We start from the raw sequence: 57,671 nt of genomic DNA, 5'->3' as shown, positions 1-57,671 counted from the left end.
CAGATCAGATTTTATATTTTTAAGCATTTCCTGATAGGCATACTCACGACAAATTTCAATTCTTGCTGTTTCATCTTTTTCCATCAACTCAGCACCATAATCATCATATAAATCCTGAGCAATTTCTTTAACATAATCACCGGCATATACATCTTCCGGCATTTCAATTTCTTCTCCCAGCAGCTCCCGGTATCTTAAAAGAGTTGACTGACCCAGAATATCCATCTGGTTTCCAGCATCATTAATATAATATTCTCTTTCTACATCGAAACCCGCAGCTTCCATAATTGAAGCAGTTACATCTCCAACAACTGCTCCCCGGCTGTGTCCAACGTGGAGTGGTCCGGTTGGATTGGCAGAAACAAACTCCACCTGCACTCTCTTCCCTTTGCCGGCATCAATTTTACCATAATCATCTGCTCTTCTGGTAATAATCTTTAAGTTATTCCAGAGCCAGGCATTGTTTAGTTTAAAGTTAATAAAACCCGGACCGGCTATACTTATGTCTTCTACTATTTCACTTTCAAAATTATCAACAATAATCTCAGCAATCCTGCGGGGGTTCATCCCTGCCCTGCCGGCTAAAACCATTGCCAGATTGGTAGCATAATCCCCGTGGCCTTTTTCGCGCGGTACTTCTATTGAGACCTCAGGTACCTTCTCTAAATCTAAATCTCCATCAAAAATTGCTTTTTTTACACTTTCGACCAGAAAGCTGATAAGTTCAGCTTCCACAGCGGCCTGTAAATTTTTCTGCAAAACAATAAACCTCCTATGAATTTTCCTTTATAATTTTATAATTTATTTTTAAATGGTGTTCAGCATTTAATTCTCCACCCAGAAAAACCTGATAGTTAATTCTAATCAGGCCCGCATTATCGCTGATTTCCATTTCCAATCTTTTTGTTTTAACTGCCATCTTGATCTCACCATAGGCAGTCTTAAAATAACCCTCCTGCTTTTTACCAGTTACAAAATCCTGCTTCATAGCAGCAGGTTCCTGGCGCAGGAGTAAAACTCGTTCCCGTTCAGGATCAATTTTAATAATAGTCTGCGAACCATCAAGACCTTCAGCATCATCCTGATAGCTTAAATAAAGTTTTTGATTTTTGCTATAAAATTCACCCTGATACCGATTGTTGATCTGCTGTTTTTCCTGATCATCAATAATCTGCTGTACATTTTCTAACTTAATAGAACAATTTTTACTCATACTCTGTTAATTCACTCCAGAATTTTATAATTTGAAAAAACCACAGCCCAAATTTTAACTGCGGTTTTTAAATTCTATATTTTAATATTTTTACCAAATTCTACTGCTGACTGGTGGTTCTTAATTGCCTTAAAATTCTTAACTATACAGCCCTGTGATTCAAGAGCAGCCATTACCTTCTTTAAAGCCTTATTGGTTGCAAAAAAACGAGGTTTAACATAGGCGACAGCATCTTTTCCGACAGTACGTTTGGCTTTAGAAAGAAATGAACTTAATGATTCATCTATCTTCCCTCTAAAAATCCCCCTGGTTGGACTGCCTGCCAGAATTAAATCGTAGGGATAAAAGGAGACTCCATTTCCCACATCTTTTGTATTTTTTATGTCAACTCTAAACCCCTGTGATTCTGCCCCTTCTTTTATACCCTCTGCTATATCCTTAAGATCAGCATCAGGTGTATGTATTATTAATAAACGCTGCACTGATAACCCTCCTTTTTTAATCAATCTTAATTTTATCATAAAACTTAAAACTTTTACAGGGTTATTAGCAAGAAAAATATAAAAAAGCTCCCTTTCTATAATAATATAAAAAGGGAGGCTTATAAATCAAGCAAAAATTTTATTATTTTAAGCCAAGTTTTTTAGCCAGTTTATCTTTAGGCATATAACCTACCAGCTTATCTTTAACCTTACCGTCTTCCATTACCAGCATAGTTGGAATACTCATAATTCCATATCTGGAAGCAGTAGACTGATTTTCGTCAACATTTAATTTAGCAACCTTAATCTGATCACTGTATTCTCTGGCGATATCCTCTACAACGGGTGCTACCATTCTACATGGTCCACACCATTCTGCCCAAAAATCAACTAAAACTTTTTTGTCAGCTCTTAAAACTTCACGACTGAAGTTCCCATCTGTTACTTTTACCGGTTTACTCATTTTTGAATTTCCTCCTGTTGTGTTAATAAAATTTTTTTACAGCCGGTACAAAACCCCTTTTGCACCAGCTGCAAGTAAACAAAAATACAAAGTCTTTATCTTAGCTGGCTGCTACAGCTAAATCCTGAACTTTTTTCAGAATTGTTTTCGCTGGCACAGCACCAACCTGCTCATCTGCACCGGAGTTAATCACTGTTTTTGGTACTCCTGATACATTAAAGCTGGAAGATAGCTCTTCAAATTCCATTGCTTCTACCATTTCTCCTCTAACTCTGGGGTTAAGCATTGCCATTTGATGAGCAACTCTAACCGCACGTGGACAATAAGGACAGGTAGGAGTAATAAATACCTGCAGCAGTACGTCAGAATCAAGTTCCTGAATTTCTTTTTTGATATCTTCAGATAGATCAATTCTTTCTTTATCAGACATATCCAAAATATCTTCAATTAAAGAAGTAAACTCATAACCTGAAGGAATTCCATAAAAATGAACTCCGCTGTCCTGACCCTCATTATTTAAGAAAATAATTGCAGGTGCTCTATCAATGCCTAGTTCTTCAGCCTTTTCGCTGCCAAGTAAATGTTTTTCAAAATTTACTCTTTCATCTAAAGCTGTAACTTCTGCCAGAATTTCTTCTGTATCTTCACAGTACTGACAGCCTTCCTCCTGAGAAAAGAAAAGTAAATTTACTTCGTCTTTTAAATTTTTAGAGAACAGTTCTTTAATTTTGTTTTTTTCTTCCTGATCAATCTTTGCCATTATATATCACTCCCTGGTATTATTAATTTTTAACTTTAATTATGGCCTAGAAATTTTAATTTCATTTTGACTTACAACATCTATTATATACGATATAATTTTAATTAAAGTTAAGCAATTAACATTTTCCTAAATTAAATTTCAAAACACAGAAGAAGCATCAGCGGCCTCTCCTGTGTTAAAATCAAAATTTAAACAATTTATTTTTCTAAAAACACATTATAAGCTAAATAGGAATGATAAACATCAGCCTTACTAACTACCTCATAGGGAGAATGCATGGAAAGCACAGCCGGTCCACAGTCAACTACATCCATATTATAATTGGCCAAAAATTGGGCAATGGTTCCACCACCACCTTCATCAATTTTGCCGAGCTCTGCTGTCTGCCAGATAACACCAGCATTATTAAAGAGACCTCTAACTTCTCCCATGAATTCTGCACTGGCCTCAGAAGCTCCAGCTTTTCCACGGGCTCCAGTATACTTTGAAATAACAATCCCTTTACCCAGATAAGCCGAATTATGTTTGGCATAGACTTCAGCAAAGTCAGGATCATAGGCTGCATTTACATCTGCAGATAAAACCTTCGAATTCTGCATAACCTTACGCACCATTAATTCGCTGTAATCATTATAGTAAAGATCTACCAGATTGGCCACCTGATCTTCAAAAAAGTGAGACTGCATACCGGTTGAACCCATACTGCCGACTTCCTCCCGGTCCATCAGTAAAACTACCGAAGTATATTCAGGATCTTTTACATCCAGAATAGCTTCTAAAGCTGTATAACTGCAGACTCGATCATCATGTCCATAACCAGCCAGCAGACCTCTATCAAAACCTGCATCTCTGGTCTTAAACGCTGGAACCACCTGCAGATCAGCACTGATAAAGTCCTCTTCCTTAAAATCATATTCGGATTTTAAATGATTTAAAACAGCTTCTTTAATTTTTTCTTTTGCATCTTCATCAGCAACCGGGATGCTTCCAATAACAACATTTAACTGCTCACCACTGATACCCTCACTCATTGATTTTTTCATCTGACTTTTACCCAGATGTGGCAGAACATCACTGATAAAGAAAACAGGGTCATCTTCTTTTTCACCAATACTTATTTCTATCTGAGTTCCGTCATCTTTAACAACTACCCCGTGCAGAGCTAGCGGCATAGTTACCCACTGATATTTTTTAACTCCACCATAATAGTGAGTCTTAAACATTGCCATTTCTCCATCTTCGTAAAGTGGGTTTGGCTTTAAATCAAGCCTTGGAGAATCAATATGGCTGCCGACAATTTTCAGACCTTCTTTCAAATCTTTTTCCCCAATTACAGCTGCCATTAAAGCCCGGGAGCGATTCTCTACATAAACTTTATCTCCCTTTTTTAGACTTTTAAACTGATTAATATTTTTAAAACCGGCCGCTTCCAGTTCAGCAATTGCTGCAGAAGCAAATTCCCTTTCGGTTTTGTTTTCACTTAAAAATTTTGCATAAGCTTCATTAAAGGCAAAAACTTCTTCTCTCTCTTCTTCACCCATTTCTGACCAGGCATTTTTGGCCTGATATGCATTTTCATTCTTTTTTTCTTCACTCATCTATAATGCCTCCTTAAGAAATTTTATTCTTTTTAATTATATCAGCAAAACTATCAAATTGTAAGTAATTCTTTTACATTAAGCCGATAAACTTCCAGCAGCTTAAAAATTATTATTTTTAGGAAGCTGAAAGGCAAATTCTGAACCTGAATCTAGATTTTTTTGATAAACCCTGCCCCCATGCAGTTCTATAATATCTTTAACAATCGCCAGACCCAGACCACTACCTCTTATCTGACTCTGAAAACCCTTTTGATTAACTTTATAAAATCTTTCCCAGATATTTTTTCTTTCTTCCTCGGGTACTCCGGGTCCCTGATCCCGCACTATAAATTTTACCGACAAATCTGTTTCAGCTAATTTGATAACAATTTTGCCAGCAGTCGGCGAATATTTTACTGCATTATCCAGCAAATTAATTATTACCCTTTTGATCTTGTCAGCATCAGCATTAATTTCGATACCTGCTTCAATCTGAAAATCAATTTCCTGTTGCACTTCATTGACTTTTTGATAATCCTGAAGCATATTAAAAACAAATTTAGAGAAATTTATTTCTGTCCGTCTGAGTATATCAGTTTTTAACTCCGAAATACTCAGAATCTTATTTACCATAGTTTCCAGCCTATTGCTTTCTTCTATAATCATATTTAAATATTTTTCTTTGGCCTTTTTTCTACTAACTGCACCATCGTAAACAATCTCGGCAGCTCCTCTAATTGAGGAAAGTGGGGTTCTCAACTCATGAGAAACATTGGCCACAAAGTCACTCTGGAGTTTTTCAAAACGCCACCTCTCTGAAATATCCTGAAAAATAATGACAGTCCCCCAGAATTTGCTATCTCTAAAAATTGCTGTACTGTGCAGCAGCAGATATTTTTCAGCTTCTGGCAGCTTAATTTCGAGACTTCTGCTTTCCTTTTTTTGCATACTCGTTTCTATAAACTCAATTACCTGCCGGTTATTTAGCAGTTCCGAAATTTCCTGCTGATTATTCAGTTCAGCAGCAGGAGGAGCAATAAAAAGGTCTGCAAATGATTGATTTAGTAAAATTATTTCCCGATCGGAATTTAGAGCCAGCACCCCCTCTTCCATCCCGGAGAGAATATAGTTTAGTTTATTTCTTTCTTCTTTTAAATTGTTCATATTTTGGGCCAGAGTTTTTGACATATCGTTGATACTCTCTGCCAGATTTTTCAATTCTTTAGTGTTTTGCGAAGTATTTATTTCCAAAAAATTACCCCGGCTGATTTCTTCAGCAGTTTTACTAATATTTTTGAGAGGATTGGAAATACTTCTGGCCCAGAAATAGGCAAGCAGCAGCGCAGGAAGCGCTGAAAAAAGAGCCAAATAGAGCATAATTTTTTGAATCTGGTCCACTGTTGAATTAATCCCCTGGACAGAAGTAAAAAAGAGCAGACCATACTTTTCTCCAGCAACTTCCATGGCAGCAGCGTTTAAAAGCATTGGCCGTTCAAATTGAGCTGAATCTACCCGGCTGGAAAGCAATTTGTTATTAAAAATCTGATTATAACCTTCAAAGTTGACCCGCTCATCTATCCTGCCGGGATAACTGTAAATTATATTTCCTTTACTATCTGTTAACCAGATCTGACCCCTATTTTGGCGAGCGGTGAGACTAAGTATTTTATTTATCTCTTCTTCCTCGCCGGTAATCAAGAGTTGCTTTAAATCTGTTTTTAACTGATTCAAATTATATAAAACTTCATTTTCACGCCGGTTATAAAGAAAATCTTCTAAATAAAAGATAATAATCAGGCCAAAGACAACTATGATAATCAGCGAAAGAACTATAAATCTAAAAAATAATTTGCTAAATAGACTATTTGTCTTCCAGTTTTTCGGCTTCAAATTTATATCCTACCCCCCAGACTGTCTCAATTGCTGCTGCAGCATCACCCAGTTTTTTTCGCAGTGATTTGATATGAGTATCTACAGTTCGGGCATCTCCAAAATAATCATAACCCCAGACAGCCTTTAGCAAATTTTCCCGTCTAAAAACTTTTTTTGGATTCTGAGCCAGGTGCCAGAGCAGAGAAAATTCTTTCGGTGTTAGTTCAATAAAATCTCCCTGATATTTGATATAATGTTCTTCTTTGTTAATTAAAAGATCACCAAATTGAAGCTGTCCGGGTTTTTCTGTATTTTTTTGATATCTTCTTAAAACAGCCTTAATCCGGGCCACAACCTCCCGCGGGCTAAATGGTTTGCTGATATAATCATCTGCTCCCAGTTCAAGTCCAGTTATCTTATCTGCAGCTTCATCTTTGGCACTGAGAAAAATAATTGGTAGATCAAATTCCGGTCTAATCCGCTGACAGAACTCCCAACCATTCTCATCGGGCAGCATAATATCCAGAATTAAAATATCAACTGACTGTTTTTTTAAAATCCGGTATCCTGTTTCAGTATCTTCAGCTGCTATAACACCAAAACCTTCAAATTTAATATAATCTTCGAGTATCTCTCTAATATGTGGATCATCATCAATTATCAGAACCTTTTTGCCGCTCATACTGCCACTTCCTTATTCTGTAATTTTAGCTTTAAAGTTTATCAACTCACACTAATTATAACATAAAGAAAAAAGCCCTGCTTTTAGGCAGGACTTAATCTAGATAATCTTTATCTAAGGAAGTTTTAACTAAATATTCTTTTCAATTTTGGCATCTTCTCTCAGTTTAGCTAAATACTGATTGATTGCCTTACTCTGCTTCTGCTGTTTGAGCATCTTTTTTAAACGAGGCTTTAATTCTTTAAAAGAAGTATCCTTTCCATTCTGTGCCAGGGCTTCTTTATTTTTATCATAAGCCTGCTGCAGTTCTTTTTCGCTAACTTTAATATCAGCCAGCACTTTTTCCTCAATTAATTTATTTATCTTAATCTGAGGATTATTAGTAAATTCTTTTTTATAGGCAGCCTCATTTTTATAACCCTGCTGTTTAAGAATAGACAGGAACTGTTTTTCGTCCATTTGATTCTGTTTTAAGATAGCTGATTTCTGCTGCTGATAAATTTTGTCTTTTTCTGCCTGTGTCAGATTAATGTCCGATTCTTCTGCTGCCTGTTCCAGCAGTACATTATCAATTAAACTATCTAACTTAGCCTGCTGTAGTTTCTTTAATACAGAATTACCTGCTTCAGAACTCGCTAAAATCTGTGCCAGCTGCTGATCAACCTGACTTACCTGCTGTAAAATCTGATTAACTTTTGCCTGCTTTGCCAGCTGCTGAGAAGTAATCTTTTCTCCATTTACAGTAGCCACAACTTTATTAGCATTAAGATTCTTACTTAGAGAAGGATCAGCGGGTTCTCCATTCATCTGCTGAGCCATAACAGCTGTTGGAACCATCAGAACAGTTATCAATAAAAGTGAAACTAAAATTTTCTTCATTAAATATAAGCACTCCCTTTAAAATTACTATTAACCTAACCATAAAAATAATTTGATTAAGTATTTTTTATTTATCTGTTAATAGTATAAGTCAGAAATGTGATGAAAATGTGAGAGAAAGATTAGAACTATTTAAAACTTTCTCAGCTGTTCAAGATAACTGTCATAATTGCGTTTGATTTCCTGCATACTGTCTCCACCAAATTTTTCGGCTGTACTACTGGCCAGCACAGAAGCAGTAACCGCTTCTCCAACTATACTTGCCGCTGGTACAGCACAGACATCAGAACGCTCTTTGGCTGCTGTAGTTTCTTTTTTGGAAATTATATCAGCAGAGTGCAGGGGTTTTGCCAGAGTAGGGATTGGCTTCATCGCCAGTCGAATAATTAACTCTTCCCCATTGCTGATTCCACCTTCAATTCCACCTGCCTGATTTGACTTTCGATAAAAACCCCGGTCAAGATTATAAAAGATTTCATCATGAGCCTTGGAACCCGGAAGTCCAGCCCCCTTAAAGCCAGCTCCAATTTCCACACCTTTAATTGCCTGAATTCCCATCAACTGAGCTGCCAGCTTACTTTCCAGCTTTAAATCCCAGTGAACATGGCTGCCCAATCCAACCGGGAGGCCGGTAACAACAATTTCGAATACTCCTCCAACTGAATCCCCATTGGCTCGCCAGGAATCAATTAAATGCTTCATGGCCTCAGTTCTAGCAGTATCTCCACAGCGAAGTTCTGTTTTATCAAGTTCGTCAAAATATTCCTTAATATCAGACTCCCGTTTAAAACGTTCGGGATCTTTTGCTTTAATATCTGTCCAGGTCTCACTTTTTAAGTTGCCAATCTGGATTACATGACTGTAAATATTGATATCAAACTGATTTAAAAACTGTCGGGCTACTGCTCCAACCGCAGTTCTAGCTGCAGTTTCGCGAGCACTGGCTCTTTCCAGTACATTGCGCAGATCCCGATGATTATATTTTAAGGCTCCCGGCAGATCAGCATGCCCCGGTCGAGGATTAGTCAGGGCTTCCATATCTGCCTCAGCTTCTTTATCAGGTGCCATTACTTCCACCCAGTTTTGCCAGTCCTTATTTTCAATAGTCATACTGAGCGGGGTACCGAGAGTCTCTTTATGCCGCAGACCCGAATTGATTATTACCTGATCACTTTCTATTTTCATCCGACCACCACGACCATAACCCTGCTGTCTTCTAAATAATTGCTCATTTACTGCTTCAACTTCTACTTTAAGACCCGCAGGCAGACTTTTAATTATTGCTGTTAATCTTGGCCCGTGGGATTCGCCAGCCGTTAAATATTCAAACAAAATTTTCCCTCCTTTTAGAAATTCCTGATAACACCAACTGCTAAATATTTACCACCAAAAATTAGCAGTAAATTTTATTCATAGGCAATTTTCTTTTCTCTTGATCGAAATGATTTAAGAGAATTAGTTATTGCACTTAACTCATCCATCAGCAGTCTAAAGTTGTCAGGTTTTAAAGACTGGGGACCATCCGAAAGCGCATTCTCCGGGTGGGGATGGACTTCAACCATAATTCCATCTGCACCAACTGCAGCAGCTGCTCTGGCAACCGGGATCACCAGTTCCCAGCGTCCAGTACCATGACTGGGATCTGCTATAACCGGCAGATGACTTAACTGCTGAACTAAGGGTATCGAACTTAAATCCATAGTGTTTCTGGTTTCTTCACCAAAAGTTCTGACACCTCTTTCACATAAAATAACCTGATGATTTCCTTCATTCATTACATACTCAGCAGCCAGCAGCCATTCCTTAATTGTTGCTGCCATACCTCGCTTAAGCATTACAGGTTTATCAAGTTTGCCAATTTCTTTTAAAAGGGCATAATTCTGCATGTTTCGGGCCCCTATCTGAATAATATCTGTATATTTGCAGACCACATCTATATGCTCAATATCCATCAATTCTGTAATAACTTTGAGGCCTGTTTCTTCTCTAGCCTTTGCTAAGAGTTTAAGACCTTCTTCTCCCAGACCCTGAAAAGAATAGGGGGATGTTCTTGGTTTAAAAGCTCCTCCGCGCAGTATCTTGGCACCTGCTTCTTTAACTACTCGAGCTGTCTCCAGCATCTGCTCCTCATTTTCTACCGAACAGGGACCTGCCATTACTGTTAGTTCATTTCCACCTACCTTAACTCCATCACCAAGATCAATCACCGTTTTATCCTGCTTAAAATTCCAGCTGGTAAGTTTATAGGGATCGGAAATTACTACTACTTTATCCACACAGCTCATAACCTGCAGCTTCTCTTTTAAATTTACTTTTTTTTCCGGTGCTACTCCTACTACTCCAACAATTGTAGTTTCAGCTCCTGTGTCCGGATGGGCAGAAAAACCAGCTTCTTCAATTAACTCAATTACTTTCTTTTCATCAGCCTTTGTTGCTCCTCGCTTTAATACAGCTATCATATTACTCATCCCTCTCTGCTAATACTTTTTTTAAGTTCCTGATAAAAAATTCATTATCGGCCCGATTACCTACAGTCACTCTAATCCAATTTTCCATCCCAAACTGATGGCCCGGTCTAATTATTACTCCCCGCTGCTGCAGCTTCTTAAAAACTTCTACTGCTGGCATTTCTGTATTAACCATCATAAAATTAGACTCTGTCTCTATATACTCAAGTCCCAGTTCAGCAAATTGGTTATAGAGAAATTGCTTTTCTCTGTTATTTAAATCCTGACAGGTTTTTAAATGCGATTCCGACTCCAGGGCTGCCACTGCCGCTTTCTGGGCCAGTCGATTAACATTAAAAGGACCTCTAATCCGATTTAAATAATCTATTAACTCGGGATCCGCAAGGGCATAACCAATTCTCATTCCTGCCAGACCATATGCTTTGGAGAAAGTACGCATCAACATTAAATTCGAATACTTATCCAGTAATTCAATCCCATCAAAGGGAGCACTGGCTGTTATATATTCCTGATAAGCCTGGTCAATTATTATAAGTATCTCATCTGATACCCTTTCCAGAAAATTTTCAATTTCTTCCCGGTCCAGCATTGTACCGGTCGGGTTATTGGGGTTGCAGATAAAAATCGCCTTAGTATTATCGTTGATTTCTGCTTCCATCGCCTGCAGATCATGTCTGTAATCTTCGGCCAGCGGAACTTTAACACTACTGCCGCCTCTTGATTTGACTGCCAGCTCATACTTTATAAAGGCTGGATCTGCCTGAATAACCTCATCACCTGGATTTAAAATCAAAGTCATTAAAAGATCTAAAATTTCGTCAGACCCATTACCCAGAAAAATTTTATTTTCAGCCAGCTGATATTTATCAGCCAGTGCTGTTTTTAACTCTCTACTGTCCGAATCAGGATAAAGACAGACATTTTTAGCCTCTGACTGAATTACATCAATAACCTGAATTGAAGGCCCCAGTGGATTTTCGTTAGAAGCAAGTTTAACTATTTTTTTCAGCCCATACTCCTCTTTAACCTCTTCAATGCTTTTGCCAGCCCGATAGCGGCTCATCTCCTTAATTTCAGTTGGAATTCCAGCAATTAATTTTTTCATCCAATCACCTCTGCTAATAGCTCTTTAAAATTGGGAAAAGAAGTAGCAATAATTTCGCTGCCATTGATTGCAATTCCCTCTTTAGAATTCAAGGCCATTACAGCCAGCGACATTGCAATTCGATGGTCGTGATAACTTTCAACTTCAATTCCACCTTCAACCTGCTGGGGTCCTTTAATTTCCATTCCATCTTCATTTTCTCCAATTTCTATTCCCAAACGTCTAAATTCATTTACTACAGCTTTAATCCGGTCCGTTTCTTTAACTCTTAATTCTTCGGCATCTTTAATTACAGTTTTACCCTCTGCAAAAACTGCCAGGACAGAAATAATAGGAATCTCATCGATCAAACGCGGTATTACTTCTCCACTGACTTCTGTACCCTCTAAGTTGGAGGGTTTAACCAGAATATCTGCCGTTGGTTCTCCACCCTGATCTCTTTTGTTTAAAAGTTCGATTTTTCCATTCATGGCTTCTATTACTTCCAGAAAACCACTCCGGGTTTGATTAATCCCCACATTTTTAATCAAAAGCTCACCTTCAGCTGCCAAAAGCCCGGCCGCAATAAAAAAGGCTGCTGAAGAAATATCACCTGGAACTTTAATTTCAAATGGTTTCAAGCTTCTTTTTTCAGCCTGTTTAAGAATAATTCTATCTTCCAGAATTTCTAGATCAATACCTGCTCCCTTAAGCATCCGCTCAGTGTGATCTCTGGAAACAGCAGGTTCAATAATAACTGTTTCTGCTTCTGTTTTTAGAGCTGCCAGCAAAATTGAAGATTTAAGCTGAGCACTGGCAACCGGAAGCTCATATTGCATACCCTCAAGCTGCTGGCCTTTTATACTCAACGGGGCCAAACCGTCCCGGCGGGACCAAATTTTGGCTCCCATTTCTGACAGGGGTCCAATTATCCGCTGCATTGGCCTTTTACGCAGAGAATGATCACCTGTAAGCACTGAATAAAAATCCTGTGAAGCCAGCAGACCTGCCAGCAATCTCATTGAAGTACCTGAATTACCGCAGTCTAAAACATTTCCGGCTTCCTCAAGACCATTTAGTCCCTTTCCCTGAACAGTATATTTGCCTTTTTGCTCTTTAGTAATTTCAACACCTAAATCTCGCATAATTCCCATTGTACTCAGACAGTCTTCAGCCTCTAAAAGCCCTTCTATTTTACTCTCTCCCTCTGCAATTGAAGACAAAATCAGAGAGCGGTGAGAGATTGATTTATCTCCCGGTACTCTAATTTCCCCACTGATTTTATCTGCTGGATTAACTTTAAACACTTTATTTCCTCCTCATTTCTCTCTTCTTTAATTACTGCTTTAATATAATTATTATTCTGATAAAAGTTCATTAAATTTTTTATGATTTTTATGCTTTTTATGCTTTTTATGATTCTTATGCTTCTTCTGTATTATTTTTGATCTCTGCTGCTTTTGCCAGAAATTTATAAATTTTATTCTGATCATTATTTTCCAGATCCTTCTTTAATTCTTTCAGCTCGTTTATGTAATTTCCAATCAATTCTGCCAGGTTATCTCGATTAGACAGTATAATGTCCTGCCAGAGTTCAGCAGAACTCCCCGCAATTCTTGTCATGTCTCGATAACCACTTCCCGATAGTTCAAAAAACTCACCTTTAAAATTCTGCTGCTGGCTTAAGTTTACCAGAGCCGAAGATAAAAGATGGGGCAGATGACTCAGATATGCTGTACAGTGATCATGTTCTGCTGCCGATATAATATGGACCCGGGCCCCAATTTTTTCAATTAAATCCTCCAGCTGCCTCAACAATTCTAGCTTTAAGCTCAACTCTGAACCTTTTTCCAATTTCTGCTCTGATTCTAATTTCTGCTCTGAGATTTCTTGTTGCTCCTCAAGCCAGGGAGTTAAAATAAAGGGGGCACCTTTAAATAACTCTGAATTATGCCAGTCTATCCCTGATTTATGAGAACCGGCCATTGGATGTCCACCGATAAAAATTTTCTGGCTGTCTTTTAAAATCTCTGCTGCCTGAATCATCACTTCTTTTTTGGTACTGCCGGCATCTACCAGCAGCTGCTGGCTTTCACCACCTTCTTTAATTTTTCTAATTACAGTTTTTATTGCTGCTACCGGTACTGCAATAAAAATTAAATCCTGATCTTTTAAATTATCAGCAATCTCGCTAAAACCCCGATCGATAATTCCTAATTTTTTTGCTTTTTTAATAGTCTCTGCACTTCTGTCAACTGCTGTAATCTCAAGTTTGGGATCAGATTTTTTTAAAGCTGCTGCCAGAGAGGCCCCAATCAGCCCAACTCCAACAACAGCTATTTTTTTAAACTCAGGCATAAGCTATTTTTCTTTCTCTGGATTCAAAACTGTGCAGAGAATTATTAATAGCTTTAATTTCGTCCATCATTAAGTGATAGTTTTTGGGCTTGAGGGATTGAGGACCATCAGACAACGCATTCTGAGGATCAGGATGAACTTCAACCATCACTCCATCTGCTCCAACCGCAACGGCTGCTCTGGCAACTGGGATCACTAATTCCCAGCGACCTGTACCATGGCTCGGATCTGCAATCACCGGCAGATGACTTAGCTGCTGAACCAGAGGAATTGAACTTAAATCCATGGTGTTTCTTGTCTCCTCACCAAAAGTTCTGACTCCTCTTTCACAGAGAATTACATCATGATTACCATTGTTCATCACATATTCTGCCGCCAGCAGCCATTCTTTAATTGTAGCTGCCATTCCGCGTTTGAGCATAACTGGTTTATCGAGTTTTCCTATTTCCTTCAAAAGAGAATAGTTCTGCATGTTACGAGCTCCAATTTGAATAATATCTGTATATTTACAGACAACATCTATATGTTCAATATCCATCAATTCAGTTACAATCTTGAGCCCGGTTTCTTCTCTGGCCTCGGCCATCAGCTTCAAACCTTCCTCACCCAGTCCCTGAAAAGAATAAGGAGATGTACGCGGTTTAAAAGCTCCTCCACGAAGAATCTGGGCTCCTCCAGCTTTCACAATTTTAGCTGTCTCAATAATCTGCTCTCTATTTTCTACAGAACAGGGGCCGGCCATCACTGTCAGCTGATCGCCACCAACTTTAACACCGTCACCAAGATCGATAACCGTTTTTTCCTGCTTGAAATTCCAGCTGGTCAATTTATAGGGATCGGAAATCAAAACAACTCTCTCTACTGCTCCCATTGTTTCCAATTTTTCTTTTAAATTTGATTTTCTTGCCGGATCGCCCAGCACACCTACTACAGTTTTTTCAACCCCCTGAATCGGATGAACCTCAAAATTTTCACCACGAATAACCTCAATTACCTGATCCTTGTCTTCTCTACTTGCATCTCTCTTTAATACTGCTATCATAATTAATTCTCCTCTCTTCTAAAATACTTTTTTGATTATGTTCGTTTATGCTTATTAATGTTCACGTACCGTGCACTTGTCAGTTTTTGTCTAATTTTGTTTAAAATTATAGCTAAATAAACTTTGAAAATAACTCCACCAAATCTTATCCAAAAACAATTTACAAAAAAACCTCTAAAAATACAAAAAATCGCCCCTTAGTCAGGGCGATTGAAATCGCGGTACCACCTGTTTTAATCTCATTAAATAACAGATTATCTCTACTGGAAGCCAACACTTCCGCACCGGGTAACGACGGCTGACGGCCATTTTAGCTTACTAGTTTAACTTTCAGCTGGCAACTCAAGAGGTGTATTTCAGCTCCTAAGCTTACTGGATCCTCTTTCAAAGTTTTTAGGTGAACTTATTTATTTAATGAGTATTATAGCAAGCAATTTTAATTCTGTCAAATAAAAATTGCGCTTTTTCGCCCAAATATTTAATTTTAATTTCAGCTTTTAGTTTAATTTTAAAAATACTTAATTTAAATTATCTAATCACTTTTTAAGTTTATACGGCCAAGTCTATTCTATAACTGTCCTGGGATAGGAACCTAAAAGTCTAAAATAGGAAGATATCTTTTTTACCTCTTCCAGAGCTGAGCTCAGGTGCTGATCACTGCTGCAGCCTTTTAAATCAATATAGAAAATATATTCTCCCAGTCTCTGCCTGCTTGGTCGAGATTCAATTCTTGTCAGATCAATATTTTCTTCCGCAAATTTACCCAGTATCCGATGCAAAACCCCGGCTTCGTTAACCATAGGTGCACAGATAATAGAAGTTTTAAAATCACTTGCTGCTGCTTCTCCCAGATGATTATTTGCACCCAGATCTTTATCCTTTTTCGCTGCCAGAACAAAGCGGGTGGCATTTGGAAGATCCCCCTGCAGATTTTCTGCCATAATTTCTAGCTTATAAATCTCAGCCAGCCTGATTGAGCCCACAGCAGCCCGCTTTCTGTCTGCAAGTGCTTTTTTTGCTGCTGCAGCAGTACTATCAGTATAAATAATTTTCGCATCTTTAAACTCTGCGGCCAGATAATCTCCTGACTGAGCAATTGCCTGAGGATGGCTGTAAATTTCCTCAATCTCTTCTTTTCCAGCCCCTGGCTGAACCAATAGATACTGCTCAATTGGGAGTACAATTTCCCGGTAAAGTTTAAGTTCTGGATGTTGATATAAAAGATCAAGACTTAAGTTTACCGATCCTTCCAGTGAGTTCTCCAGCGGCAGCAGCCCGAGATCAACCCGATCTGCTATCACTGCCTCTACAATATCTCTAATTGACCCACAGGCAGCTGTGCTGCCACCATACCTGGCACAATAATTAGAAATTGCCTCTTCACTAAATGTTCCCGGTGGTCCTAAATATCCATATTCTAAATTACTCATCTGCTCACTCCTTTTTACAGCTACCATGTACCATCAAATTATATCAAAAAATCTGTTCGGTCAATAAATTTAACAAATTATGACATAAACCGACAGGTGCACGGTACTTGTAAGTTTATGTAGATTTTTGTCTAAATACAAAAAACCCCCGCTCTAATTAAAGAACGAGGGTGTTATACTCGTGGTACCAATCTTTTTGGCTAAATAGCCCACTCAACAATTACGGGAATTAAAAATAAATCCTATAATCTGTCAGGATAACGGTAGACAACCGGTTCAAGCTTACTTTTTTGTTCAGCTGACAACTCACAGGGGAACTTCACTAAAATACTTACCGGCAGGCTCTCACTAATCCCGCTTCGCTGAGATAAATATTTTTAATTACTTTCCCTGATCACAGTTTTTAATTAAATATTTTATTCTAATTCAAGTTTTTTTAATTTTACCTTATTAAAATAACTTTGTCAAGCTCAATTTACCATTTATTTTCTCTATAATACCTTTAAAAATTCTAGTTACAGTATTTTATTGTAATATGATAATCTAAATTATATTTCTCTCTCGACACTCTTCATTTAAATAACCAATAAACTCTTCTGCCTTCTCAACCGGTGCCTGAGTAAAAAAGCTGACCGATACAAAAACAGCAGCTGTCACAATTAAAGTCCAGACTCCAGCCCCATATCCAAGTGGGCTCCAGCCGCTAAATTGCAAATAAAGAGCAGTCACTGAACCGATAATTATACTGCTTAGAGAAGCTGCAGCTGTGGCCTTTTTCCAGAAAAATGCTCCAAACATCGAAGGAACAATCACCAGAAGACCAATTGAGGCTGCTACTGAAAGCGTAGCAATTAAATTTAGCTCCTGAATGGCAAAGAAAAATCCTAACACAGCGATAATCAAAATGGCAATTTTGGCCGTTCTAAGCTGCCTTAAACTCTGATCCTGATCTAGATTGTCATCCATATTTTTAAAAATATCTCTAACTATAAGGGATGATAAGGTCAGCATTATCGAATCAATTGTTGAAATCGCTGCAGCTGTTATTCCAATCATTGCTACCAGCGCCAGAGCAGTCGGTACATATTGTGATGCCAGCAGTTCTGGTGTTGCCAGATCTGCGTTTGCCAGTCCCGGAATTAAAAGACGAGCAGAAAAACCCCAGAATACAGAAACCAGTGTGTAAATAAAACCAAAAATCAAAAATCCTTTAATCATGGTTTTCATCGCCTTAAGATCACGGGGGATAAAGAGGCGCTGACTGACCTGAGGATTAGAAATAGAAAAGAAAAACCAGGGCAGACTTAAACCCAGAAAGGTTTTAAATTTAAAAAATCCAGGGCCAGGAACACTGAGTACTTTGCCTTCTAGGGCAGCCAGTGAGCCAAAAAATTCTATAAACCCACCCAAATGCTGATAAATAACATAAAACAAAATAACAATACTGACCACTATCATAATCAGCGACTGCAGAGAATCAGTCCAGGTTACAGACTTCATTCCCGCAATTAAAGCCCAGGCAATAGCCAGCACTACAGCAATTACAACTCCAAAAACAAAGGGAATAGCACCTCCCGAAAGCCCACTTAAAAGATAACCAACTCCCATCAGCTGGACAGCCAGATAAGGTATTAAAAAAATACAGGCCGAAAGTGAAGCAGCAAAAGCAATCCACTGATTCTGGTAGCGATCACCAAGCATTTCATATGGGGAAACATAATTATTTTTTTTACCAATCAACCAGAAACGGGGCCCAAAGAATGCCACCAGAGAAAGTCCTGATAAATAAACCAGCTCAAATCCAAGAGCTCCTACTCCCCCAGAATAGGTAAAGCCAGCCAGACCAATCATCATAAACGCACTGTAAGTAGTTGCACTATAGGACAGAGCAGCTACAAAACCACCAGTATTTCTTCCACTTAAAAAATATTCTACAATTCCTTCATTCATCTCTCTCCTGGCCATTAAAGCAACAAAAGATCCGGCTATAATATATAAAATTACTGCGATATATAAGTATGTAGTTGGCATCAATCATTCCTCCAGTAAGTTGTGATTTTAATAGTTAAATAAATTACTGCCAGTGCAAAAAAACTCCAGAACAGAAATGCTCCGTAAAAATAATTAAGTGAGCTGAGCAGAGTATAGGGAACAATAAAGGCAGAAACTACAAGTAACAAAATTAGTACTAAATATAAATTCCTTAGTTTTTTCAGTTTTTCTCTGTCCATAAACTAATAACCTCCTGTTTTGTTTAAGTATAACTTTACAGTTTTATTACAGTATAACTTTACACCTGTCTTTACAGTAAAAACAAAAATTTATTCTTCCAGCAGATAGCCCTTTTCTCTTAATTCAGCTTTAATTTTTTCCAGAACCTGTTCATTAACAGCTTCAATGGTATGTAGATGCACTCCATCAGTTAATTCCGAAAGCAGGGCGGCCTTATTCTGCTGATAATTTTGGATGAATTTTTCAACATCCTCAACACTGCTGATCATTAAATTACCGCTTAGTTCCCCGTAAATTGGGTGTTCAACTTTAACATCAATAACTCTCCCACCATAATTAACTACAGTTAAAAGTTCATCTCTAAGCTCTTTTTGATCACCATGTCTACAGGCAATAGATGCTTTAACAGTTGGCAGTCCGAGATTTGCTTCATAAAAATAACCCTGCGAGGTAGCCACAATTTTCTCCCCCTGAGCTCTCAGAAGTGCTATATCCTGAACAATAACCTGACGGCTGACTTCAAATTCTTCCGCCAGCAGAGAGCCTATTAAAGCCTGACTCGATTTTTTTAATCTCTGCAGTAGCTGCCTTCTTCTTTCTTCCGCCTTAATTTTAATCACCTCATTTAAATCATCCTGCTGTCTATTCTATCATCTGAATTGACAGCTGTAAAGACATTAAATAATTTTTTTAAATAAAGAAAGATACAGAAAAAAATAAAACGGCTCAAGTCCCTTAGAGTTTCAGGGCTTAGCCGCTTAGACAATCTTCTATAATTTTTAATATTTCCTTAGAAATTTCAATTTCATTTAACACAGAAAATATTTTAAAGTATCATTTTATTTTTCATCTTCCAATTATTTCTCGGCTTCCGGCTCATTTAGCAGCCTACCTCCACCGACATAACTCTTATTTGGAAAAACAACTCTTACCTGATAGGGAAACACTTCTCCACTCATGCTATCCTGATAACTTTTTTTCATGATAATTACCTGAAACTGAATCACATCATTTTCAATATAATAGATCTTATCCTCACCAGCTGGTCCAAGCCAGAGGTCATCAACCGGAGCTTTAATCTCTAAATTACCATAATCATTAACAAATTTTATTTTCTGATCACTTTTAACTTCAACCAGCCAGCCCGGCTCATTACCTACAGCCCGAAACTGTATCCCTTCCTCCTTTGCCTGTTGCCAGGCATCAGTTTCTTCAGCCTGAACTGCTGTCAAAAACATAAATAAAAAGACAATAACACTTACCAGTACGACAGATTTTTTCAAGAGTCTCTCCCCCTCTAAGCTTTAAAAAGAATATATTTTTCTTGATCAGTATAAACTATTTCCAGATCAAAATCTGAAGCAATTTTTTTAAAAGTTTTTTGATTATAAAAAACTATATGGGTAGGATCCCATTTATACCACCAGTCTTCAAACTCTTCCGATCCAGGATGAAAAGAAGTCATTACTGCCAGATAAGCATTTTCTCGCAGGTGAGATGTTAAAAGCTCCATTTCCTTAACCGGGTCAGAAAAGTGTTCAAAAACTTCAGTTGACGTTATTAAATCATATCTTTTGTCTGAAAATACTTTCTCCGGAAAAAAGTAAGGATCATAACGATCAACTTCAGGGCCACGGGACTGAATTAAATCTGCCAGCACCGGCCCGGGACCACAGCCAAATTCTAAAGCATCGTTTATTTTATCTAAATCAATATAGGGTTCTATAACTTCATCTAGAAAATCCTGAAACATCTGGACATATCCTTCATTTTGATGATTATTATCATGCCCCTCATATCGCTCTTTTTCCTCAGCCTGATCGACAATTTCAGCCGAATCTATAAAGATCGCCTCACAATTATGACAGTGGTAATATTTATCCTGGAGATCTAACGCTTCTAAGTCACTGCTTCCACAAACTTTACACTTCAAAACTTACACTCCCTTTAAATTATGTAAACAATTAATTCAAAAATTAGCTCAAACTAAAGCTGAATAGAATTTAGGCTCAGTTAGCGAAAATATTATAAATACCCTATATTTTATTATATTACATCCGGTCCACCTTTGTAAATCTATTTACTGTAAAAATTTGATTATCCAAAAAAATATTAAATTGTTAAATAGGAACTATAATTTATGTTTTAAAGTTGATAAGATTACTATGGATTAATAACCGCGGCTAATAGTTATTAATAAGGAGGATATTTAAATTGGCCAGAAAACGTGGTCCAAGATTTAAAGAATCAAGAAGGTTGGGTGTCAATATTTATGGACATCCAAAGGCAATGAAAAGAGCAGATGGAAGCTTTAACAGAGCAAATAAAAAGTTATCAAATTATGGTCAGCAGCTGCTGGAAAAACAGCGTCTGCGTGCATATTACGGACTGATGGAAAAAAAATTCAGCCGTTATGTAAAAGATGCTGCCAGTGAAGATGGTGTAACAGGAGATAATCTAATTAAAAAATTGGAAAAAAGACTTGATAATCTAGTTTATCGAACTGGTTTTGCACGCTCTATCAGGCAGGCCCGACAGATGGTTGTTCATGGTCATATTTTAGTTAATGGCAGCAAAATTGATATACCATCCTATCAGCTTAAAATTGGTGATCAAATTACTTTAAGAGAAAAATACAGAAAGAATAATTTATTTCGAGAAAATTTTCTGGATAGACACTTAAGTCCAATCAGCTATCTGGAAAGAAATTTTGACAACTTTGAATCAAAGCTGGTTTCAGAAATAGAAATAGATGAAATCCCAATCGAAATTAACGATCAGCTGGTAATAGAATTCTATTCTAGAAAATAAATTTAAAAAAGGTGCTTCAGACTGAAATCTATTATTCCGGTCTGCAGGCACCTTTTAATTATTGCATATAAAAAATTTATAGACAAAATCAAGCTATTTTTATCTACCTAAATAACCCCCGTCTACAGGAATTACGGCTCCACTGAGATAATCTGAGGCTGCCGAAGCAAGAAAAATTGCTGCGCCCTTCATATCTTCTGCTTTACCCCAGCGTCCAGCCGGAATTCTGGACATTATAAGTTTATTTCGTTCCTCATCATTTACCAGAGCCGTATTCATTTCGGTATCCATATAACCGGGAGCAATTGCGTTAACATTGATTCCTTTAGCCGTCCATTCATTAGCAAGAGCCTTGGTTAATTGAGCAACTCCACCTTTACTGGCTGCATAAGCAGGAACAGTATAGCCACCAAAAAAACTTAATAATGAAGCAATATTTATTATTTTCCCTCCTCCATTTTTAAGCATTTCAGTTGCAGCCAGCTGTGATAAAATAAAAACAGCATTTAAATTAACCTCCAGAACATCATCCCAGTCCTTAAGAGGAAACTTTTCTGCTCTGTGTCTACGCTGAATTCCGGCATTATTTACCAAAATATCAATCTGATCATCAAATATTTTCATAACTTTCTTAAATGATTTTTCTATTTGATCTCGATTACTTAAATCAAAGCTGATTCCAGTAACCTGATACCCCTGTTTTTTTAACTCAGATGCTGTATCTAAAACCCTGTTGGAAACCCCTGTAATTATAACTTCCGCCCCAGCTTCTAATAAACCTTCTGCTATCCCAAGTCCTAAACCACGACTTCCTCCTGTTACTAAGGCTTTTTTGCCTGTTAAATCAAATAATTTCATTTAAAACTCTCCTCTGTTTAGTTAAATTTAAAATCTCGGCCCAAAAATAATTTCTCTATTTAAACTTTTTCCACTGCCGCTTTCTTCAGTCAGTCTGTCTTTATTTCTGCTAACTTTATTATATTTGATAACTGCTGAATTTTATTTAGTCAGATTTATAAATTTTTTGTCTGGAATTTAGTTAAAGCTGTTTAAAACAAAAAAAGTATACCCTCTCTGACCGGGCATACTTTTAATTACAAAACTATTTTTGTTTCTGGAGTCGATTTTTATTAACAAAATCAGCTGCCAGATAGATATCTCTGCGAACAGCCAGTAAATGCTGATCTCGATATTCACCAGGTGGCTGACCCTGATATTTGCTAAAGGTTCTATTAAAATGATGAACTGTCTTAAATCCCGTTTTGCCCGCAATTTGGCTCAAGGTATCTCCGGATTCTTTTAGCAGCTCAGCTGCTTTTTGGATCCGATATTTATATAAAAAACTCATTGGTGTTAAATTATAATTTTCTTTAAAAATCTGACAGATATAACTCTGGTTATAGCCGAGCTCAGAAGCTATATCTTTTAAAAGTAACTCCCTGCTGTAGTTTTCTTCAATATAATTAAGGAATTTTCTGCAGAGCTGATTTTCAGTATTTTCTTTTAAACCCGGCCTCTGAGCAGCTTCTTTTTCTGCAGCCGAACTGTTGGAATTGACCCGTAAAATATTTATTAAGATCTGGAGCAAAAAGCTGTTTACCAGCTCCTGATAATAGTCCTGCTTTTTTCTGCCTTCCTGCCAAATCTGACCCAGCAGATTTTTGACCTGAGGCAGATCATTATACTCTCCTGCAGCCATTTTAACTCTGCTGGCAAATTGATCAACCTTAATTTTAAATTTGATATCCAAAGTTTTCAGAGTGTTTTTTTGATCGGCAGCTAATTTATGCGATTCTCCAGCTGCAATTAAAAATAACTTGTTTTGAGACAGCTGTTTTTCTAGCTCCTGATAGTAAAAACTGCCGGAACCGGAAACAATATAGATAATCTGAAAATAGGAATGGTGGTGTTTATTAAAATACCAGCCCGGTTGATAATCATAGCGAGAAATCCACATCGCCTCAATCTGATCAGTCAGCACTAAATTATCCCACCCTCTTAATTTTTTTATAAAAATCACATAAAACAGATAAAATCTCTAATTGAACTGCTACTGTAAAAATCACTTAAACCGTTTGCTTACCTGATAAAAACCAAAAAAATTAGATACCATTATTTTTAATTTAAAAACATAGCTCAATCCGAAAACTTTTTTATTTATTAATTTCATATAATTAAGCTTTCCAGATTTTTTGTGTTAAATTGATTATCTTCATTTTTGTTTTTTAATAATTTTGAAGGACTTATCGATTTATATTTATTTATAGCCTCTATAATATACTTTTTCACATTTTGATCTGCAGAATTCAAAGTTTCTTCTAACACTAGTTTAGCAATCTCTTTCGCCTCAATAATTAATTTTTCCTTTGTTTTTTTATGCTTATTGTTTTCAAAATGTAAAATATCTTCATAAATCATTTGCCCATATCTGTTTTTGAAAAATCTTTCTTGTTTATTTATAATGTTTAAATTCATACAATTTTTAGCAAGTAAATAAATAATTTCACTATTATACAATTTTGTCCCTTTAATATGTGATTCTCTTCCTATAACGAAAATCATTCTTCCTTTATTCTTAATTACTCGAGATAATTCCTTTAAAACCAAAGCCATATCTATACAATATTGCACAACTGTCATAAACCTATTTGACCGATGTTTTCTATTGGATCCCACTTCTGATTTAGCTATTTTTAATACATCATAGCCAATTAATTCTGTGGATTTTCGATATTGCTGATGATAATTATAAACATTTATGTATGGCGGAGACGTTATAACTAAATCAAACTTATCATCAGTAAATGAAACCCTTCTAGCATCTTCATTATTAATAATAATTTCTCTTTTTGAATATGGTAAGTTAATTAAAGTTTCTTTTAAATTTTTCCATTTTGAAAACAAAATTGTATTATTTATTTTTTTATTTTTAAGATCTAATAATATAATAAATGTTGACAACAATTGTAAATATTCACTATTACCAGAACATAAATCTAATAATTTATTAAAATGATAACTAAAATTATTTTGATTTATTTCTTTATGCTGAAATTCATTTTTTAACATTGATTCTATAGCTTTAACTATCATCTTTCTCTTTTTAACATTAAAGTTTATCCACCTGTAGGAACTAGCAATATAATAAGCACTTGGATTAATTTCTACTCCATAAGCAGATAATTTTTTCAAACCTGATTCATGTAAAACTGTACCACTCCCAACAAAGGGATCAAAAATCTTAAAATCATTTTTGCTATACTTCTCTAATAAAACCTCTATAAATTGAGGTGAAAATTGTCCATTCCACCTAAATAAATTGCTTCTTTTTTTATCTGAAATATTCAACTTATTTTGAGGAATCTCACTTTTATCATAAGGTATTTTATCAAATGAAAAATTTTTGCTCATTACTATTACACCCTTCAATTATATAAATTTATGGATTAGGATTTGTGACAGTAGGCAGTTTTGACCCTATATGGCCAACAATACATTTACCTGTCTCTGCGTGTGGATAAAAATATATTCGTCCTGCTTTAGAAGAACCTGTGAACCTAATATGCCAACTAAATAATAAAGGCTCATTATCTGGAGGACTGAAAGTGTGTTGTTCTTCATATCTATTCAAAGTTTCTTGAGATTCTGGATCAACATTGGGGATTTTTTCTCTCTCAAAAAATTCTCCATCCCAGGTTACAAAATAATCATTTAACAAATCCAATTTTTTTATGATTTGTTTAAACTCAGGACTTGTAACTCTAAATCCAGAAATCTGTTTTTTCACTGACTCACAAAAAACTAATTCAGAAAAAAACTCATTTCTTTTTTTCCATAATTCTTTACTATCATCTAAATTAGTTTTAGCTTTAGCTAATATCTCATTAATCCAATCTGAGTTATGATCAACATGCTCCACACTTGAAACATTATAAACACAAGTTTCTTTACAATTTACTTCAGTATCTTCGCCACTTTCTATTAATTTTCTATATTCACCTTGAATTTTACTAGTATTCCATAATTCATCTGATAAAAAACTAATTGCTAAAAAGTCTAATTCAACTGCAATAAGAAGCCCCTTAGAGCTTCTATCATTATAATAAAACTCACTTAATAAGTCAGATACATTCAGATATTCAGAAAAGAATTCAGCTCTATCATTCATCCTTATATAGACTCGCTTTAATTCTCTATCAATATCATGATCATTTCTCCATTTTGCAACTGGATAACCAGGAGCTAAAACTGTATTATCAAAACCAGTTTCCAAAATTATGGAACGAGATATGCCAGAATTTATTGCTTCTAAATAAACAAGCATAAAATCTTTAAATAATTTTTTCCCATTCTCTATATCAGTTGCTGGAAAATCCAAAGACAACTCATTTAAAACCATTTGCATATTATCACCTATTTGTCTAAAAAAATTCATTTAAGGCTTTATCCCATTCATCAAAAAAGCCCTTTGGCCATCTATCCAAACGACCATCTTCTTTTATCTGGGGAGAAACTATTTTATGAACTTTAATGCCTTCTTTGTCTTCTTTATCAAAAAAATGTAATCTTATTTTATTATTTTGAATATATTTTTTTCTAACTGACAATCTTATTCCATTAAGTATATGATCACTATGCGTTTCTACAATAACTTGGACTCCACCAGAACAGGCTTTTGCAATTAATTCTCCCATTTCTCTTTGACCTTGAGGATGTAGATGAGCTTCAGGGTTTTCAACAACTATAATATCTCCCTTCTTTGCTTTCAATAATGAAACAACAACAGGTAAAATATATGTTATCCCAAATCCAACATTAGTTGGCCTAAATTTATTTGTAAACTCCTTATTATTAGCAAATCTATATTGAAGGCCTATAAAATCAGCATCTGAGTAATCAGAGGTTTCAATTCTCAAACCAGGACTAATACAATCCATCCAAGCCTGAACCTGACTAAGTAAAGTTAATGATTTACTATCTTTAATTATTTCTTTATTATCAACTTTTTCATCTCCAAATACATGTAAATAATGTTGAACATATTCTCCCCGAATTCCTAATTTTTTATGTTCAACAACATTAAAATTAGATTTTTCAAATGATGTTCTAGGACCAATTCTCTCTGCACTTAAGTATTGAAATTGATCAGTGAATATGCTAATTTCTTTTAAAGGAGTTTCCTCTTGAAAATCATCTAAAGTTAAAAAGTTAGATTCTCTATTATAAATAAAAGTCCACTCATTTTCTCTTCCATTCCCTACTCCTAATAGTATATTTATTTTTTCTTCTTCTGCTCTTTCATATAATAAATCTCTTCCAGTTCCAATACTAATTAAATCTCCATTTAAGGATAATCCCTTAGATAGGACTTTTTCATCAAATGATTGTTTCAATAAAAGTAGTGACTGAATTACAGTTGATTTACCCATGCCATTTAAACCTGAAAATAAAGTTAATGGTGCTAAATCAATAGTTTGATTTTCAAAACATTTAAAATTTTTGAGACCAATTTTATTTAGGAGCATTTAGAACCTCCTCTACAATTGTACCAATGTCATTAAACCTGCCTTTTATAGCACTTTTTTTACTGCTATTTAAGTAATTATCAGCAAATTGTTCATCTTGATTCATTAATTTAATGAATCTATCAATGACTTGTTCCCCATTATTTCGTAATATTTCCAATTCGTCATCAGATAATTTACTAAAACAAACTGCCCATCCATCAAATAATGCTCTATTTATTGGATTTCTTCTTCCTGTTTTCTGATACATCTTCCGAAAAGCTCTATTACCAAAAATATCAAAAGATAACTCCATTGCTTTATCAAATTGAGTCTCTATCCTATTCAACCTGGAAGTGTCATAATTATTAATTTCTTCCATAGCTTCATTTAAATAATCGTCAATATATCCTTCATATTCCTCAATACCTTTTTCTCTGAATGCAATATATCTTAAAACAAATTCCCTGTCTCTCATCCTGTCATCCCTGATGCTTTCACAGGTAGCTTTTAAAAAGTTATCATTATTAGACAAATTTTTTAAAAAATTTGTAGCTTGACCCTGGTATAGTGCATGCCTAATTTCTTGTGAATTCAATTCTAGTCCTGATGTATTTATTCGTTTGAAAATATTATATTTAACAGAAGATGGAGTACCTGGTTTTATTACAAATGCTATTAATTCAGTTTCTTCCATTCTTCTAATATATGTCCTCGGCAAATCTTTATACCCACAACCCTCAAAATCACCCAGAAATTCTAGATTATGCAGTTTGAAATTTTTGTCAACAAAGAATTCCTTAAAGGTAGTTAGCCTTTGTAATCCGTCAATAATCAACCAATTATCTTCTTTACTACCATCAAAATAAAATGCTGGCAGAGGAATTCTTAACATCAATGACTCTATCAATCTACTTTTTTGTTGTTTATTCCAGAGTCCAGCTTTTCGTTGAAAATCAGGCATTAGATCAATTTCATTATGCTGTAATCGCTTTATTATAAGATCCATTGATAAATTCTTCTTTATTATTTCGATTTTTGTTTGATCAAAAGGTTCCATACTATCACGTAATTTATCAAAATCATCATCATTCATATCTTCCAATTCAACATTCTCAAAAATAATTTCTACATCATTCCGAATAAAGTAATCAATAACTTCATTAAAATTATCCATATTAAAGTCATGAGCAAATAATGAACTGAAAACAATAGTATGATTTAACCTATTATTTTTCTTTCTGGCAATTTTAATTAATTTATCAAGATCCTTTAATAATTTTTTTGATATATATTCTGATTGAGACATAATTACTCTCCTTTAAACTTTTCCTGAATTCATGACATAATAAAAGATCGAAAAATTATAAATGATAAGGTTCATTGTTATTAATTTTAAAGGCACGATAAATTTGTTCCAGCAGAAGCAAACGAATCATCTGATGAGTAAAGGTCATATGTGATAGAGAAAATCTGTAATCAGCTTGCTGAAGCACAAAATTGCTAAGTCCGGTGGCACCACCAATAATAAATGTAAAAGAGCTGTAACCTCTGACCTGCAGATTGTTAAGAGATTTGGCAAAACCAGTAGAAGTCATTGGTTTCCCCTTAACATCAAGAGCAAAAACATAAGTTCTTTCCGGAAGACTTTTAACTATTCGCTCACCTTCCAGAGCCTGTAGTGCTGCAATATCTTTCTGAGAAGGATTTTTCGGCACAAGTTCGTCCTTAAGTTCAATAATATTTAGATCACAGTATCGATTTAATCTCTTTTTGAATTCCTCAATTCCGGGTTCTAAAAAAGAAGATTTTAAACTGCCCACTGTAATTATATTAATAGCCAGCATTAGAATAATTCCTTTTCTTTTGTTTTTTTATCCAGTCGAAAAAGAGGGGTTGTTTTATCCTGAGCGGCACAGCCCATTCGCAAATCTCGTCCGACTTTTAAACCTGCTTCCTTAAGAGCATTATTGACTGTAATATAGGCCACCTTTGGGTTATTATTTTCCTCACTTAAATGGGCCAGCATAACTGTAGGAAAATTATCCTTAATCAATTTGGGAAGTAAGGCGGCCGTATCGTCATTAGAAAGATGGCCTTCTATTCCCTTAATTCTATTTTTTAAAAAATAGGGATACTTTCCTGTCATCAGCATCTCCAGATCATGATTTGATTCCAGCACAAAAAAGTCTGCTCCCTTTATTTTCCCAATAATCTCTTCATTCATCACACCTGTATCAGTAGCAAGTACAATCTTTTTATTAGCAATCCGACAAACATACCCTACAGGTTGAGAAGCATCATGAGAAATCGCATAAGGTGAAAAACTAAGATCACCAATCATAAAATCTCCAGTAAAAACTCTCCTATTTTCAGGGGCTATTTTACCAAGATCGGACTCGGCTCCACCCCAGGTACCATCATTAGCATAAATAGGAAGATCATAACGGCGGGACATTATTCCCACTCCTTTAATATGATCTTTATGTTCATGAGTAATCAATAAAGCATCCAGACTGGCTGGATCAAGGTCCAGAGCAGCCATTCGTTCTTCCAGGCCCTTACCACTCAAACCGGCATCAATTAAAACTGAATACTTGCCGGCCCTGATATAGGTAGAATTACCTTTGCTGCCACTGGATAAAACCGCTGTTTCGATCCTCACAATTTATTCACCCTTTGCTTCCATTTCTTCCTGCCAGCTTAAATGATAAATTAAAGAAACTATTCCAACTGCCAGGTCTTCATTTTTTACTTCAACCTCATCCGGTACATAAAGTCTGGTTGGAGCAAAGTTCCAGATGGCTTTAATACCAGCTTCAATCATCTGGTCAGCAACTTCCTGAGCTGCCGAACTTGGAACAGCAATTACTCCCAGTTTAATATCATTTTCTTTAACTATTTTTTCCATATCCTGAGCACTCTTTACCTCGCGGTCATTGATCACATTACCGATCTTATCGAGATCATTATCAAGCACATGTGCAATTTCAAAGCCCATCATGGCAAAACTTTTATAATTAACAAGAGCTCTCCCCAGATTACCAGCACCAACTAAAATTGCCGGCCAGACCCGGTCAACTCCAAGGATTTTACCAACAGATTTTTTTAATTCATTAACATTATAGCCAACTCCACGGCGGCCAAACTCTCCATAATAAGAAAGATCTTTACGTACCTGAGTTGAAGGGATATCCAGTTTACCTCCCAGGTCTTTAGATGAAACCACCTCGACATCTTCAAAAGTATCCATCTTATCAAGGCATCTGTAGTATAAAGGGAGCCTCTCAATTGTGGCCTTAGGTATGTTCTCTCTATTTTTCACTGTTCATTCCTCCCATTTTAATAATTATTTTACCTGACTTCCATTTGCGATATCAGAACTTACTGTTGACAGGACCATATTTCCTTCTGGATCAGAAGCTGCCAGAATCATACCCTCTGATTTAACCCCGAAAATTGTAGCAGGTTCCAGATTAGCAACAATTAAAATTTTGCGTCCAATTACATCCTCAGCAGCAAAATGCTTTGCAATTCCAGCTACTAACTGTCTTTCTTCCAGACCAATATCCACTTTTAATTTTAACAGTTTATTGCTGCCTTCAATTTTTTCTGCTTCTAAAATTTCAGCAACTCGAATATCCGCATCCATAAATTCTTCGAAAGTAATTCTATCTTTAATATCAACTAAATCCAAATCATTTACCTCCTCATTCTTTTCAATTTCATTCTCTTTTTTGCGACTTTCAATTTTTTCAAAATATTCTTCTAAATCTATCCTTGGAAACATAGGTTCCCCATTATAAACTTTAACTCCAGTTTTTAAAGCACCCCAATTAGCCGCTTCCCAGTCAGCAGCTTCTATTGCTGCCAGTTGGCCGAGCTGCTCCCCCATTTTATATGGTGCTTCTGTTAAAAATGGCTTTAACATCACGGCTGTAATTCTTAAAGATTCAAGCAAATTATAGAGTACAGTCTTCAGTCTTTCTCTTTTTTCTTCCTCTCTGGCCAGAATCCAGGGGGTTGTTTGATCAATATATTTATTTGTTCTGCGCACAAAATTCCAGATTTTTTCCAGTGCAGCAGTATATTTTAATTCTTCCATTTCAGCTTCTACTTCTTTTTTCGTCTGAGCAGCCAGATCGATTAATTCTTTGTCCACTGCTTCCTCTGCTCCTGGTTTAGGAATTTCACTATCGAAGTACTGTTCTACCATAGAAACTGTTCTATTTAATAGATTACCCAGATCATTTGCCAGATCAGAATTAATCCGTTGAATCAGAGCCTCTGTAGAATATTTACCATCTGTACCAAAGGCAACCTCACGCAGCAGGTAATAGCGAATAGCATCTTTGCCAAAGTCATTGATTAAAACAACAGGATCAACCACATTACCCTTAGATTTTGACATCTTTCCTGTTTCACTTAAAAGCCAGCCATGACCAAATACCTGCTCAGGCAGATCAAGTTCTAACGCCATTAATATAATGGGCCAGATAACTGTGTGGAAACGAAGGATATCCTTGCCAACAAGATGCAGATCAGCAGGCCAGTAATGTTCAAATTTCTCCTGATCTGTCTCATAGCCAATTGCAGTAATATAGTTGCTCAAGGCATCAATCCAGACATAAATTACATGGTCTTCATCAATCGGAACTGGAACTCCCCAGTCAAAAGTAGTTCTTGAGACACTTAAATCATCTAGTCCGTTTTCGATAAAATTAATCATCTCATTACGTCTTGATTCTGGTTCTATAAATTCTGGATGAGTTTTAATATGTTCTAAAAGGCGATCTGCATATTTGCTCATTTTAAAGAAATAGCTCTCTTCTTCTACCCATTCTACCGGGCGATGACAGTCAGGGCAAACTTTTTCTCCATTCTCTTCCTCCAGCTGTCTCTCAGTCCAGAAAGCCTCACAGGGAGTACAGTACCAGCCCTCATAATTACCCTTATAAATGTCTCCCTTATCATAAAGTTTTTTGAAAATTTTCTGCACTACTTTTTCGTGACGCTCTTCGGTAGTACGAATAAAGTAGTCATAATCAATATCCAGTTTATCCCATAAATCCTTAAAAGTAGCTACAATCTGATCCACATACTCTTTCGGTTCTTTACCCGCCTCCTGAGCCTTACGTTCTATTTTTTGACCATGCTCATCAGATCCAGTTAAAAACATGGTGTCATAGCCCTGCATCTTCTTATAGCGGGCAATTGTGTCGGCAGCCACTGTTGTATAGGCATGACCGATATGTAATTTATCACTTGGATAGTAAATTGGTGTTGTTACATAATAGGTGTCTCTACTCAAAATTGATCATCCTTTCCAAATTTAATCATGAATCTTTTGGCTTAATTGTTTTTAAAAATTGTACTAAAATTTATTCAAATTTATTTTTATCGACCGAAATGACCACTGCTTCTTTGTAAACCTCACTCTTGGGCAGATCTCTTAATTTTGCAACCTTTTTTATTGCCTGTTTTTTGGTCATCCCACTCTCTATTAAAAGTTTAAGATGTTCCAGAATACTTAAATCTTCCCAACCTTCATTTTCCTGCTCAACCTGACTGCGACCAGCAATAACTACAACGATTTCGCCTTTGATCTCCTGATCTCTCAGTGCTTCTTCCAGTTCGGCCACACTTCCATAGTATTTTTGCTCATGCATTTTGGTTATTTCTCTAGCAACAAGCGCCTGGCGTGAAGCCAGTTCCTGGCTGAACTGACAGAGATCTTTTAGTGTGTCTTTAAGTCTGTATGGTGATTCATAAAATGCTGTAGTATCCCGAGATAGTGCCAGCTCCTCTAAAAATTGCTGCCTTTTTTTACCAGAGCGGGGAATAAAGGCTTTAAAAGAAAAAGAAGAGATATCAAGTCCGGAAACCACCAGTGCAGCTAAAAAAGCACTGGGACCGGGAATAGGAACAACCTCAATACCGGCTGCTACTGCTTTTTTAACCAGAATTTCTCCTGGATCTGAAACTCCAGGCATGCCGGCATCACTGATCAAAGCAATTTCTTTCCCTTCTTTTAAAAACTGAATCAGCTCTTTACTTCTTTCTTGCTCGTTATGCTCGTGGTAGCTGAGCATCTTTTTTTTGATAGAAAAATAATTTAAAAGTTTCTGGCTTCGACGTGTATCCTCACAGGCAATCAGATCAACGTTTTTTAGAGTATCCAGCAGCCGCTGACTAACATCATCTAAATTACCAATTGGGGTTCCACATAAATATAGCTTTGCTGCACACAAAAAAATTCCTCCTGTAAATTGTTATAATCCATAAATATCTTTTAACTCCCTGGTATATTCACTGCTCTGTTCCTGATAAATTATCAACACTGGTTTAACCCGCAAACCAGGATTAGCTCCCTTTTTAGCCTTAAGCAAAAAAATATCAGCCTCACTGTCAATCCGGGCCTGCACCAGCCGCAGCTCCTTTGCCTGACAGTTGTGCCTGGCCAGAGTTTCTATAACTTCTGTCAATCTTTCCGCCCTGTGAACAAGAAAAAAATGTCCTCCATACTTTAAAAGTCTGGCGGCTTCTGCTACAACATCCTCCAGCTCAGCATAAATCTCATGCCTGGCAGCTGCCACAAAATCATTTTCCTTCATCTTCCCGGCCTGGACCGGCAGATAGGGAGGATTAGAAACTACTGCGTCAAAAGAACCAGCTTCGAAGACTCCTTCCAGCTGACAGAGATCTTCATTTATAATCTTAATTTGATTCTCTAACTGATTAAATTCCACATTCCTTCTTGCCAAATCAGCTGCTTCAGCCTGGATTTCTACTCCTGTTAATTCTAGATCCTCATTTTTATATGCTAAAAGCAGTGGAATTACACCACTGCCTGTACCAAGATCAATTACTTTATCTCCTCGACGGAGTTCCACAAAATTTGCTAAAAGTACAGAATCAGTCCCGAATTTAAAAAATCTATCATCCTGTATAATTTCGAGCTCATTTTCAATTAAATAATGAATCTCTTCCATCAATTATTTCTCCTTACCCTGGTTTTCCAGCAGATTTAAACAAAAAAGACAGTCTCCTTTTCTTTTTTCTCCAAAACTTAAAGGACAGACATGATAACCTTCATCATAAATATGAATCAAATTACTGTAACCTTCTTTTTCCACCACAGCCTCTTCGGCCTCTTCCTGATCTTTAAAAAGAAGAGATCTTAATTCTTCATTTTCCCGCTGCAGTTCTTCATTCTCCTGATATAATTTATAGGTAATATCTTTAAGTTTATGAAAACGGAGGGAAAGTGCCTCGATCTGTTCCTGAAAATGGGCAAGGCTGCTTAATATTTCCTGATCCATTAAATTTCCTTCCTTTCCATTTAATCTAAATCATATTCATCCAGATCATCTACATCCACTTCTATATTTTCTTCTGTTCCAATATCGACTTCCACTGTATGCTTAACCAGATTGCGATCTACAACTTTTCCTTTGCCCATTTCGAGTTCAATTTTTTCGCCAACATTGGGCATCAGTTTCTTTAGAGTTTTATAAGTTTGAGATTCATAGCGCAGGCAGCACATTAAGCGGCCACAGAGACCTGATATTTTGGAAGGATTTAGTGATAAATCCTGTTTTTTTGCCATTTTAATCGAAATTGGCTGAAAATCACGCAAAAAAGTTGCACAGCAAACCGGAAGTCCACAGGGACCCAGTCCACCCAACATTTTAGCCTCATCCCGAACCCCAATCTGACGCAGTTCAATTCTTGTTTTAAAAACAGATGCCAGATCCTTAACTAATTCTCTAAAATCAACTCTGCCATCTGCTGTAAAGTAAAATATAATCTTATTGTGATCAAAGGTATACTCTACATCAATTAATTTCATCGGCAGGCCGTGCTTATCAATTTTATCCAGACAAATATCGAAAGCTTCTGTTTCCAGTTCTAAATTTTTCTCATGTCTATCTCTATCTTTTAAAGTCGCCTTTCTGATAACATCCTTTAAAGGCGCAACTATTTCATCATCTGAGATTTCCTTTTTTCCAACAACTACTTCGGCATATTCTATACCCCGGGCAGTCTCCACTATTACATAATCGCCGGTTTTTATCTCTAAATCACCAGGATCAAAATAATAGATTTTTCCGGCTTTTTTAAAACTCACTCCAACTACCGTCTTCATTAAAATACACACCTCATTTATCTATTCTTGATCAGGCTGGCGCAGTTTGAAAAATAAGACTTCCAGACTAAGTTCTTCTCGAATATTGCGTTCAATATACTTTTCACTCTGAGCTATTAGTTCTAAATCACTGATCAAACCCTGCAGGCTCAGCTCTGCAGCAAGCCCTTTTAATTCCTCAAAATAGTCTTTATTAATCACTGCTTCCAGATAATCCTGTTTAATCATCATTATATCGCGATACCAGTCTGATAGCAAATCAAAACAGGGAAAATCAGCTTTAAGCAGTGAACTGATTTTTTCAGTAATCTTAAATATTTCTATCGTATTTTTGCTTTTTATATTTTTCAAAAAATCATAAATCAGCTGTCGCTGTTCAAAATAATCATCAATTTCTATAATTTCTAAAGCTCGTCCCGGACTTCCAGCTGCTGTCAGGCTGATAATTTCTGCTTTTTCCTGACTCAAACCTTTATCCAGGAGTATATTTTTAATCTTTTTTTGGTCTACATTGCGCAGTTTAATCTGCTGACAGCGAGAGACAATTGTCGGCAGCAGTTTGCCACTATCCTCAACCAGCAGTATTATAGTAGCAAAAGAAGGTGGCTCCTCCAGAGTTTTTAGAAGCGAGTTAGCTGCTTCTTTTGTCATTTTTTCAGCTGCTTCTATTATATAAATTTTATGATCACTATCATAAGGCTTATAAGCAATTTCCTTTTTCAATTCTCTAATCTGGTCAATTGAAATTGCGCTTTTACCTTCCAGCACAGAGATCACTTTATAATCAGGATGGTTTTTGTGATCCATTTTGCGGCAGTTAATACAGCTACCACAGCTGTCAGCTTCAGCTTCCTCACAAAAACTGGCCTTTGCAAATTCAAAAGCCAGTTTTGATTTGCCGCTGCCTTCTCTGGCTGAAAAAAGATAGGCATGGCTAATTCGTTCATTTTTTATTTCATCCTGCAGTATTTCTACTGCTTCTTTCTGTCCAATAACTGAGTTAAAACTCATTTAAAAACTCCTTTAAAATTACTGTGAATATCTTTTTGAGCTATTGATTTTTTAAGCTAATAACTTAAAGATAAAAATTGAAATTCAAAACAAAATAAATAATTAATAAATCTCATTAATAAACTACATCTTAATAAATTGCTCTACATCAATAATAAAGACAGTTGCTCCTCCAATTTTAATTTCCATGGGGAAAGAATAATATCCTTCTAATGAATTTGCAACAGGTGACATTGGTGCCACAGTCTTTTTTCTCGACTCACAATTTTCTTTGATAATATCCAGAACTTCTTCCACATGTTCCTCATCTGAACCAATCATAAAGGTAGTATTACCTTCTCTTAAAAACCCACCTGTTGATGCCATTTTTGTTGCCTGAAAACCGGCTGTTGTCAGTGCTTCCAAAAGATCAGCTGCATCATGATCGTGGACCACAGCCACTACCATCTTAACTGTTTTACCTGTTTTTGCTCTTTTTTCCATTAGAATAACCTCCTGGCGATAATTTTTTTTATATCATTCTGGACTTCAGCTTCAGTTCCGCCCGCATCTACCAGGGCAAATCTATTAGACTCTGCCATCTCAAGATAAGCATCCCGAACTCGCTGGTGGAAATCATCTACCTCTCTCTCCAGTCTGTCTCCTGCCTCATCAAGGCTCATAGCTCTGGCTCTTTTTAAACCTTCTTTAATATCTATATCCAAAATAAAAGTTAGGTCAGGCCAGGTAGAATCAATTACCCAGTCATTAATCTGATAAACCATATCATAATCAAGACCTCTTCCTGCAGCCTGATAGGCCAGATTTGAATCTACAAATCTATCGGAAATCACAATTTTCCCCTGCTCTAAAGCAGGTTTTATCTTTTCTTTAACATGCTGGGCTCTATCAGCGGCATATAGAAGAATCTCCGTTCTGTAATCCATTGAATCATACTGAGGATCCAAAAGCAGCTGTCTGATTTTTTCACCTAGAGGTGTTCCTCCTGGTTCCCGGCTAACTAAAACATCATAACCCTTTTTCTGCAGATAACCCGCAAGTAGATTAATCTGAGTTGTTTTTCCCGAGCCCTCAATACCTTCAAATGTAATAAAAAAACCTTCTGCCAAAACTGCCAGCCCCTCTCTAAGCTTTGTTAAAATAATCTTATTTATAGTATAATTATATAATAATCCCCTGTTTAATGCAATCAAGCTCCGGAGTAGATTTATTCCTTGATTAGAAACTTTTAATAATTTTAATAAAAAAACCGACTCGACATCCTCAATCTTTCCAGGAATGTCTGTCGGTTTAAATGTTATCCTAAATATTTATCCTTTTTTGTTGATTTAATCCAGACTCAAGCTTAAATTTAAACTTCCTTCTTCTTTTTCAGCAGCAGCTTTATCTTCAGAATCAGATTCAGCTGACATATTTTTCATTTTAACCTCTCTGGCTGGAAAGGCATCTTCCTTTTCTTCGATATATTCTGAAGCTTCAATGGCTGCTTTGGCACCAGAACCGGCCGCAATTACCACCTGTCTGTAATCCGGATCCTGCACATCTCCACAGGCAAAAACTCCCGGCACATTAGTGTGCTGTTTTTTATCTGTTACAATATAACCATAATCATCAAGCTCGATCTGTCCGTTCAGGCACTCTGTCCTGGGATGATGACCAATAGCAACAAATAGTCCGTCTACATTAAGATCTCTTTCTTCATTAGTTTTATTGTTGAAAATGCGGAGACCTTCCAGTTTCTTTTCACCTTTAAGACTTTTAACCTCGGTATCCCAGAGAATCTCTATATTCTCTTTAGCTTTTACCCGATCACCAAGGATCTTTGCACCTCTAAATTTATCGCGTCGATGTAGAATATAAACTTTAGAAGCAAATTTGGCTAAGAATGTTGACTCCCATAATGCTGTATCTCCACCACCTACAATGGCAACTTCTTTATTTTTAAAGAATGCTGCATCACAGGTCGCACAATAAGAAACACCATTACCGCGGAGACTATCTTCTTTATCAAGACCCAGAGTTTTAGGTTCAGCACCGGTAGCAATAATAATTGAATCGGCAATATATTCTCCAGCTTCTGTTTGAACAATAAACTTATCTCCAGAAAAATCAACCTCTTCGGCACTCTCATATTCAAGGCGCACCCCGAAATTCTCGGCCTGTTCTGTCATCTTTTGAGTTAATTCAAAACCACCTATTGGTTCCGGAAAACCAGGATAATTTTCAAGTTCTGAAGTTGTTGTAATCTGTCCACCTGGCTCAGGACCATTTAAGACCAGTGGAGCTACCCCATTACGCGCAGCATAAATAGAAGCAGATAGACCACCAGGTCCACCACCAATAATAATTAAGTTCTCTTCCTGTCTATTTTTATCGCTCATTTTAATTCCCCCCGTTGTAAACTTTGATAGCATAATAATTATTATCATTTTAAAGCAAATTTGTTTTGGCTCTTTTTAACTTACAGGTATAATCTTAATACTATTTAGCTTTGATGTCTGTAAAATTAGCAACAAAGCCTTTTAAGCTCTGACAATTACTTAAAATTATTTGCAAAAAACAAAAACTCTCTGCTAAAATGCAGAGAGCGGTTTTTTATCTATTTGTTAATTGGTTAATATAAATTTTATTACTTAATCAACACTGTAATTTGGAGCTTCTTTAGTTACTTTTACATCATGAGGATGGCTCTCGCGTAAACCTGCTGCAGAAATTCTGATCATCTGAGAATCATTGATCAGAGAATCAATATCTGGAGTTCCACAATAACCCATACCAGACTTTAAACCACCCAGCAGCTGATAAATAGTTTCGCCCAGAGTTCCTTTATAAGGTACCCTTCCTTCAATTCCTTCAGGCACAAACTTCTCCGCTTCTGTCTCATCTTCCTGAAAATAACGATCCTTACTTCCTTTTTTCATAGCACCAACTGAGCCCATACCACGGTAAACTTTGTAACTTCTGCCCTTATAAATCTCTAATTCTCCCGGGCTTTCTTCTGTACCGGCAAGCAAACTTCCAATCATTACTGTATTGGCACCAGCAGAGATAGCTTTAACAATATCTCCCGAATATTTAATACCACCATCAGCAATAATTGTTTTGCCATGTTTTTTAGCTACCTCTGCAGCATCATTGATTGCCGTGATCTGAGGTACACCAACACCGGCCACAACTCGAGTAGTACAAATTGAACCAGGACCAATCCCCACCTTAACTACATCAGCTCCAGCTTTAATTAAAGCCTCTGTCGCCTCAGCTGTTGCTACATTACCAGCAACAACAGGTAGTTCTGGATACCGGCTTTTAATAGCCTCAACAACATTCAGTACATTTTGCGAATGTCCATGTGCTGTATCAATAACAAGAATATCAACTCCAGCCTCAACTAAAGCGGCCACTCTCTCGTCTGTATCATTGCCTGTACCTACAGCTGCTGCAGCCAGCAATCTTCCCTGCTGATCTTTAGAAGCCAGCGGATACTGTTTTGCCTTTTCTATATCTTTGATAGTAATTAACCCTCTTAAAACACCATCCTCATCTACAATCGGCAATTTTTCGATTTTATGTTTTCTCAGCTGCTCTTTGGCTCCCTCCAGATCAGTTCCAACCGGAGCAGTAACCAGTTTTTCATCTGTCATGACTTCCGAAACAGGACGCTTATAATCCTCTACAAAACGAAGGTCTCTATTAGTTAAAATCCCGAGCAGTTTTTCGTCTTTATCCACAATTGGCACTCCAGAAATATGATATTTCGACATCAAAGCTTCCGCTTCTTCAATCAGAGCATCCGGAGTTAAAAAGAAAGGATCAACGATAACTCCACTTTCAGAACGTTTTACCCGGTCAACCTCTGCAGCCTGAACTTCAATCGGCATGTTCTTATGAATAACACCGAGACCACCTTCTCTGGCCATTGCAATTGCCATATCACCTTCTGTAACCGTGTCCATTCCTGCAGAAATGATCGGGGTGTTGAGATAAATTTCATCAGTCAGTTTAGATCTTGTACTTACCTCTTTGGGAACTACATTTGATTCAGCTGGTACCAGTAGAACATCATCAAAAGTCAAGCCTTCTTTAATTATTTTTTCCATAACCAACCTCCTTGATTTTTTAAAAATTAATATTTAAAAATACAGAGAACTGCTAAAAGAACTTATAAATATGTAATAATTGAGATAAATGGATAATAATTTAGTTTTTTTGTAATCTAATATTTTAAGTATTTTAACAAAGCCTGGGGTTAATGTCAAGGGCATAAAACGTACACGCACCGTGAACCACCCGATTTATGTCGAAATATCTGCTTAAATTTTTACTGCTAATATAGAAAAAAGCCCCTCAGAAAGGGACTTCTCGAGCTTATTTAGTCTCTTTGGTGCAACCAGCGACAAAATCCGACAGGTGCACGGTACGTGTACATGAACGCTCATAAATGAATATAAACGAAAATGGTTATAACTCTCTTCTTCCCTCCAGAGCCTTAGAAAGAGTTACCTCATCTGCATATTCTAAATCTCCCCCCACAGGGATTCCATGAGCTATTCTGGTCACCTTAACTCCCAGTGGTTTAATAAGTTTAGCCAGATACATTGCAGTAGCATCCCCCTCAGCATTGGGATCAGTCGCCACAATAATCTCTTTAACCTCATCTTTTTCCAGCCGGGGAATCAAATTCCTAATTTTTATCTCATCAGGTCCAATTCCATCCATCGGTGAGATAGCTCCATGCAGCACATGATAAAGTCCATTGTACTCACCAGTCTTCTCCATAGCCACCACATCACGGGGACTTTCTACCACACAGATCGAAGTCCTGTCCCGATCGTCAGACTGACAAAAAGTACATGTCTCACCTTCAGTCAGATGATTACAGTTTGAACAGTAATTAATTTTTTCGCGAGCCTCAATCAGAGCATCCGAAAGGTTTTTAACATCACTTTTAGGCTGACCCAGTATATAAAAAGAAAGACGGCGAGCAGTTTTAGGCCCAATACCGGGCAGTTTACTGAGCTCGCCGATCAATTTCCCCATAGGTTTAGGATATGGATTCATTAGGGCATCCCTGGTAGATTCATACCACCAGTCACTTTACCCATTTCGTCATTTACCATTTCCTGAACTTCGCGCATACCCTGATTAACTGCTGCCAGCACCAGATCTTCCAGCATTTCTACATCGTCAGGATCAACTACTTCAGGGTCAATCTGCAGGTCAACAACTTCCTGTTTACCATTAACTACTACCTTAACAGCTCCACCACCAGCAGTTGCCTCAAGTGTCTTTTCTTCCAATTCTTCCTGCATCTTAGCCATCTTAGCCTGCATTTTCTGTGCCTGTTTCATCATTTTTTGCATATTCATTATTAATTTCCTCCTCTATTTTCTAAAATTGATTGGTCCACTTCAATAATCTCACCAGAAAAAATTCTGGCTAAACTCTCTATATCCAATTCCCCCGCCTGATCGCTCAAATCTGTTGATTGCGAAGCAGGTTCATCCTTCTCAGAATTAAAATCTTCTACCAGATCAACTTCATCACTCTCAACTTGACTGGAGACTGCTGGTTGATCAATTGGTTGGTCAGTTATTTTTTTTTTAGCACCAAGCTGGAATTCTATTTCAACAGCTTCATTTAATGTATTCCTCAAAACTCTGGCTACCATTGCCTGATTGGAAGAAGCCCCTTTATAATGAAATTTCTTTGATTCAGGAAAAGCTATAATAATTGTCTTTCCTTCCACTGCTGTAGGAGCACCCTCTCTCAAAAGTGCCTGAACTGATACATCTAGCTGACGAATTTCTTTTAAAACCCGGGCCCAGTTTTCCTTAACCTTCTGTAAGCTAACCGCACCACCAGAATTATCAGACTGGCTGACCGTTTCGTCTGAAACTTCTTTTTGGGCTGTTGTTTCCTCCTGAGCAATTTTATCATCGTTCTGACTTCCTGCTACAGTCGGTTTCTGTTCATTTTTCTGCTCACTTTTTTGTTCATTTTTTTGTTCATTTTTTTGTTCCAGATTTTCGCTTTCTTTTTGCTCCTCAGCTGTTTTTTGCTCAGCTTTATTTATTGACTCAGGCTGATTAACTGTTTCCATTTGGGCAGCAGATTTTTTAGTCTTAATTTTCTGCTTAAAATCAGAACTATCATTCCCGGTTAAGAAATTATCTAATTTAAACTCCAGTTCAGAAAGACGGGCCTCCAGTGAGCTGCCACTGCTTCCCCTACTACTTAATTTTATAACACTTATCTCCAATTGTAAACGGGGTCTGGCACTTGAGCGCAGCTTTTGCTTTAAAGAAGCAAACTCATCTATAATTCGAGTTATCTTTTTGGTACTCAAATTAGCAGCAACAGAAGCGATTTCTTCTAAATAGCTACGAGAATACTCTAAAATTCCGGAATCAATCCCACATTCTTTAATCAGAAGTAGTTCGCGGCAGTATTCTATTAATTCTTCACTGAACCGCTCGATTCCAAGACCTGAATCCAGCTGTTTATTCAATAATTGGAGAGCCTGCTGACTCTGCTCCCTGCTTAAATAAAGTAAAAATTCTTTTAAATCCGATTTATCAATTCTGCCCAGCATCCTGGAAATCTCATCAGCACTTAACCGACCATCACTAAAAGAAATGGCCTGATCCAGAAGACTAATTGCATCTCTCATTCCACCCCGGGCACTGCGAGCTAAAATATCCAGAGCTTCTCTGTCTATTTCATAACCTTCCGCCTCTGCAATATATTGCAGACGTTTTTTTAAATCAGATAAGGTTAATAAAGTAAAATCAAAACGCTGACAGCGGGACATAATAGTTGTAATAACTTCGTGGGGCTCTGTTGTTGCCAGAATAAAAACTACACTCTCAGGTGGCTCTTCGAGAGTTTTTAAAAGGGCATTAAAGGCTCCTTTGGTCAGCATATGCACCTCATCAATGATATAAACTTTATACTGTCCCTCACCCGGGTAAAATTTGACCTTTTCTCTCAACTCTCTTATCTCATCAATACCACGATTAGAAGCCGCATCGATTTCAATTACATCAAGCGAATTGCCTTTTTCAATTCTCTGACAGGAATTACACTCTCCACAGGGTTCGAACTCAGCTGAAGGATTAGCACAGTTTAGTGACTTGGCAAAAACTTTCGCTGTTGAAGTTTTTCCCGTTCCTCTGGGACCAGCAAAAAGATAAGCGTGTGCTACTCTGTCATTTTTTAAAGCATTTTTCAACGTTATTTTGACCTGATCCTGACCGATCAGATCATTGAAATTTTCTGGCCTGTATTTTCGATAAAGAGAGAGAAAGGACATTTTTTTCACCTCAAAAATAGTATTATATAACAAAAACACCCTATTCCGGGTGTTTTAAAAAAGTGGCCGCACACCGAGCTTCGAAGATTTTCTCCCAGGCGTTACCCTGACAGTTGGCTCGAACCAGGCACCCTCGCGGCACATGAAGCGACTTGCTTACCGCTGCTTCCTCCCGGACCTGACGGGGTTCACAAGACTTCATTGCGCGAGACCCAATTGTCAACACTACTTATCAGGGCCAGACCCTGAAAGAAAAAATCCTCAGCCACGGCGTCAATCCTGCTCTAGCGGTTTGCAGGTTACAGGGCACCGCTACCACCCCATTTAGTGCGGCCAAATCTTAAGCAAAAATTATAAAATTTTAATGGCGGAGAGGGAGGGATTCGAACCCTCGGTAGGTTTGAGCCTACACCCGCTTTCCAGGCGGGCCCCTTAAGCCAGACTCGGACACCTCTCCGTTTTGGAGGTTAGAGATTGGAGGTTGGTAATTGCACTGAAACTTTCTTTAATATTACGCAAGGTTAGTTTCAGTATTTGGCCATCGAGGCCGTCAGAAGTTAGTTAACTAACTCAATTACTCCAATTCTAAGTCTCTACTTTGAAAATTTATATATAATCTATGGATGATAAAATCTAATGGCGGAAGGAGAGGGATTTGAACCCCCGAGACAGCAAAACTGTCTACTCGATTTCGAGTCGAGCGGTTTCAGCCAGACTCACCCATCCTTCCGTTTTCTTAAATCACGGAAAAAATCTTTTAAAAGCTGAGCTGATTCTGCTTCCATTACTCCTGCTTCAACTTCCACCTGATGATTAAAGCGTTCATCATTTAAAAGCTGATAGAGACTTTTGACAGCTCCGGCTTTGGGATCGCTGGCTCCGTAAACAAGGCGCTTAATCCGAGACTGCAAAATTGCTCCTGCACACATGGGACAGGGCTCAAGAGTCACATAAAGCTGGCAATCTTCCAGGCGCCAGCTAGCCTCATTTGCGGCAGCTTCTCTCAGAGCAATCATTTCAGCGTGAGAAGTTGGGTCCTGAGTTTGCTCCCGGAGATTAAACCCACGGCCAACAACCTGATCATCACAGACAACAACTGCACCGATTGGAACTTCAGCTCTTTGATAAGCCTTCCTGGCTTCTGCCAGGGCCATCTTCATATATTTTATATCATCTTCCATAGAATAACTCCTGCAAAAATACAATATTTCAACTTGCAACATCAACTATTATAACAGCTGCTCATAATTTTTGCAAGCATTTTCTCCGAAAAATTTATCTGACTTCAAGCAGCTAACAGACACTTCCCTCAATCAGCTCTATTTTCAACTTTAAAAGCAAAAGAAAACGCCTGCAGAAGCAGACGTTAAGTACTTTTTCTTTTATAAAAATCTATTATATTTACTATATTGCAAAAACGTGCACTTTACTCTCAGATATTATAATTAATTTTTAGGCCAGTCGATTTTAAAATCAACCGCAAATGGTTTTACTTCTTTATCCGCAGCTGCAACTACTTTAACATCCCAGGTTAAATTGGCCCTATCCAGTGTCCTATTTGTTAAAACTGGTCGGCTTTGACTAACTTTTACCCAATTTTTATTTAAATTATTTCTAACATAGACATCCACCCCATTAAGCTCGGGTGTTTCAGCATATATTTCCCAGGGAAGATTAGAGCTGATAACTGTCTCGCCTGCAGCTTCGATTTTCATTACCTTTTGATCTGCATCTATATTTTTATTAGCAAATTCACTTTCAAAATTAACTGCTCTTCTAGTTTCTAATTTCTGTGTAGGTTCGATAATAGTCACTGACATTCCAACTCTAGCACTATCCGCCGCCACCTGTAGACTTAAACTTAAAACTAGAAAAAGAACAATTAAACTAATTTTTTTTAACATTTTTTCCTCCTTTTGCAGCCAGGCAGTCTGATCTGCTCAGACCCTTAGCTTTGTGTCCCTACTTCACAATAGGTTTACCCCTTCAAGGAGAGCACAAAATATAAAACCTGCAGTCATAATGACAGCAGGAAGACATATAACCCTACTTAGGTAGTCAGTCAACCGTAGTTATTAAACCTTAGGTTCCAACTTTGCGCCTCTAACCTTTCGGAAAAAGTAGCCCTTCTCTGCCAGGGTGATTATTTACTTTAACTTAATTCTACTACAAATTAATCTTCTTTGTCAAGAACTTTTAAAGATGATAAAAGTTCCTTCAAAGCCGACTTTAAAAACAAAACCATCCTATCTTTCTACCTCTTATTATAAAGAAGCCACAAACTCTCATTATAAAGGGTCTACAAATCAAATTATCATAGACCCTTTCTATAATAATTATTACAAGCTGAAACATTACTCAAAAGTAACGGTAACAAAAAATTGTCCACTATATAAACCAGGATCTAAATTAGCATTAACATCCAGAGTTGCTCCGATATTAAAAATACCATAACCATTTCCATCCAGGGTTTTGCTATCATTGTCAGTTACAAAAGTGCTGACAGTCATCTTATTATTTGCATCATGGCTTATAATAGTCTGATCAGTAAAATTAATATTATACTGAGTATATGGAAGCCAGATCACTTCAATAACAGCAGGCTGCTGATTACCATCATGATAGCCAGAATAACCATTTCCCGTTGTTAAAACACCGGCGGGGTCAACTGTTATTGTGCCATCAGCTGCTGTAAATGAACCAAAATAAAGATCTTCCAATTTTGCAATTGATACCGGTATAAACTGTCGGGGCTCGCCAATTTCTATCCACTGATTCGGCTGAGTATAACCTACATAATAAGGTTGTGATAAATCTAAGTCACCAACATTTATTTCAAAAGTAATCTGCTGACATTCTCCTTTATTCAAAAGAGTTATTGGTTTAGAATCTATATAATCAACTTCGCTTTTTTGATCATTGAAGTAAATATCCCGTTCGATACTACCATCCTGATCGGCGCAGACAGTAACAGTTACTCGATAGATATCATCTACAATCGTAACCTCATAAATACTAAGTTTAAAAGTTCTGGGTGGATAAGCATATTCATTTACTATTTCTAACTCCACCGGATTTTCGCTGTCATTTAGATCAGTAATCTGCACCCTGTTACCGGCTGGATAAAAAGTATCAAAACCAGAAACCGGCCGCTCTTTAACATAATACTCTCCCGGAGCTAAATTACAAAAAGTATCCTCCCAGTTGTTTTGCTCATTCAAATAAAGTATACCGACAACTTTATTATCAGAGGAATTATAAATATCGACTATTACCATCTCAGGCGCCAGCAAATCATCCCCATCCCAGCTCTTGCTAACTTTTAAACAGCCAGCGTTTTCCATAACTGTTGCAGATGCAAATAAAGAGAATATTATTATTGAAAAAATGCTAATACTTAATACAACAGCAAGCATTTTACTTTTTCTCATCTCATACTCCCCCTTCCTTCATTAGTCAGTTAAAACAATTATACTTTCGAGGGTTTTCAGGAAAAGAACCAATCGGTCCCTTTCCTGAAATTATTTTAACTACTTTCTTTTTAATATAACCTGCAGATCATTAAGATATCCACCACTTTTAGGAATACTTATCTCCTGAACTTCATTCTCGACTAACTCTCTTCTAGCAAGTGCTTCAGGTGAAATCCTCAGTAGATAATTACCCGGTCTCAGCTCAGCCAGATAAAAATAGCCGTCATATGCTGTTAGCGTACTTCTGACAACATTATTTTCACTGTCTAAAAGCTGAACTTCAATATTTCTGATACCGCTTGTGCTTTCTCCTCTGTCTAAATAAACATAACCACCAAGTTCTCCAGTCATTATAACTGGTAGTTCTAAATAAAAAGTCTGTCCGGCCCGGGGAACAAAGCTAACTCCCTCAGGGTCACTGACCAGAAATGGATCGATTAAAGATTCAAGATCTATCGCAATATCAGTTTTTAGATCAGGTCTCAATCCATAAATAAATGCTTTTCCATTTTCATCAGTTCTGACATCAGCTGTGCGACCATTTATTTTAAAAGCAACAGCCTCTACAGGTTTTTTCTCCTCACCTGTATCCAGATAACTTGTCACCAGAACAGCACCCTCACGAGCAGAAGGACCAAGTGCTAAATGATAAGGATCTTCTTTAAAATCATCGCGGCCAAAACTGGTTGAAAAACTAAAGGCCACTGTAAAATCACCATCATCCCGGTAACTGGTATTTATACCCCAGGAGTAATAGTCGACATCCTGTACTATACCTGCAGAATAGGTATTTTCGCTCCGGTCAAGATTTCTGCTGAAACCCAGATTAAAACGATGATCTGCATTTAAATAACCCGAGAGATCTGCTGACACTGTTTCTAAGTCAAAGGGATTAATATCATAACCCAGATTTCCCTGTAAACGATAATCCCTCATCCTGGTTCGAACTGCAAAATCTCCACTACCTTCAGTCTCATCTTCCTGCAGCTGCAGATTTAACCTATTTATAAAAGAATATTTTTTATAGGAAGTTGAAAGTCGATTATAGACTTCAGTTAAAATATCACCATTATAATTTTCTTCTCTGGTCAGATCAAGGCGGACACCCAGGCTGGAATTTGAGAGGAAAGGAAAGTTTCTTCTCAAATCAAGACTGGTTCTCCGATTAAGATTCGAAACTGTCTCACTCCTATAGTCATCAAATTCAGCATGGGTTAAATTAATTCTGGTGCCAGAAAGATCAGTGGAAAATCCTAACTCAGCTCCCTGACCTCCATCAAGAGCATTCAAATAATTAGCTTCCAGATAAATCTGACTTAAGGATGTTCTTAAACCCAGACGAAGAAAATCTTCTGTTTGATCAGATATGGGTAGTCGAACATAATTTGTAACTAGAGAAAGATTCGGATTTATTCCCCGGCTAAACTCAACAGATATCCGATTCTGATCCTGATCATCACTGCCTATTTCAAACTGATAGCGATTTTCGCCGGGGGGAATCAAAGTAGAATCAACCCTTATTTTCTTAACTTCTTCGTACTTACGACCAAATTCATCATAAAAAACCAGAGTAAATTCATTGATTCCATAACTAATAGGAATATTTTCAAATCGATATCGTTCCTCTTCATTTGAAGTCTGATAATCAATTAAATTTCCATTATCATAAAGCTCAACTTCCCAGTTTTCAGGTAATTCGCCCTCTAAACTATGCGAATAAAAGTCTCGGGAGCGGCTGTAGGGATAACTACTAACTGAAATCCCCTGCACTGATTCCCAGGAAGAAATATCGCTAACCGCTGACTGACTCAGGTCTCCAAGCCAGAACTCATGAGCGTTTAATGGTCCCAGGAGATCTGGATCCGGTGAGCGACGTCCCAGCCTCCCACTAACATCTTCCAGTGGATCATCCAGAGGCCCCGAAATAAAAAGTCTGCCATTTAGATAAAATATATCTCCAGCTAGATTTGTATAATGTCTGGGAGTCGAATCACCAGAAAAATAAAGTCTGTGATCAACAAAAGGGCCATTAAAAAGACTGTATGGATTTTCAACCGCTGGATAAATAGGTCGCTCAGCTCTACCCGTCCGATTAGAGAGCCTGTCCCAGCGATAGCGCCTGTCTATCTTTTCCTGAATGGGAAGCGGCTTTTCTGTTTCCACAGTCAAAGTCGCCCTAAATAAATCAAGTTCCAGACTAAATGGAAGCCATTCTGATATTAATTCTGTCTCCAGATAAATATCATCCCAGTCCACTTCTGTTTTATATTTATTTAAGGAAAATTCGCGCCCATTAGAGATAGCAATTCCCTGATTAAGATTTAAACTGTATTTTTCGGCTTCTTCCCAGATAAAACCTTCGACCAATCCCTGCTCCGGAATTATTTTAAATGGCAGCTCCAAAAATGCCAGCAGCTGTCCGATTGGAAGCAGAACAGTTTCGTTAAAGCGATAAGCTGTCAGAAACTCGTCTTTTAATCCCAAATTATTTAACTCTACCTCAAGCAAAATTAAATTTTCATCTTTAAGAACTAAATTTCCCTCTGTTTTTTCCTGAGCATTAAGAGGACTAACAAAAATAAAGATTAAAAACACTAAAAATAAACCCTCTACAATTTTTTTCATTTGTGATAACACCTCACTTTAAAAGCAAGATCAAAGTTTTAATTCATTTCTGGCCAGAATTTCTCCTCCCTCTGCGGATATTTTTTTATAAATAACCTCCAGAACTCCTTTGTCAAGATTTAAACTGTCGGTATTTTTAAGGCTTATTTTATACTTTCTTTTCTCAATATCAGTATAAATAGCTGTTCCTCTAATTGCACCGACTAATTTCTTTTCTCCACTATCATCAAAATAGCTAACTTCAATATCTCCATATTCAGACTGATTACCGGTTCTTATAATAGTCAGAGCAAGTTCTGGTATTTTTGTCTCCAGGTTGTTACTTAGCTCTAGATCTGTAATTTCTAATTCAGCCCCGGTTTCACCATGACGAATAATAATTGGAATAGAAACCCCATAAACCGTTTTTAAGGCTATATTGATTCCTGTTTCAGCGTTATCTCCATTTCCCTGCTCACCCTGATCCGGAATCTCCTGAAACAGCATGTGAGCTCTATATTCTCCAGAATTCAGGTCGAATGGAATCATTAATTGGATTCTAACAACCTGAGCCTGTCTCGGAGGAAGAACAACCTGTCGGGGAGAATAACGGATCAAATCTCTGGCAAAATGGGATTCAATTCTTTCTTCTCTATTATCGGCAATAGCAAGTTCTTCTATATCACCTGTTTGTTTCATCTCCAGGTTAATCAAAGAAATTCTATAAGTGGCTGTTTCCTGGTCAGGGTTGATTAATTTAATCGTTGCTGATCTTTGTCCGTTTTCTAAAATAAGACGGGTAGGATTGACAGTTACATTTGCCTCCACTTCTAGAGTCAAACTTAATAAGATAATCAAAAATATTAATGATAAAACATAATAATTTATTGCTTTTATTCTTACTTTTGTAATATCCAAAGTATAACCCCCCTTAGCTCTTCCACTAAAACAAATATACCTTTAGCTTTAGCTGGCAGAAAATTCTATTCTGCAGCTGGGAAGAAAAAATTTAAAGTTAAAATTGGGACCAGAAATCAAATCTGGCCCCTTTATCCTTAATTTTATTATTCATAAGCAACTGTTAAGATAAACTGACCAGTATAGTTGCCAACAGAAATACCATCTGTCACTGTCAGAACAGCTCCAATAGTAAGTTCATCAAAACCATCGCCGTCGAGGCTAAAGGCACTATCCACTATATTTGTTCCTTCTACCAGGAATTGATCTACAGTTAAAGAATCTCCAGATACACTGTCAGCCAGAGCAATGGATACATCACCTGAGCTGGTAGACTGACTGGGAGTTACTTCAAAATCTTCAATACTTACTACATAGGCACGATCAGGAGTTCCACCAACCTGAACAACTGCTGGTGTTCCAGTATCATTCCAGAAAATATTTGCACCTGAATCAGCATCAACTGTTAGACTTCCATCAGTTCCTAAAATTATTCTTGCATTTCCTCCAGTAGGAGAAGTACCAAAACTAAAGTCCATATCCTGAACACCCATATCACCTGGATCAATTGTAATTGTATCTAATATTTCGGCATATACATTAACATCCTCACTTGCATCTAGTTGAGCCTGTACCGATGAACCAAAAAATAAAATCGCTACCACCACAATAAGAATTATTTTACCAGCATTTTTCATAATATATACCTCCTTCTTAAAGTGTACAAATAAGTCAACAAACAATTGTTATCTAACGCAAAATATAATTTTTGCGTTTTTAAAGCAGTTAACTGCTTTAAAGACTGAGGAAATCCAATATTTTTTCTCTATAAAATGCAAAAACCGGCCCCTAAGGGCCGGTTACACCATTGGCTCGCATCTGTTATAAGGTGTCCATATCGAAAAACAGATGGTCATAGCTTCCTTTATTGTTTTGTTACTTTTAAATTTTCCACTACAAATTTAGAAATTAAAACTTTTTATAACAAAATTGTTTAAATAAACAAAATTAACAATCTTCTTTCTTCTGGTTACATTATATTCCTGTTGAGAACGGTTGTCAATAGCTTTTTTCATTTTTTGTTAAAATTTATATAAATTTTTATAATTAACTTATAAAATATTTACAGTTTGAAATTCTGGAACCTCTTCTAAAAGATTATTTGCCAGATCAGATATTTTTTGACGACCACTATTACTAATAGTTACTTTAATAATAACTCCAGTTTTTTCGATTGCTTCAATTTCTATTACTAAATAATCCGGATAATTAGAAACTTCGGCAAAACTTTTTATATTGACCGATTTTTCCGAATCATCAGCAATAATTTGTATCTCGAAATCCTCTAATCGGTCAAAGCTTCCAAAAATAACCGGTTCACTAAAATGTAAAATTACACACTGATCACTTTCGGTAATTTTTTTAATATTAATTTCTGGATCTACAACCCCATAAACACTGCCTCCTACAACTGCATATAAATTCTGAAAAACAGGAGGAGTTATATCTTCTGCTGGAATACTATCTCCATCATCACCAGAAGCTGTAATTTCTAATTCAAGATCTTTAAATGTATTTTCACCATTAACAACAATTTTACCCTGCAGTTGATTATATCTTATTGCTTTAACATTATAATCATAGCTACCGTCTTCCCTTTTAAAAGAAACTTTACCATCCAAATTTGTAATTTCTTTCTCTCCAGCCAGAGTTATTTCAGCACCGCTAACTGGATAAGTACTCATTTTATCAACTACAGTAAAATTAACATCATATTTTTCTGTTGCCAGAGTATCTGTTGCATCATTAGAACACCCAGTCAGGAAAAACAGTCCAATAATTACCCCCAAAACCAGAGCCCAGGATTTTGAACTTTTTAGAAACTTCATATTCTGCTCTCCCCCTTTAGTTAAATATGATTTCACATTAATTATTAGAGTTTACTATTATGCAATATTTTATTTTTATATTATAATTTTACCAGCACAATCTCCAAACTAACTCGAATTTTATTTTTAGCAGCTGCTAAAATAATCGAATTATAATGAATATCTAAGCTCAATTTAATCTTAAACCTTTATTATAAATATACAGTACAAATTGAATTTTGAGGTGAAAATATGCTGGCACTTATCGAGGAGTTTTCTGCTTTATTTGGTTTATTGAGTTTTATTTTAGCAGTTGTAAGTATATATTTGTTCTTAAGATCCAAGAAAGAAAAGAAACCTATGTTTTGTATTCGGAGTATCAATTTAATCGGTGACTTATACAATAAAATTGGAGGACTGGAAGTTTACTATAAAGATAAACCTGTGTCAAATGTTTTTTCAACTAATGTTGCCTTCTGGAATAACGGTGGTGAAGTAATTAATAAAAATGATATTTCTCAAACAGAAAAATTGAGAGTTGTTTTTCCTAAAGGAAAGATTCTGGATAAAGAAATTGTCACCACCACCTCTAATTCAATTAATTTTGAGATTGAACAGCAAAATGAAAATGAAGTTATTTTATCATTCGATTTTTTAGAAAAAAATGATGGAGCAGTAGTCAATTTACTTCATACAAGTAAATCGCTGAAGGATGTAAAATTTATCGGGAAAATTAAAGGTGTTAAAATAAAGTCTTTATCGGAAAAGAATGGTAATGGTCCCAGGGGATCACACAGGCGAGTTTTAATAAATTTGGTTTTTATCTTATTAGCATATACCTTGCTAACTTTTTTTGGATTTCCAGTTGAAAGCTTAATAAACCCAGCCTGGGGAAATTATTCGGGTTTGTTTTCGAGTATTTCTGTTTTGATAATTTATCTTTATTTAATATATAGTGAGGTAAAAATGCCAGAAGAAATATCTTCATATATGAATACTACTGGATCTATTCCTGAAAAAGTAAATTCGTAAAAACTGTTAATTATTATCAAATATTATTCTGGAGTTGATAAAATGTTAGGAACTAGATCACAAAAGTTTGGTCTCTTATTATTAATAATTTTTATTCTGGTAGCCACAAGTTGGAACTTTTTTAATGCTCAAAAAGATGAATTCAATTTAAATGTAAATGCTGAGGGAAATGGAAGGGTAAATATAAACCCAGAAAAGACAAAATATCTTCCAGAAAAGAAAGTAGCACTTGCAGCAGAAGCTGGTAATAACTCAACTTTCGTTAAATGGACAGGTGATTTTGAAAGCGAAAAAGAAACAGTTGAGATCACCATGGACAGCAATAAAACAATTACTGCTGTTTTTAAGAAAAAAACTGAAATAGTAAATTTTAATGACTCAAGTTTAGAATTAGCGGTAAGAAAAGCATTAAATAAACCCTCTGGACCATTATATAAAAGTGAGGTTAATGATATTCAAAAATTGGAAGCTGCAGGAAAAGGAATTCAGAGTTTAAAGGGGATAGAAAACCTAACTTCTTTAACATATTTAGATCTGGGTAGAAAGTGGAAAGATGGTGGCTGGAATTATAATATAATTAAAGATTTAAGTCCAATATCGAATCTAATTAATCTCAATTATCTAGATTTAAGCGGCAATAAAATCGAAAATATTTCACCACTAGTCAAAAACAATGGGATAAATTCTGGTGACTATGTAAATCTCAGATATAACAATCTGGAACTTGGGGACAAAGACCAGGATATGAAAGATATCAAAAAATTAAAAGAAAATGATGTGGAAATTAAATATGAATAATTTAGATTGCAAAAAGAGCAGCCGGCATAAAACCAGCTGCTCTTCTTAAATGAAACTAAAATATATTATTATAACCGCTTTTCAAATCTCTTCTACGGCTTAATGTTTTAAATGGCGCACCCGAGAGGAGTCGAACCCCTAGCCTTCTGATCCGTAGTCAGACGCTCTATCCAGTTGAGCTACGGGCGCAAGCTAAAACTTTTCTTAAGCAACAATAAATATTATAACAGCTACTTCTATTATCGTCAAGGATTTTTTGAGAAAAATTATAATTCATTGATCTGACAGCCTTTGTGAACTGTTAGTGTTCATAATTTAAGTTTCTTGACGACAATAAAAAAGACTTTTTTTAGAAAATATTTAGAGTTATTTAAGTTAAATTTCCAGTATTAAAATTTGAAAAGCATCTGATCTTTTAGGTATCAACACTTCTGATTCGATTATCCCTACGTGTATTTAGATTACATTATTAAGGTTAAAAAGTCAAGATTTTTGTTCTTGTTTGGATGTGATTTTGAACTAAGAAATCTTTAAAATTATAACTCGGTTATTTTAGATTTAGTTCTCTATTTATTCGGTTCTTATTTCCATTATATCTTCAAATTCATTGGTCTTAAATATTTTTGTAATATCGCTGATATCACCAATATTCAATTTAAACACATCATTTGTATCTAATAAAGATTCTGGCACATCTAACGCTATTCTGAATTCATTCTGATAACTATAATTCTTAAACTTTTTAAATAACCCCATCCTGCCACTATAGTTATTTTTATCAACATACTCAACTAATCCGTCTCCTAAAGATTCAATCATCCCATTCTTTAACTCTTTATTTTTCGAAAAAATTGCTGTATTAATCCTATTAAAAAATTCCGGACAATCTAAAACAATCAAGCCAGTATCACCAAATTCATGCATTTCTCTTTTCAATTTTAATTTAAATTCATTGTTTTTAAGCCTTTTAAAGTCAATTGAATACATACAAAATAAATTAACACCTTGTTCTTTATTTCTTCTTATTTCTACAGGTTTTGTAATATCATTATTGTCAACTACATGATCATCAACCTTAATGTTGGCAAATTCAGGCTGTATAAACCTATGTAATCCTTCATTTTTATCTCCTCTTGAGCTATCTTGTTCTTCTATTCCTTTAAAATAAGAAAGTGGATTCATATATAATATACCCTCCTGAAGGCTTCTTATATGCTTTTCTTTACCAAATTTTATCAGAGCATAAATATAATTGTTCATAAAATTACTTTCCTTTCTATTTAAAGGTAGTTATATAATTTCATATACTAAAACAATAATACTTATTTTACATCAATAAAAAAACTTCTCTCAATTGGTTCTACCAAATTTTCACCATAAAGTATACCCTTAAGTTCTATAGTTTCTCCCTCCAAATTGACATTAAATAAAATTCTCAATGGTACACTATATACATCTGAGGGTATGTGATGCTTTACATTTTCTAAATTATTTTCTGCAATAAATTTGTTCTCCTCTTCATTTATATATACATCTGGATAATTCACCACTTCAAAACTTGGTGTTTGATTTGCAGCAATAAATAAAGGTTCATCTGATGGTTCCTCATGAAATTCTTTGAAAACGATAATTTCATCTCTATATGGAATTTCTAATTTAAAAAACGCATCTTTTATATAATCTGTATCTTTGTTCAATATTTCAAAATTAATAGTATGAGAGTTAATAAATAATTCATATAAATCATTGTCTCTATAAGTTTCTTTTAAATTTCTCAAATTCTTTTCTAACCGTTCAATACTACGATTTTCATATGGTGTAGACGAAAATGGATTAGTATAACCCTGCATTAATTTTTGAATATCAACAAGTTCACTATCAACAAGACCATCTTCTAAATTTCGTTTCTCTTCTAATATTCCCTCTATTTTTTGAGCAGCTCTGTCTGAAGGTAAATCAAATTTATCTAAATGTGATAACTCAATCCTTTTAGAGTAATCAGTATTTTTGAAACCAATCTTTATATTTTTATCAAAATCATTTAACGCTTTTTTATCATAAATCTTATCTAAATCAGATCTTGTCATAGGAGTTTGATGTGTACCTTTTCTTATAAAAGCATCTCCCTTATCTAGATCTTCATACTTCTTTTTCATCATATATGGTTTATCATCACAATCTTCTATTTTAAAAATACCTACCAAGTCGCCTTTATAATCATCATCTTTGCCATTATATTCATAAGGTTCATAGGAAATTTCAACATATGGTTCAATATTTTCTCTTATTAACTGTTGGTAAATTGCTGAATCTACGAAGGTCTCTTCTTCTATCCCAACTATATCCCTTTGACCACTAGCTTTATGATTTACCCCCACTATAATATGCTTTTCACCCTCGACATCTGCATTAGCCATAGAAATAATATCCTTTAACAAATCCTGATGCTTAGTACTGTCATATTGGATTGCTTTAAAGTCTAATTTAGTGCTTTCTTGTTCATAATCAATAATATCGTCGTATTCCATAAATTAGCCTCCAATCATTTATAACGAAAAGTTCTTCATCGAATTATCCATGACATCCTGATTAATGCCAATATAATCTAAAGTAATACTGGGTGCTGAATGATTAAATAGCTCCTGCAACAGGGCCACATCTTTGTACTGTTTATAATGATGATAACCGAATGTTTTACGGGTAGAGTGACAGCCTATATTATCTAGTCCTACAGTTTCTCCTGCTTTATTTAACACCCTATATGCCTGGCTGCGAGATAATGGCTGATTAGTTCCATTTCTGCTCTGAAATAAATATTCATGATCAGACATATTTTTAATATATCTGTCCAGGGCTTCTCGTAAAACAGAGTTAATAAAGAACTTCTTAGTCTTTCCTGTCTTCTGTTCTTTTAAAATGATATGAGTTTTATTTCTTACATCCTGAACTTTTAGCTTTAAGATATCACCAATTCTTAATCCTGTGTTGATTCCTAAAACAAAAAGCAAATAGTTGCGGTAATTATCCTTTAGAAGCTCCGTCTTAATTTCTTCAATTAAACTTTTATCTCTGATTGGATCGACTTTATTCATTAAACCCATCTCCTATCATAAATATAATTTAGATCCATTATACACTATTAAATAGGAAAAGTATATATGATAAAGTTCATTAAAAACTAATAAGTTGCTGAAAATTTGCCATTAACCCTGTAATAACAATAAACAAGCAACTTATAACCAATGCGACTTAACATAACTTATGTTGTGTTAGTGATTATTGGTTCTATTAAATTCACACTGTATAAAAAGATTATTAATATATCACAAATCTAAAATGAATAATCTTATTACTAATTATATTGATTTATTAGATAATTTATTTCTTCTCTTGAATACCTTTCTTCTAGTAAATATTCTATATCTACTTTATTATATTCTTTTTTATTCTTAAGCTTAATAATACTTAAAATATTTTTATTATTATTTTCTTCTTTTACTATATACTTTAACTTGAATTCGGCAAGTAAAAAGTTAAAGTAGTTCTTTTTAGATTTTTGCCGTTAAAAAATCATTTCAATCTTTAAAAATAAAATATTTTATTG

At 36.1% G+C, this 57,671-nt stretch carries 56 protein-coding genes, 3 tRNA genes, 1 other RNA gene, 2 riboswitches and 1 other annotated feature (1 of these 63 running past the window's edge); of the genes, 3 read left to right on the top strand and 57 right to left on the bottom strand.

Features of this window, described 5'->3' with window-relative positions:
• From argS to DFR80_RS04110, 21 genes are all read right to left on the bottom strand, one after another.
• Positions 1-759, bottom strand: partial view of an arginine--tRNA ligase gene (gene argS, locus DFR80_RS04210; protein WP_076544167.1) — the start only. Its footprint begins 903 nt before the window's first position; 759 of the gene's 1,662 nt are visible here — the first part of the coding sequence; the start codon lies at positions 757-759; the stop codon falls past the left edge of the window.
• 13 nt (positions 760-772) lie between these two features.
• A complete protein-coding gene (locus DFR80_RS04205) occupies positions 773-1,213 on the bottom strand; it encodes a DUF1934 domain-containing protein (RefSeq protein ID WP_076544166.1) in 441 nt (146 codons plus the stop codon).
• A gap of 74 nt (positions 1,214-1,287) precedes the next feature.
• Positions 1,288-1,695 carry a hypothetical protein gene (locus DFR80_RS04200; protein WP_076544165.1) on the bottom strand — a complete coding sequence of 136 codons (408 nt, stop codon included), beginning with the start codon at positions 1,693-1,695 and terminating at the stop codon, positions 1,288-1,290.
• Positions 1,696-1,837: 142 nt separating this feature from the next.
• Positions 1,838-2,158, bottom strand: a complete 321-nt coding sequence (trxA, locus tag DFR80_RS04195) for a thioredoxin (protein ID WP_076544164.1) — start codon at positions 2,156-2,158, stop codon at positions 1,838-1,840.
• A 100-nt stretch (positions 2,159-2,258) separates the two neighbouring features.
• Entirely contained in the window at positions 2,259-2,918 is a 660-nt protein-coding gene (locus DFR80_RS04190; RefSeq protein ID WP_076544163.1) for a thioredoxin family protein, read from the bottom strand.
• A 200-nt stretch (positions 2,919-3,118) separates the two neighbouring features.
• Positions 3,119-4,519, bottom strand: a complete 1,401-nt coding sequence (locus tag DFR80_RS04185) for an aminopeptidase (RefSeq protein WP_076544162.1) — start codon at positions 4,517-4,519, stop codon at positions 3,119-3,121.
• 102 nt (positions 4,520-4,621) lie between these two features.
• Positions 4,622-6,391: an ATP-binding protein gene (locus DFR80_RS04180; RefSeq protein WP_114489287.1), complete on the bottom strand. Its 1,770-nt coding sequence runs from the start codon at positions 6,389-6,391 to the stop codon at positions 4,622-4,624.
• The gene (locus tag DFR80_RS04175; protein WP_114489286.1) at positions 6,363-7,055 is read right to left on the bottom strand and encodes a response regulator transcription factor; all 693 of its coding nucleotides are present in this window, start codon (positions 7,053-7,055) and stop codon (positions 6,363-6,365) included. Before DFR80_RS04175 ends, DFR80_RS04180 begins: the two co-directional genes overlap by 29 nt.
• A 129-nt stretch (positions 7,056-7,184) precedes the next feature.
• Positions 7,185-7,934: a SurA N-terminal domain-containing protein gene (locus DFR80_RS04170; RefSeq protein WP_114489285.1), complete on the bottom strand. Its 750-nt coding sequence runs from the start codon at positions 7,932-7,934 to the stop codon at positions 7,185-7,187.
• 132 nt (positions 7,935-8,066) lie between these two features.
• Positions 8,067-9,266, bottom strand: a complete 1,200-nt coding sequence (gene aroC, locus DFR80_RS04165) for a chorismate synthase (RefSeq protein ID WP_076544158.1) — start codon at positions 9,264-9,266, stop codon at positions 8,067-8,069.
• 74 nt (positions 9,267-9,340) lie between these two features.
• On the bottom strand, positions 9,341-10,393 hold the full coding sequence (aroF, locus tag DFR80_RS04160; protein WP_076544157.1) for a 3-deoxy-7-phosphoheptulonate synthase: 1,053 nt from the start codon (positions 10,391-10,393) through the stop codon (positions 9,341-9,343).
• Position 10,394: 1 nt separating this feature from the next.
• Positions 10,395-11,507: a histidinol-phosphate transaminase gene (hisC, locus tag DFR80_RS04155; RefSeq protein ID WP_076544156.1), complete on the bottom strand. Its 1,113-nt coding sequence runs from the start codon at positions 11,505-11,507 to the stop codon at positions 10,395-10,397.
• Positions 11,504-12,793 (bottom strand): 3-phosphoshikimate 1-carboxyvinyltransferase, encoded by a 1,290-nt coding sequence (gene aroA / locus DFR80_RS04150; RefSeq protein WP_114489284.1) that lies wholly within the window; start codon positions 12,791-12,793, stop codon positions 11,504-11,506. Before aroA ends, hisC begins: the two co-directional genes overlap by 4 nt.
• Positions 12,794-12,908: 115 nt before the next feature.
• Positions 12,909-13,844: a prephenate dehydrogenase/arogenate dehydrogenase family protein gene (locus tag DFR80_RS04145; RefSeq protein WP_076544154.1), complete on the bottom strand. Its 936-nt coding sequence runs from the start codon at positions 13,842-13,844 to the stop codon at positions 12,909-12,911.
• Entirely contained in the window at positions 13,837-14,886 is a 1,050-nt protein-coding gene (gene aroF / locus DFR80_RS04140) for a 3-deoxy-7-phosphoheptulonate synthase (protein ID WP_076544153.1), read from the bottom strand. The genes DFR80_RS04145 and aroF (DFR80_RS04140) overlap by 8 nt, the downstream gene beginning before the upstream one ends.
• Before the next feature lie 563 nt (positions 14,887-15,449).
• The gene (gene pheA, locus DFR80_RS04135) at positions 15,450-16,316 is read right to left on the bottom strand and encodes a prephenate dehydratase (RefSeq protein ID WP_114489283.1); all 867 of its coding nucleotides are present in this window, start codon (positions 16,314-16,316) and stop codon (positions 15,450-15,452) included.
• A 158-nt stretch (positions 16,317-16,474) separates the two neighbouring features.
• Positions 16,475-16,723 (bottom strand) — a binding site (T-box leader).
• Between the two features lie 136 nt (positions 16,724-16,859).
• A complete protein-coding gene (locus DFR80_RS04130) occupies positions 16,860-18,347 on the bottom strand; it encodes a sodium:solute symporter family protein (protein ID WP_076544151.1) in 1,488 nt (495 codons plus the stop codon).
• Positions 18,347-18,547 (bottom strand): hypothetical protein, encoded by a 201-nt coding sequence (locus tag DFR80_RS04125; RefSeq protein WP_076544150.1) that lies wholly within the window; start codon positions 18,545-18,547, stop codon positions 18,347-18,349. The genes DFR80_RS04130 and DFR80_RS04125 overlap by 1 nt, the downstream gene beginning before the upstream one ends.
• A 90-nt stretch (positions 18,548-18,637) precedes the next feature.
• Entirely contained in the window at positions 18,638-19,159 is a 522-nt protein-coding gene (locus DFR80_RS04120) for a transcription repressor NadR (protein WP_076544209.1), read from the bottom strand.
• A gap of 246 nt (positions 19,160-19,405) precedes the next feature.
• Positions 19,406-19,831, bottom strand: a complete 426-nt coding sequence (locus DFR80_RS04115) for a hypothetical protein (RefSeq protein ID WP_076544149.1) — start codon at positions 19,829-19,831, stop codon at positions 19,406-19,408.
• 14 nt (positions 19,832-19,845) lie between these two features.
• Entirely contained in the window at positions 19,846-20,481 is a 636-nt protein-coding gene (locus tag DFR80_RS04110) for a class I SAM-dependent methyltransferase (RefSeq protein WP_114489282.1), read from the bottom strand.
• A 281-nt stretch (positions 20,482-20,762) separates the two neighbouring features.
• Between DFR80_RS04110 and rpsD the strand changes: the two genes are divergently transcribed.
• On the top strand, positions 20,763-21,359 hold the full coding sequence (gene rpsD, locus DFR80_RS04105; RefSeq protein ID WP_076544147.1) for a 30S ribosomal protein S4: 597 nt from the start codon (positions 20,763-20,765) through the stop codon (positions 21,357-21,359).
• Between the two features lie 99 nt (positions 21,360-21,458).
• Here the strand turns inward: rpsD and DFR80_RS04100 are convergent, their stop codons facing one another.
• The 32 genes from DFR80_RS04100 to DFR80_RS03945 form a co-directional block, all read right to left on the bottom strand.
• Positions 21,459-22,217 (bottom strand): glucose 1-dehydrogenase, encoded by a 759-nt coding sequence (locus DFR80_RS04100; RefSeq protein WP_114489281.1) that lies wholly within the window; start codon positions 22,215-22,217, stop codon positions 21,459-21,461.
• Positions 22,218-22,461: 244 nt separating this feature from the next.
• Complete coding sequence (locus DFR80_RS04095) at positions 22,462-23,340, bottom strand: AraC family transcriptional regulator (RefSeq protein WP_114489280.1); 879 nt, start codon at positions 23,338-23,340, stop codon at positions 22,462-22,464.
• Between the two features lie 185 nt (positions 23,341-23,525).
• A complete protein-coding gene (locus tag DFR80_RS04090; protein ID WP_114489279.1) occupies positions 23,526-24,770 on the bottom strand; it encodes a DNA methyltransferase in 1,245 nt (414 codons plus the stop codon).
• A 28-nt stretch (positions 24,771-24,798) separates the two neighbouring features.
• Positions 24,799-25,794 carry a hypothetical protein gene (locus DFR80_RS04085; protein ID WP_114489278.1) on the bottom strand — a complete coding sequence of 332 codons (996 nt, stop codon included), beginning with the start codon at positions 25,792-25,794 and terminating at the stop codon, positions 24,799-24,801.
• On the bottom strand, positions 25,781-26,884 hold the full coding sequence (locus DFR80_RS04080) for a DUF3696 domain-containing protein (protein ID WP_114489277.1): 1,104 nt from the start codon (positions 26,882-26,884) through the stop codon (positions 25,781-25,783). The genes DFR80_RS04085 and DFR80_RS04080 overlap by 14 nt, the downstream gene beginning before the upstream one ends.
• Positions 26,871-28,172, bottom strand: coding sequence for a DUF262 domain-containing protein (locus DFR80_RS04075; RefSeq protein WP_114489276.1), 1,302 nt, complete (start codon positions 28,170-28,172; stop codon positions 26,871-26,873). The genes DFR80_RS04080 and DFR80_RS04075 overlap by 14 nt, the downstream gene beginning before the upstream one ends.
• Positions 28,173-28,227: 55 nt before the next feature.
• Entirely contained in the window at positions 28,228-28,707 is a 480-nt protein-coding gene (gene rlmH / locus DFR80_RS04070) for a 23S rRNA (pseudouridine(1915)-N(3))-methyltransferase RlmH (protein WP_114489317.1), read from the bottom strand.
• Positions 28,708-28,709: 2 nt separating this feature from the next.
• Positions 28,710-29,528 (bottom strand): MBL fold metallo-hydrolase, encoded by an 819-nt coding sequence (locus DFR80_RS04065; protein WP_114489275.1) that lies wholly within the window; start codon positions 29,526-29,528, stop codon positions 28,710-28,712.
• 3 nt (positions 29,529-29,531) lie between these two features.
• The gene (locus tag DFR80_RS04060; protein ID WP_076544143.1) at positions 29,532-30,188 is read right to left on the bottom strand and encodes a redox-sensing transcriptional repressor Rex; all 657 of its coding nucleotides are present in this window, start codon (positions 30,186-30,188) and stop codon (positions 29,532-29,534) included.
• 24 nt (positions 30,189-30,212) lie between these two features.
• Positions 30,213-32,174, bottom strand: a complete 1,962-nt coding sequence (gene metG / locus DFR80_RS04055) for a methionine--tRNA ligase (RefSeq protein WP_114489274.1) — start codon at positions 32,172-32,174, stop codon at positions 30,213-30,215.
• Positions 32,175-32,244: 70 nt separating this feature from the next.
• Complete coding sequence (rsmI, locus tag DFR80_RS04050; RefSeq protein WP_076544141.1) at positions 32,245-33,114, bottom strand: 16S rRNA (cytidine(1402)-2'-O)-methyltransferase; 870 nt, start codon at positions 33,112-33,114, stop codon at positions 32,245-32,247.
• A 21-nt stretch (positions 33,115-33,135) separates the two neighbouring features.
• On the bottom strand, positions 33,136-33,855 hold the full coding sequence (locus DFR80_RS04045; RefSeq protein WP_084566086.1) for a tRNA1(Val) (adenine(37)-N6)-methyltransferase: 720 nt from the start codon (positions 33,853-33,855) through the stop codon (positions 33,136-33,138).
• A gap of 3 nt (positions 33,856-33,858) precedes the next feature.
• A complete protein-coding gene (locus DFR80_RS04040; RefSeq protein ID WP_076544139.1) occupies positions 33,859-34,185 on the bottom strand; it encodes an initiation control protein YabA in 327 nt (108 codons plus the stop codon).
• Between the two features lie 20 nt (positions 34,186-34,205).
• Positions 34,206-35,012 (bottom strand): stage 0 sporulation family protein, encoded by an 807-nt coding sequence (locus tag DFR80_RS04035; RefSeq protein ID WP_076544138.1) that lies wholly within the window; start codon positions 35,010-35,012, stop codon positions 34,206-34,208.
• Positions 35,013-35,033: 21 nt separating this feature from the next.
• Positions 35,034-36,023, bottom strand: a complete 990-nt coding sequence (gene holB, locus DFR80_RS04030; RefSeq protein ID WP_076544137.1) for a DNA polymerase III subunit delta' — start codon at positions 36,021-36,023, stop codon at positions 35,034-35,036.
• 123 nt (positions 36,024-36,146) lie between these two features.
• The gene (locus tag DFR80_RS04025) at positions 36,147-36,506 is read right to left on the bottom strand and encodes a cyclic-di-AMP receptor (protein WP_076544136.1); all 360 of its coding nucleotides are present in this window, start codon (positions 36,504-36,506) and stop codon (positions 36,147-36,149) included.
• Positions 36,506-37,132, bottom strand: a complete 627-nt coding sequence (gene tmk / locus DFR80_RS04020) for a dTMP kinase (protein WP_076544207.1) — start codon at positions 37,130-37,132, stop codon at positions 36,506-36,508. Before tmk ends, DFR80_RS04025 begins: the two co-directional genes overlap by 1 nt.
• A 219-nt stretch (positions 37,133-37,351) precedes the next feature.
• On the bottom strand, positions 37,352-38,404 hold the full coding sequence (gene trxB / locus DFR80_RS04015; protein WP_114489273.1) for a thioredoxin-disulfide reductase: 1,053 nt from the start codon (positions 38,402-38,404) through the stop codon (positions 37,352-37,354).
• A gap of 252 nt (positions 38,405-38,656) precedes the next feature.
• Positions 38,657-40,120, bottom strand: coding sequence for an IMP dehydrogenase (guaB, locus tag DFR80_RS04010; RefSeq protein ID WP_114489272.1), 1,464 nt, complete (start codon positions 40,118-40,120; stop codon positions 38,657-38,659).
• Positions 40,121-40,481: 361 nt separating this feature from the next.
• A complete protein-coding gene (recR, locus tag DFR80_RS04005; RefSeq protein ID WP_076544133.1) occupies positions 40,482-41,081 on the bottom strand; it encodes a recombination mediator RecR in 600 nt (199 codons plus the stop codon).
• Complete coding sequence (locus DFR80_RS04000; protein WP_076544132.1) at positions 41,081-41,389, bottom strand: YbaB/EbfC family nucleoid-associated protein; 309 nt, start codon at positions 41,387-41,389, stop codon at positions 41,081-41,083. The genes recR and DFR80_RS04000 overlap by 1 nt, the downstream gene beginning before the upstream one ends.
• A gap of 2 nt (positions 41,390-41,391) precedes the next feature.
• The gene (gene dnaX / locus DFR80_RS03995) at positions 41,392-43,335 is read right to left on the bottom strand and encodes a DNA polymerase III subunit gamma/tau (RefSeq protein WP_076544131.1); all 1,944 of its coding nucleotides are present in this window, start codon (positions 43,333-43,335) and stop codon (positions 41,392-41,394) included.
• Positions 43,336-43,401: 66 nt separating this feature from the next.
• Positions 43,402-43,668, bottom strand: an RNA gene (gene ffs / locus DFR80_RS03990) — signal recognition particle sRNA large type.
• Between the two features lie 32 nt (positions 43,669-43,700).
• Positions 43,701-43,792, bottom strand: a tRNA-Ser gene (locus DFR80_RS03985).
• Between the two features lie 180 nt (positions 43,793-43,972).
• A tRNA-Ser gene (locus tag DFR80_RS03980) sits at positions 43,973-44,065 on the bottom strand.
• Positions 44,052-44,516 carry a tRNA adenosine(34) deaminase TadA gene (gene tadA, locus DFR80_RS03975; protein ID WP_076544130.1) on the bottom strand — a complete coding sequence of 155 codons (465 nt, stop codon included), beginning with the start codon at positions 44,514-44,516 and terminating at the stop codon, positions 44,052-44,054. Before tadA ends, DFR80_RS03980 begins: the two co-directional genes overlap by 14 nt.
• A 264-nt stretch (positions 44,517-44,780) precedes the next feature.
• Positions 44,781-45,239 carry a hypothetical protein gene (locus tag DFR80_RS03970; RefSeq protein ID WP_114489271.1) on the bottom strand — a complete coding sequence of 153 codons (459 nt, stop codon included), beginning with the start codon at positions 45,237-45,239 and terminating at the stop codon, positions 44,781-44,783.
• A gap of 10 nt (positions 45,240-45,249) precedes the next feature.
• A riboswitch (cyclic di-GMP riboswitch) is annotated at positions 45,250-45,328 on the bottom strand.
• 361 nt (positions 45,329-45,689) lie between these two features.
• Entirely contained in the window at positions 45,690-46,766 is a 1,077-nt protein-coding gene (locus DFR80_RS03965; protein WP_114489270.1) for a DUF4402 domain-containing protein, read from the bottom strand.
• Between the two features lie 99 nt (positions 46,767-46,865).
• Complete coding sequence (locus DFR80_RS03960; protein ID WP_114489269.1) at positions 46,866-49,433, bottom strand: hypothetical protein; 2,568 nt, start codon at positions 49,431-49,433, stop codon at positions 46,866-46,868.
• A 30-nt stretch (positions 49,434-49,463) separates the two neighbouring features.
• The gene (locus DFR80_RS03955; RefSeq protein ID WP_114489268.1) at positions 49,464-50,330 is read right to left on the bottom strand and encodes a molecular chaperone; all 867 of its coding nucleotides are present in this window, start codon (positions 50,328-50,330) and stop codon (positions 49,464-49,466) included.
• 146 nt (positions 50,331-50,476) lie between these two features.
• Positions 50,477-51,067 (bottom strand): DUF4402 domain-containing protein, encoded by a 591-nt coding sequence (locus DFR80_RS03950; RefSeq protein ID WP_114489267.1) that lies wholly within the window; start codon positions 51,065-51,067, stop codon positions 50,477-50,479.
• Positions 51,068-51,214: 147 nt separating this feature from the next.
• Positions 51,215-51,302, bottom strand: a riboswitch (cyclic di-GMP riboswitch).
• A gap of 179 nt (positions 51,303-51,481) precedes the next feature.
• Positions 51,482-52,258, bottom strand: a complete 777-nt coding sequence (locus DFR80_RS03945; RefSeq protein ID WP_114489266.1) for a hypothetical protein — start codon at positions 52,256-52,258, stop codon at positions 51,482-51,484.
• A gap of 231 nt (positions 52,259-52,489) precedes the next feature.
• Between DFR80_RS03945 and DFR80_RS03940 the strand changes: the two genes are divergently transcribed.
• Both DFR80_RS03940 and DFR80_RS03935 read left to right on the top strand, forming a co-directional pair.
• Positions 52,490-53,269 (top strand): hypothetical protein, encoded by a 780-nt coding sequence (locus DFR80_RS03940; RefSeq protein WP_076544122.1) that lies wholly within the window; start codon positions 52,490-52,492, stop codon positions 53,267-53,269.
• A gap of 42 nt (positions 53,270-53,311) precedes the next feature.
• On the top strand, positions 53,312-54,067 hold the full coding sequence (locus tag DFR80_RS03935; protein WP_114489265.1) for a leucine-rich repeat domain-containing protein: 756 nt from the start codon (positions 53,312-53,314) through the stop codon (positions 54,065-54,067).
• Positions 54,068-54,179: 112 nt separating this feature from the next.
• On the opposite strand, the gene DFR80_RS03930 is transcribed toward DFR80_RS03935, so the two are convergent.
• The 4 genes from DFR80_RS03930 to DFR80_RS03915 all read right to left on the bottom strand — a co-directional run bounded on the left by DFR80_RS03930 (position 54,180) and on the right by DFR80_RS03915 (position 57,159).
• A tRNA-Arg gene (locus DFR80_RS03930) sits at positions 54,180-54,256 on the bottom strand.
• Between the two features lie 381 nt (positions 54,257-54,637).
• Complete coding sequence (locus DFR80_RS03925; protein ID WP_147270168.1) at positions 54,638-55,249, bottom strand: hypothetical protein; 612 nt, start codon at positions 55,247-55,249, stop codon at positions 54,638-54,640.
• A 140-nt stretch (positions 55,250-55,389) separates the two neighbouring features.
• On the bottom strand, positions 55,390-56,595 hold the full coding sequence (locus DFR80_RS03920) for an ATP-binding protein (RefSeq protein ID WP_114489263.1): 1,206 nt from the start codon (positions 56,593-56,595) through the stop codon (positions 55,390-55,392).
• A gap of 18 nt (positions 56,596-56,613) precedes the next feature.
• Positions 56,614-57,159: a site-specific integrase gene (locus DFR80_RS03915; RefSeq protein WP_110300677.1), complete on the bottom strand. Its 546-nt coding sequence runs from the start codon at positions 57,157-57,159 to the stop codon at positions 56,614-56,616.
• Between the last annotated feature and the right edge of the window lie 512 nt (positions 57,160-57,671).

Source organism: Halanaerobium sp. ST460_2HS_T2 (genome assembly GCF_003337665.1).
GTDB lineage: Bacteria > Bacillota > Halanaerobiia > Halanaerobiales > Halanaerobiaceae > Halanaerobium > Halanaerobium kushneri.
This window is presented reverse-complemented; position numbering and strand designations above follow the sequence as displayed.

Bases quoted from the DNA above. Each gene is read 5' to 3' on its own strand.
- DFR80_RS04205 (WP_076544166.1), bottom strand. From the start codon at position 1,213: ATGAGTAAAAATTGTTCTATTAAGTTAGAAAATGTACAGCAGATTATT.
- trxA (WP_076544164.1), bottom strand. From the start codon at position 2,158: ATGAGTAAACCGGTAAAAGTAACAGATGGGAACTTCAGTCGTGAAGTT.
- DFR80_RS04190 (WP_076544163.1), bottom strand. From the start codon at position 2,918: ATGGCAAAGATTGATCAGGAAGAAAAAAACAAAATTAAAGAACTGTTC.
- DFR80_RS04185 (WP_076544162.1), bottom strand. From the start codon at position 4,519: ATGAGTGAAGAAAAAAAGAATGAAAATGCATATCAGGCCAAAAATGCC.
- DFR80_RS04175 (WP_114489286.1), bottom strand. From the start codon at position 7,055: ATGAGCGGCAAAAAGGTTCTGATAATTGATGATGATCCACATATTAGA.
- DFR80_RS04170 (WP_114489285.1), bottom strand. From the start codon at position 7,934: ATGAAGAAAATTTTAGTTTCACTTTTATTGATAACTGTTCTGATGGTT.
- aroF (WP_076544157.1), bottom strand. From the start codon at position 10,393: ATGATAGCTGTATTAAAGCGAGGAGCAACAAAGGCTGATGAAAAGAAA.
- hisC (WP_076544156.1), bottom strand. From the start codon at position 11,507: ATGAAAAAATTAATTGCTGGAATTCCAACTGAAATTAAGGAGATGAGC.
- DFR80_RS04145 (WP_076544154.1), bottom strand. From the start codon at position 13,844: ATGCCTGAGTTTAAAAAAATAGCTGTTGTTGGAGTTGGGCTGATTGGG.
- aroF (WP_076544153.1), bottom strand. From the start codon at position 14,886: ATGATAGCAGTATTAAAGAGAGATGCAAGTAGAGAAGACAAGGATCAG.
- pheA (WP_114489283.1), bottom strand. From the start codon at position 16,316: ATGAGTAATTTAGAATATGGATATTTAGGACCACCGGGAACATTTAGT.
- DFR80_RS04130 (WP_076544151.1), bottom strand. From the start codon at position 18,347: ATGCCAACTACATACTTATATATCGCAGTAATTTTATATATTATAGCC.
- DFR80_RS04125 (WP_076544150.1), bottom strand. From the start codon at position 18,547: ATGGACAGAGAAAAACTGAAAAAACTAAGGAATTTATATTTAGTACTA.
- DFR80_RS04100 (WP_114489281.1), bottom strand. From the start codon at position 22,217: ATGAAATTATTTGATTTAACAGGCAAAAAAGCCTTAGTAACAGGAGGA.
- DFR80_RS04090 (WP_114489279.1), bottom strand. From the start codon at position 24,770: ATGAGCAAAAATTTTTCATTTGATAAAATACCTTATGATAAAAGTGAG.
- DFR80_RS04085 (WP_114489278.1), bottom strand. From the start codon at position 25,794: ATGAATTTTTTTAGACAAATAGGTGATAATATGCAAATGGTTTTAAAT.
- DFR80_RS04080 (WP_114489277.1), bottom strand. From the start codon at position 26,884: ATGCTCCTAAATAAAATTGGTCTCAAAAATTTTAAATGTTTTGAAAAT.
- DFR80_RS04075 (WP_114489276.1), bottom strand. From the start codon at position 28,172: ATGTCTCAATCAGAATATATATCAAAAAAATTATTAAAGGATCTTGAT.
- DFR80_RS04045 (WP_084566086.1), bottom strand. From the start codon at position 33,855: ATGGAAGAGATTCATTATTTAATTGAAAATGAGCTCGAAATTATACAG.
- DFR80_RS04040 (WP_076544139.1), bottom strand. From the start codon at position 34,185: ATGGATCAGGAAATATTAAGCAGCCTTGCCCATTTTCAGGAACAGATC.
- DFR80_RS04035 (WP_076544138.1), bottom strand. From the start codon at position 35,012: ATGAAGACGGTAGTTGGAGTGAGTTTTAAAAAAGCCGGAAAAATCTAT.
- holB (WP_076544137.1), bottom strand. From the start codon at position 36,023: ATGAGTTTTAACTCAGTTATTGGACAGAAAGAAGCAGTAGAAATACTG.
- DFR80_RS04025 (WP_076544136.1), bottom strand. From the start codon at position 36,506: ATGGAAAAAAGAGCAAAAACAGGTAAAACAGTTAAGATGGTAGTGGCT.
- trxB (WP_114489273.1), bottom strand. From the start codon at position 38,404: ATGAGCGATAAAAATAGACAGGAAGAGAACTTAATTATTATTGGTGGT.
- guaB (WP_114489272.1), bottom strand. From the start codon at position 40,120: ATGGAAAAAATAATTAAAGAAGGCTTGACTTTTGATGATGTTCTACTG.
- recR (WP_076544133.1), bottom strand. From the start codon at position 41,081: ATGAATCCATATCCTAAACCTATGGGGAAATTGATCGGCGAGCTCAGT.
- DFR80_RS04000 (WP_076544132.1), bottom strand. From the start codon at position 41,389: ATGAATATGCAAAAAATGATGAAACAGGCACAGAAAATGCAGGCTAAG.
- dnaX (WP_076544131.1), bottom strand. From the start codon at position 43,335: ATGTCCTTTCTCTCTCTTTATCGAAAATACAGGCCAGAAAATTTCAAT.
- tadA (WP_076544130.1), bottom strand. From the start codon at position 44,516: ATGGAAGATGATATAAAATATATGAAGATGGCCCTGGCAGAAGCCAGG.
- DFR80_RS03970 (WP_114489271.1), bottom strand. From the start codon at position 45,239: ATGTTAAAAAAAATTAGTTTAATTGTTCTTTTTCTAGTTTTAAGTTTA.
- DFR80_RS03965 (WP_114489270.1), bottom strand. From the start codon at position 46,766: ATGAGAAAAAGTAAAATGCTTGCTGTTGTATTAAGTATTAGCATTTTT.
- DFR80_RS03960 (WP_114489269.1), bottom strand. From the start codon at position 49,433: ATGAAAAAAATTGTAGAGGGTTTATTTTTAGTGTTTTTAATCTTTATT.
- DFR80_RS03950 (WP_114489267.1), bottom strand. From the start codon at position 51,067: ATGAAAAATGCTGGTAAAATAATTCTTATTGTGGTGGTAGCGATTTTA.
- DFR80_RS03945 (WP_114489266.1), bottom strand. From the start codon at position 52,258: ATGAAGTTTCTAAAAAGTTCAAAATCCTGGGCTCTGGTTTTGGGGGTA.
- DFR80_RS03940 (WP_076544122.1), top strand. From the start codon at position 52,490: ATGCTGGCACTTATCGAGGAGTTTTCTGCTTTATTTGGTTTATTGAGT.
- DFR80_RS03935 (WP_114489265.1), top strand. From the start codon at position 53,312: ATGTTAGGAACTAGATCACAAAAGTTTGGTCTCTTATTATTAATAATT.
- DFR80_RS03925 (WP_147270168.1), bottom strand. From the start codon at position 55,249: ATGAATCCACTTTCTTATTTTAAAGGAATAGAAGAACAAGATAGCTCA.
- DFR80_RS03920 (WP_114489263.1), bottom strand. From the start codon at position 56,595: ATGGAATACGACGATATTATTGATTATGAACAAGAAAGCACTAAATTA.
- DFR80_RS03915 (WP_110300677.1), bottom strand. From the start codon at position 57,159: ATGAATAAAGTCGATCCAATCAGAGATAAAAGTTTAATTGAAGAAATT.